The organism is Stenotrophomonas sp. YJH_SMC_57 (assembly GCF_059369755.1).
On the sequence record NZ_JCAFSZ010000008.1, the window covers coordinates 228724 to 283789 of the forward strand.

56 protein-coding genes and 1 riboswitch (2 of these 57 running past the window's edge) are annotated in these 55066 nt (G+C 68.3%); of the genes, 26 read left to right on the forward strand and 30 right to left on the reverse strand.

Features of this window, described 5'->3' with window-relative positions; translation table 11 throughout:
* Window positions 1-1584, reverse strand: partial view of an asparagine synthase (glutamine-hydrolyzing) gene (gene asnB, locus AC5P7U_RS12910; protein WP_495221182.1) — the 5' portion only. Its footprint begins 318 nt before the window's first position; the window shows 1584 of its 1902 coding nt (coding positions 1-1584); it begins with the start codon at window positions 1582-1584; its stop codon lies beyond the left edge, outside the window.
* Between the two features lie 346 nt (window positions 1585-1930).
* Between asnB and AC5P7U_RS12915 the strand changes: the two genes are divergently transcribed.
* Together AC5P7U_RS12915 and AC5P7U_RS12920 are read left to right on the forward strand one after the other, a co-directional pair.
* Window positions 1931-2620: a winged helix-turn-helix domain-containing protein gene (locus tag AC5P7U_RS12915; protein WP_004154050.1), complete on the forward strand. Its 690-nt coding sequence runs from the start codon at window positions 1931-1933 to the stop codon at window positions 2618-2620.
* A complete protein-coding gene (locus AC5P7U_RS12920) occupies window positions 2617-3963 on the forward strand; it encodes an ATP-binding protein (RefSeq protein ID WP_197564353.1) in 1347 nt (448 codons plus the stop codon). Before AC5P7U_RS12915 ends, AC5P7U_RS12920 begins: the two co-directional genes overlap by 4 nt.
* Here the strand turns inward: AC5P7U_RS12920 and AC5P7U_RS12925 are convergent.
* Window positions 3960-5429: a sensor histidine kinase gene (locus AC5P7U_RS12925; protein ID WP_004154048.1), complete on the reverse strand. Its 1470-nt coding sequence runs from the start codon at window positions 5427-5429 to the stop codon at window positions 3960-3962. The genes AC5P7U_RS12920 and AC5P7U_RS12925 overlap by 4 nt on opposite strands.
* Window positions 5426-6145, reverse strand: a complete 720-nt coding sequence (locus AC5P7U_RS12930) for a response regulator transcription factor (RefSeq protein WP_197564354.1) — start codon at window positions 6143-6145, stop codon at window positions 5426-5428. The genes AC5P7U_RS12925 and AC5P7U_RS12930 overlap by 4 nt, the downstream gene beginning before the upstream one ends.
* A 145-nt stretch (window positions 6146-6290) precedes the next feature.
* On the opposite strand from AC5P7U_RS12930, the gene msrB (AC5P7U_RS12935) reads away from it, so the two are divergent.
* The 4 genes from msrB (AC5P7U_RS12935) (at window position 6291) to AC5P7U_RS12950 (ending at window position 10991) form a co-directional block, all read left to right on the forward strand.
* The gene (gene msrB, locus AC5P7U_RS12935; protein WP_495221183.1) at window positions 6291-6866 is read left to right on the forward strand and encodes a peptide-methionine (R)-S-oxide reductase MsrB; all 576 of its coding nucleotides are present in this window, start codon (window positions 6291-6293) and stop codon (window positions 6864-6866) included.
* A 2-nt stretch (window positions 6867-6868) separates the two neighbouring features.
* Window positions 6869-8638: a cytochrome c biogenesis protein DipZ gene (locus tag AC5P7U_RS12940; protein ID WP_495221184.1), complete on the forward strand. Its 1770-nt coding sequence runs from the start codon at window positions 6869-6871 to the stop codon at window positions 8636-8638.
* A 14-nt stretch (window positions 8639-8652) separates the two neighbouring features.
* Window positions 8653-9390, forward strand: a complete 738-nt coding sequence (gene msrA, locus AC5P7U_RS12945) for a peptide-methionine (S)-S-oxide reductase MsrA (RefSeq protein WP_004154039.1) — start codon at window positions 8653-8655, stop codon at window positions 9388-9390.
* A 152-nt stretch (window positions 9391-9542) separates the two neighbouring features.
* Entirely contained in the window at window positions 9543-10991 is a 1449-nt protein-coding gene (locus AC5P7U_RS12950) for an aminotransferase-like domain-containing protein (protein ID WP_197564356.1), read from the forward strand.
* 65 nt (window positions 10992-11056) lie between these two features.
* Here AC5P7U_RS12950 and bioD read toward each other — a convergent pair whose 3' ends face one another.
* Window positions 11057-11734 (reverse strand): dethiobiotin synthase, encoded by a 678-nt coding sequence (gene bioD, locus AC5P7U_RS12955; RefSeq protein ID WP_197564357.1) that lies wholly within the window; start codon window positions 11732-11734, stop codon window positions 11057-11059.
* A 68-nt stretch (window positions 11735-11802) separates the two neighbouring features.
* Between bioD and AC5P7U_RS12960 the strand changes: the two genes are divergently transcribed.
* Window positions 11803-12285, forward strand: coding sequence for a GAF domain-containing protein (locus AC5P7U_RS12960; RefSeq protein ID WP_308308766.1), 483 nt, complete (start codon window positions 11803-11805; stop codon window positions 12283-12285).
* On the forward strand, window positions 12282-12644 hold the full coding sequence (locus AC5P7U_RS12965) for a TfoX/Sxy family protein (RefSeq protein ID WP_197564358.1): 363 nt from the start codon (window positions 12282-12284) through the stop codon (window positions 12642-12644). The genes AC5P7U_RS12960 and AC5P7U_RS12965 overlap by 4 nt, the downstream gene beginning before the upstream one ends.
* Before the next feature lie 91 nt (window positions 12645-12735).
* On the opposite strand, the gene AC5P7U_RS12970 is transcribed toward AC5P7U_RS12965, so the two are convergent.
* Both AC5P7U_RS12970 and AC5P7U_RS12975 read right to left on the reverse strand, forming a co-directional pair.
* Window positions 12736-13314, reverse strand: coding sequence for a histidine phosphatase family protein (locus AC5P7U_RS12970; RefSeq protein WP_495221185.1), 579 nt, complete (start codon window positions 13312-13314; stop codon window positions 12736-12738).
* Between the two features lie 127 nt (window positions 13315-13441).
* Window positions 13442-14569 carry an acyltransferase family protein gene (locus AC5P7U_RS12975; protein ID WP_004154019.1) on the reverse strand — a complete coding sequence of 376 codons (1128 nt, stop codon included), beginning with the start codon at window positions 14567-14569 and terminating at the stop codon, window positions 13442-13444.
* Window positions 14570-14630: 61 nt separating this feature from the next.
* Window positions 14631-14853: riboswitch (cobalamin riboswitch) on the forward strand.
* A 117-nt stretch (window positions 14854-14970) separates the two neighbouring features.
* Between AC5P7U_RS12975 and btuB the strand changes: the two genes are divergently transcribed.
* Window positions 14971-16815: a TonB-dependent vitamin B12 receptor gene (gene btuB, locus AC5P7U_RS12980; RefSeq protein WP_495221186.1), complete on the forward strand. Its 1845-nt coding sequence runs from the start codon at window positions 14971-14973 to the stop codon at window positions 16813-16815.
* A gap of 141 nt (window positions 16816-16956) precedes the next feature.
* On the opposite strand, the gene gph is transcribed toward btuB, so the two are convergent.
* From gph to AC5P7U_RS12995, 3 genes are all read right to left on the reverse strand, one after another.
* On the reverse strand, window positions 16957-17613 hold the full coding sequence (gene gph / locus AC5P7U_RS12985) for a phosphoglycolate phosphatase (RefSeq protein ID WP_312560047.1): 657 nt from the start codon (window positions 17611-17613) through the stop codon (window positions 16957-16959).
* A gap of 65 nt (window positions 17614-17678) precedes the next feature.
* Window positions 17679-18470 (reverse strand): class I SAM-dependent methyltransferase, encoded by a 792-nt coding sequence (locus tag AC5P7U_RS12990; RefSeq protein WP_312560046.1) that lies wholly within the window; start codon window positions 18468-18470, stop codon window positions 17679-17681.
* Complete coding sequence (locus AC5P7U_RS12995; protein ID WP_053509739.1) at window positions 18467-19396, reverse strand: LysR family transcriptional regulator; 930 nt, start codon at window positions 19394-19396, stop codon at window positions 18467-18469. The genes AC5P7U_RS12990 and AC5P7U_RS12995 overlap by 4 nt, the downstream gene beginning before the upstream one ends.
* A gap of 108 nt (window positions 19397-19504) precedes the next feature.
* On the opposite strand from AC5P7U_RS12995, the gene AC5P7U_RS13000 reads away from it, so the two are divergent.
* Both AC5P7U_RS13000 and AC5P7U_RS13005 read left to right on the forward strand, forming a co-directional pair.
* Entirely contained in the window at window positions 19505-20143 is a 639-nt protein-coding gene (locus AC5P7U_RS13000) for an NAD(P)-dependent oxidoreductase (RefSeq protein ID WP_197564366.1), read from the forward strand.
* Window positions 20144-20246: 103 nt separating this feature from the next.
* On the forward strand, window positions 20247-21158 hold the full coding sequence (locus AC5P7U_RS13005; RefSeq protein ID WP_197564367.1) for an MBL fold metallo-hydrolase: 912 nt from the start codon (window positions 20247-20249) through the stop codon (window positions 21156-21158).
* A 169-nt stretch (window positions 21159-21327) separates the two neighbouring features.
* Here AC5P7U_RS13005 and dinB read toward each other — a convergent pair whose 3' ends face one another.
* Window positions 21328-22422, reverse strand: coding sequence for a DNA polymerase IV (gene dinB, locus AC5P7U_RS13010; RefSeq protein ID WP_197564368.1), 1095 nt, complete (start codon window positions 22420-22422; stop codon window positions 21328-21330).
* 191 nt (window positions 22423-22613) lie between these two features.
* On the opposite strand from dinB, the gene fabA reads away from it, so the two are divergent.
* Window positions 22614-23129: a 3-hydroxyacyl-[acyl-carrier-protein] dehydratase FabA gene (gene fabA, locus AC5P7U_RS13015; protein WP_004154008.1), complete on the forward strand. Its 516-nt coding sequence runs from the start codon at window positions 22614-22616 to the stop codon at window positions 23127-23129.
* Window positions 23129-24337 (forward strand): beta-ketoacyl-ACP synthase I, encoded by a 1209-nt coding sequence (gene fabB, locus AC5P7U_RS13020; RefSeq protein WP_197564369.1) that lies wholly within the window; start codon window positions 23129-23131, stop codon window positions 24335-24337. Before fabA ends, fabB begins: the two co-directional genes overlap by 1 nt.
* 74 nt (window positions 24338-24411) lie before the next feature.
* Here the strand turns inward: fabB and AC5P7U_RS13025 are convergent, their stop codons facing one another.
* Genes AC5P7U_RS13025 through AC5P7U_RS13035 form a run of 3 tightly spaced genes read right to left on the reverse strand, consistent with a single transcriptional unit; the run spans window position 24412 to window position 26854 of the window.
* Window positions 24412-25095 (reverse strand): HAD family hydrolase, encoded by a 684-nt coding sequence (locus AC5P7U_RS13025; RefSeq protein ID WP_197564370.1) that lies wholly within the window; start codon window positions 25093-25095, stop codon window positions 24412-24414.
* The gene (locus AC5P7U_RS13030; RefSeq protein WP_004154003.1) at window positions 25092-25793 is read right to left on the reverse strand and encodes a pseudouridine synthase; all 702 of its coding nucleotides are present in this window, start codon (window positions 25791-25793) and stop codon (window positions 25092-25094) included. Before AC5P7U_RS13030 ends, AC5P7U_RS13025 begins: the two co-directional genes overlap by 4 nt.
* Complete coding sequence (locus AC5P7U_RS13035; RefSeq protein ID WP_008266654.1) at window positions 25790-26854, reverse strand: class I SAM-dependent methyltransferase; 1065 nt, start codon at window positions 26852-26854, stop codon at window positions 25790-25792. The genes AC5P7U_RS13030 and AC5P7U_RS13035 overlap by 4 nt, the downstream gene beginning before the upstream one ends.
* 157 nt (window positions 26855-27011) lie before the next feature.
* Here AC5P7U_RS13035 and AC5P7U_RS13040 point away from each other — a divergent pair, with 157 nt between their 5' ends.
* On the forward strand, window positions 27012-27275 hold the full coding sequence (locus AC5P7U_RS13040; protein WP_197564373.1) for a hypothetical protein: 264 nt from the start codon (window positions 27012-27014) through the stop codon (window positions 27273-27275).
* A gap of 67 nt (window positions 27276-27342) precedes the next feature.
* Here the strand turns inward: AC5P7U_RS13040 and AC5P7U_RS13045 are convergent, their stop codons facing one another.
* On the reverse strand, window positions 27343-27636 hold the full coding sequence (locus tag AC5P7U_RS13045) for a DUF3247 family protein (RefSeq protein ID WP_049456370.1): 294 nt from the start codon (window positions 27634-27636) through the stop codon (window positions 27343-27345).
* Between the two features lie 43 nt (window positions 27637-27679).
* On the reverse strand, window positions 27680-29665 hold the full coding sequence (locus AC5P7U_RS13050) for a hybrid sensor histidine kinase/response regulator (RefSeq protein WP_414555162.1): 1986 nt from the start codon (window positions 29663-29665) through the stop codon (window positions 27680-27682).
* A 247-nt stretch (window positions 29666-29912) separates the two neighbouring features.
* On the opposite strand from AC5P7U_RS13050, the gene AC5P7U_RS13055 reads away from it, so the two are divergent.
* Complete coding sequence (locus tag AC5P7U_RS13055; protein WP_004154000.1) at window positions 29913-30479, forward strand: DUF3016 domain-containing protein; 567 nt, start codon at window positions 29913-29915, stop codon at window positions 30477-30479.
* Between the two features lie 98 nt (window positions 30480-30577).
* Here AC5P7U_RS13055 and alr read toward each other — a convergent pair whose 3' ends face one another.
* Together alr and AC5P7U_RS13065 are read right to left on the reverse strand one after the other, a co-directional pair.
* Window positions 30578-31648: an alanine racemase gene (alr, locus tag AC5P7U_RS13060; protein ID WP_197564374.1), complete on the reverse strand. Its 1071-nt coding sequence runs from the start codon at window positions 31646-31648 to the stop codon at window positions 30578-30580.
* On the reverse strand, window positions 31627-32931 hold the full coding sequence (locus AC5P7U_RS13065; protein ID WP_004153998.1) for a D-amino acid dehydrogenase: 1305 nt from the start codon (window positions 32929-32931) through the stop codon (window positions 31627-31629). The genes alr and AC5P7U_RS13065 overlap by 22 nt, the downstream gene beginning before the upstream one ends.
* A 149-nt stretch (window positions 32932-33080) precedes the next feature.
* Between AC5P7U_RS13065 and AC5P7U_RS13070 the strand changes: the two genes are divergently transcribed.
* Window positions 33081-33560, forward strand: coding sequence for an Lrp/AsnC ligand binding domain-containing protein (locus AC5P7U_RS13070; protein WP_004140558.1), 480 nt, complete (start codon window positions 33081-33083; stop codon window positions 33558-33560).
* Between the two features lie 55 nt (window positions 33561-33615).
* On the opposite strand, the gene AC5P7U_RS13075 is transcribed toward AC5P7U_RS13070, so the two are convergent.
* Window positions 33616-33795, reverse strand: coding sequence for a hypothetical protein (locus AC5P7U_RS13075; protein ID WP_004153997.1), 180 nt, complete (start codon window positions 33793-33795; stop codon window positions 33616-33618).
* A gap of 106 nt (window positions 33796-33901) precedes the next feature.
* Window positions 33902-34273, reverse strand: a complete 372-nt coding sequence (locus AC5P7U_RS13080) for a classical arabinogalactan protein 4 (protein ID WP_197564375.1) — start codon at window positions 34271-34273, stop codon at window positions 33902-33904.
* 137 nt (window positions 34274-34410) lie between these two features.
* Here AC5P7U_RS13080 and msrB (AC5P7U_RS13085) point away from each other — a divergent pair, with 137 nt between their 5' ends.
* From msrB (AC5P7U_RS13085) to AC5P7U_RS13105, 5 genes are all read left to right on the forward strand, one after another.
* Window positions 34411-34878: a peptide-methionine (R)-S-oxide reductase MsrB gene (gene msrB, locus AC5P7U_RS13085; RefSeq protein WP_004153995.1), complete on the forward strand. Its 468-nt coding sequence runs from the start codon at window positions 34411-34413 to the stop codon at window positions 34876-34878.
* Between the two features lie 91 nt (window positions 34879-34969).
* Complete coding sequence (motA, locus tag AC5P7U_RS13090; protein WP_008264562.1) at window positions 34970-35824, forward strand: flagellar motor stator protein MotA; 855 nt, start codon at window positions 34970-34972, stop codon at window positions 35822-35824.
* Window positions 35825-35827: 3 nt separating this feature from the next.
* Window positions 35828-36766: a flagellar motor protein MotB gene (motB, locus tag AC5P7U_RS13095; RefSeq protein WP_004153993.1), complete on the forward strand. Its 939-nt coding sequence runs from the start codon at window positions 35828-35830 to the stop codon at window positions 36764-36766.
* Between the two features lie 108 nt (window positions 36767-36874).
* The gene (locus AC5P7U_RS13100) at window positions 36875-37369 is read left to right on the forward strand and encodes a hypothetical protein (protein WP_197564376.1); all 495 of its coding nucleotides are present in this window, start codon (window positions 36875-36877) and stop codon (window positions 37367-37369) included.
* A 13-nt stretch (window positions 37370-37382) separates the two neighbouring features.
* Window positions 37383-37658, forward strand: coding sequence for a DUF4031 domain-containing protein (locus AC5P7U_RS13105; RefSeq protein ID WP_004153991.1), 276 nt, complete (start codon window positions 37383-37385; stop codon window positions 37656-37658).
* Window positions 37659-37805: 147 nt separating this feature from the next.
* Here the strand turns inward: AC5P7U_RS13105 and AC5P7U_RS13110 are convergent, their stop codons facing one another.
* Window positions 37806-38348 (reverse strand): DUF6630 family protein, encoded by a 543-nt coding sequence (locus AC5P7U_RS13110; protein ID WP_053509770.1) that lies wholly within the window; start codon window positions 38346-38348, stop codon window positions 37806-37808.
* A 90-nt stretch (window positions 38349-38438) separates the two neighbouring features.
* On the opposite strand from AC5P7U_RS13110, the gene AC5P7U_RS13115 reads away from it, so the two are divergent.
* On the forward strand, window positions 38439-38687 hold the full coding sequence (locus AC5P7U_RS13115; RefSeq protein WP_049456360.1) for a DUF3297 family protein: 249 nt from the start codon (window positions 38439-38441) through the stop codon (window positions 38685-38687).
* Window positions 38688-38735: 48 nt separating this feature from the next.
* On the opposite strand, the gene AC5P7U_RS13120 is transcribed toward AC5P7U_RS13115, so the two are convergent.
* From AC5P7U_RS13120 to AC5P7U_RS13130, 3 genes are all read right to left on the reverse strand, one after another.
* Window positions 38736-40385, reverse strand: a complete 1650-nt coding sequence (locus AC5P7U_RS13120; protein WP_008267158.1) for a Na+/H+ antiporter — start codon at window positions 40383-40385, stop codon at window positions 38736-38738.
* A gap of 117 nt (window positions 40386-40502) precedes the next feature.
* Window positions 40503-41291 carry a dioxygenase gene (locus AC5P7U_RS13125; RefSeq protein WP_197564377.1) on the reverse strand — a complete coding sequence of 263 codons (789 nt, stop codon included), beginning with the start codon at window positions 41289-41291 and terminating at the stop codon, window positions 40503-40505.
* Between the two features lie 31 nt (window positions 41292-41322).
* Entirely contained in the window at window positions 41323-41733 is a 411-nt protein-coding gene (locus AC5P7U_RS13130) for a DoxX family protein (protein WP_197564378.1), read from the reverse strand.
* Between the two features lie 96 nt (window positions 41734-41829).
* Between AC5P7U_RS13130 and AC5P7U_RS13135 the strand changes: the two genes are divergently transcribed.
* Window positions 41830-42711 carry a LysR family transcriptional regulator gene (locus AC5P7U_RS13135; protein ID WP_164086211.1) on the forward strand — a complete coding sequence of 294 codons (882 nt, stop codon included), beginning with the start codon at window positions 41830-41832 and terminating at the stop codon, window positions 42709-42711.
* Window positions 42712-42837: 126 nt separating this feature from the next.
* Here AC5P7U_RS13135 and AC5P7U_RS13140 read toward each other — a convergent pair whose 3' ends face one another.
* Window positions 42838-45900 (reverse strand): bifunctional diguanylate cyclase/phosphodiesterase, encoded by a 3063-nt coding sequence (locus AC5P7U_RS13140; protein WP_197564864.1) that lies wholly within the window; start codon window positions 45898-45900, stop codon window positions 42838-42840.
* Between the two features lie 176 nt (window positions 45901-46076).
* On the opposite strand from AC5P7U_RS13140, the gene AC5P7U_RS13145 reads away from it, so the two are divergent.
* Entirely contained in the window at window positions 46077-48188 is a 2112-nt protein-coding gene (locus tag AC5P7U_RS13145; protein WP_495221188.1) for a M13 family metallopeptidase, read from the forward strand.
* Window positions 48189-48294: 106 nt separating this feature from the next.
* Here AC5P7U_RS13145 and AC5P7U_RS13150 read toward each other — a convergent pair whose 3' ends face one another.
* A complete protein-coding gene (locus AC5P7U_RS13150) occupies window positions 48295-49467 on the reverse strand; it encodes an MFS transporter (RefSeq protein ID WP_495221189.1) in 1173 nt (390 codons plus the stop codon).
* Complete coding sequence (locus AC5P7U_RS13155) at window positions 49464-50681, reverse strand: MFS transporter (protein WP_312560029.1); 1218 nt, start codon at window positions 50679-50681, stop codon at window positions 49464-49466. Before AC5P7U_RS13155 ends, AC5P7U_RS13150 begins: the two co-directional genes overlap by 4 nt.
* A gap of 133 nt (window positions 50682-50814) precedes the next feature.
* Here AC5P7U_RS13155 and AC5P7U_RS13160 point away from each other — a divergent pair, with 133 nt between their 5' ends.
* Complete coding sequence (locus AC5P7U_RS13160; RefSeq protein WP_308308575.1) at window positions 50815-51402, forward strand: TetR/AcrR family transcriptional regulator; 588 nt, start codon at window positions 50815-50817, stop codon at window positions 51400-51402.
* Between the two features lie 355 nt (window positions 51403-51757).
* Entirely contained in the window at window positions 51758-52372 is a 615-nt protein-coding gene (locus tag AC5P7U_RS13165) for a hypothetical protein (protein WP_004153965.1), read from the forward strand.
* Window positions 52373-52411: 39 nt separating this feature from the next.
* Here AC5P7U_RS13165 and AC5P7U_RS13170 read toward each other — a convergent pair whose 3' ends face one another.
* The 4 genes from AC5P7U_RS13170 to AC5P7U_RS13185 all read right to left on the reverse strand — a co-directional run.
* A complete protein-coding gene (locus AC5P7U_RS13170) occupies window positions 52412-52756 on the reverse strand; it encodes a hypothetical protein (RefSeq protein ID WP_495221190.1) in 345 nt (114 codons plus the stop codon).
* A gap of 18 nt (window positions 52757-52774) precedes the next feature.
* On the reverse strand, window positions 52775-53545 hold the full coding sequence (locus tag AC5P7U_RS13175) for a LytR/AlgR family response regulator transcription factor (RefSeq protein ID WP_008265994.1): 771 nt from the start codon (window positions 53543-53545) through the stop codon (window positions 52775-52777).
* Window positions 53535-54794, reverse strand: a complete 1260-nt coding sequence (locus AC5P7U_RS13180) for a sensor histidine kinase (protein WP_008264839.1) — start codon at window positions 54792-54794, stop codon at window positions 53535-53537. The genes AC5P7U_RS13175 and AC5P7U_RS13180 overlap by 11 nt, the downstream gene beginning before the upstream one ends.
* 211 nt (window positions 54795-55005) lie before the next feature.
* A protein-coding gene (locus AC5P7U_RS13185) for a M28 family metallopeptidase (protein ID WP_197565091.1) crosses the window boundary here: on the reverse strand, window positions 55006-55066 show its 3' portion. The gene runs 1589 nt beyond the window's last position; 61 of the gene's 1650 nt are visible here — the last part of the coding sequence; its start codon lies beyond the right edge, outside the window; the stop codon is at window positions 55006-55008.

Consider the following 55066-nt stretch of genomic DNA (forward strand, 5'->3'; position numbering starts at 1 on the left):
ATGCTGCGGCAGGCGCCAGGCCAGGCGCACCACCTCCATGTCCAGCAGCGGCGCACGGGTTTCAACGCCCGCCGCCATGCCGGCGCGATCAACCTTGGCGAGAATGCCTTCGGCCAGATCCATGCGGAAATCGAGCAGCTGGATGCGCGCCTCGGCCGGCAGCGCCGTGTCCTGCTGCTGGAAGATCGTCACCGGTTCGCGCGCGCCCAGCACCACCTGCGCCGGCTGCCGCCAGCGGGTGACCCGCTGCAGGTAGTGGCCTTCCACGTCGTTGGCGGCGACCTCGGCCACCAGCGCGCGCCAGCCACCGAGGCGGCCGCGCTCGACGTTCATGCGGTTGCCGCTGCGCCGCGCCAGGTCACGCACCCAGTCCGGCAGGCCGCCACACAGCCGTGCATTGCGCAGCGCGCGGCCATAACTGGGATGTCCGAAGAACAGTTCGTCGCCGCCGTCACCGGTCAACGCCACCGGCTTGCGCGCACCCAGCATTTCACTGGCCAGCAATGTCGGCAGCTGCGAGGCATCGGCGAACGGCTCGCACCAGACCTGCGGCAGCCGCTGCAGCAGGTCCAGGCCCTGGCGCGCGTCCATCCGGTGCAGGTGATGCTGCACGCCCAGGTGACGCGCCACCTGCGAAGCCCAGTCGCTCTCGTCGTGGCCCGGATCGTCGAAGCCGACCGTCCATGCTTCGATCGGCAGGGTCGACTGCGCCTGCATCATCGCCGTCACCAGCGAGGAATCGGTCCCCCCGGACAGGAACGCGCCGCAGGCCAGTGGCGAGTGCATGCGTGCAGCGATGGCCTTCTGCAGCACCGCCTCCAGCTGGTCGGTAGCCTGCTCCAGGCTCGGCGCCGGTTGCAGGGGGTCCTGCAATGCGCTGTGCATCGCATCGCGTGCACACCAGTAGCGCGAACCGCCCTGCGCGGCCATGCCGGAGTGACCCGCAGCATGGTCGTTGAGGTCGATGCGCAGCATGGCGCCGGCCACCAGCTTGTGAATGCCACGGTAGATGGTGTGCGGCGCCGGCACGTAGTCATGGCGCAGCAGCAGGCTCAGGGCATCCTGGTCGATGCTCGGCGAGAAGCCCTCAAAGGCCTGCAGCGCCTTCAGCTCCGAGGCGAACAGGAACCTGCCCTGGTACCAGCCGTAGTACAGCGGGCGCTCGCCCACCGGGTCACGGGCCAGCCACAGCGCGCGCGACTCGCGGTCCCACACGCTGAAACCAAAGGCGCCCTCGATGCGCGACAGCGCCCGCTCCACGCCCCACTCGACGATCGCCTGCAGCAGCAGCCGCGCATCGCTGCAGCTGCGCGGCAGATCGCGCAGTTGTGCCTGCAGGTCGGCGCGGTTGTACAGGCGGCCGTCCAGGCACAGCACATAGCGGCCGCAGTCCGAGCTCAGCGGTTGCAGGGGCGTATCGGTCGGCGCCCGGCAATGGCCCAGTGCCAGGCCGGCCTCGGCATCGGTCCAGTAGCCGATACGCCCTCGGCCGCGCTGCTGCAACGCGCGCAGCATCGGCGCCAGCTGCTGCAGCAGGTGCTCGTCTTCGGCGGGCGGCAGCCAGGCCCCGACCACGCCGCTCATCGGGCACCTCCGCAGTGGCGGCAGGACAGGTTCGGCAGGCGGAGGTTGGCGGGCGACATGGGAACGGCACGCGGAACGGAGGAGACTCCATGCTCGGCCTGCCTCCGCCCCGAGTCAGTCGCATTGCTGTCAGCGATCGTCACCACGCGTGTGACGAAGGTAACGTTTTGTAACGGCAACCGGCTATGCTGGGCGCCAAGTGGTTGCCGGGGCTGAGACCCGGCCCGTGCGCCAGCAACCCCGGCTGAATGGCGCCCGCCCCCTGCACCCGGGCGGCCCGATGGCTGGGATAGCATCGCCGCGCTCGTGCCGTGGCGGTACGTTTGCGTCCACGGAGGCCTTGAAAATGCTGGATATCGTACTGGTCGAAGACGATGCCCGCCTGGGAACGATGGTCAGTGACTATCTGCAGCGGCATGGCTACCAGGTCGCCCACGAGCGCAGCGGCGAGCGCGCCGTGACCCGGATCCTGGCCGAAAAGCCGGCCCTGGTCCTGCTCGATGTCGGCCTGCCCGACCAGGATGGTTTCGAAGTGTGTCGGCAGATACGTCCCCACTATGACGGCATCATCTGCGTCCTGACCGCCCGCACCGACAACATCGACCAGGTCCTGGGGCTGGAGCTGGGCGCCGACGACTACATCGGCAAGCCGATCGAACCGCGGGTGCTGCTGGCCCGCCTGCGCGCCCACCTGCGCCGCCACCGCCGGGTCGAGCCGCGCGACGGCAGCCTGCGCTTCGGCGAGCTGAACATCGACCCGTCCACCCGCAACGTGCACCTGCAGGGTGCGCTGCTGGAACTGACCACCGCCGAGTTCGACCTGCTGTTCCTGCTGGCCAGCAACGCCGGCCAGATCCTCGACCGCGACGCGCTGCTGCGTGGCCTGCGCGGGATCGCCTTCGATGGCCTGGACCGCTCGATTGACGCCCGCATCTCGCGCCTGCGCCGCAAGCTGGGTGACAACCCCGAGCAGCCGGAACGGATCAAGACGGTGCGCGGACGCGGCTACCTGTTCAGCCGATCGGCATGGGGATGAAGCGCACGCCCTCGGCGATGCGCGGCCACGCCTTCCACTTCCTGCGCTATGGCATCGGCTTCCTGGTCGCCCACCTGTTGCTGATCGTGCTCGGCCTGTGGGCGTGGGATGCGCTGCTGGAAGACCGCACCGAGGCCGGCCTGCAGGCCGAGATGCGCGGCACCCATGCGTTGCTGCAGCATCGCTTCGCCGAAACCCCGCGCGAGCAGTGGCCGGCGCTGGCGCGCGAACTCGACGCCGATTTCGCCTACGCGCTGCGCATGGTGCCGCTGGCCGAGGCGGTGAAAGAGCTGCCTGCCAGCCAGCGCCCGGCGTTCAACAACGGCCGTGTGCAGATCGACCTGGAGCACATGCGCAGCCTGCAGCGGATCGGCGACAGCGACTACGCGGTGATGCTGGGGCCGCTGGACGAAGCATTGCCTGAGGAGGGATGGCAGGACAGCGAAGTCTCCGGCGTGGCGATCCTGCTGCTGATCCTGATGGTGGCGGTGGCGTTGCCAATGTACGTGATGGTCTACCGCCTGTGGCGCGACGTCTCGCAGCTGGCCCAGGCGGCACGGCAGATGCGCGACGGCCAGCTGGACACGCGCGCGCCGCGTGCCGGTACCGCGCTGGTGCGGCCGCTGGCCAACGCCTTCAACCACATGGCCGAGCAGCTGCAGCAGTTGCTGGAAAGCCAGCGCGTGCTGGCACAGGCTGTAGCGCACGAGGTACGTACCCCGCTGGCGCGCATGCGTTTCGGCTTGGCCGACCTCGAGGACACCGCGCTGGATGAGCTTCAGCGCGATGCATTGGGCGGCCTGCGCACCGATGTCGATCGGCTGCAGCACCTCACCGATGCCGGCGTCGAGTACGCCGCTCTCGGCCGTTGCCACCAGCTGACCCGCCAACGGCTGCAGCTGGCCACCCTGGTGCGCGGCGTGATCGCCCAGTTCGCCCCGCTGCCGATGCCGGTGCAGCAGGTGCTGTCACCGGTAGGCCTGGTCAACGTCAACCGGCACATGCTGGAACTGGCGCTGCGCAACCTGCTCGGCAATGCGCTGCGCTATGCGCGCCGGCAGATCCGCGTCGCCAGCACGGCGGACGACGGCTGGCTGTGCCTGCAGGTGGAGGATGACGGCCCTGGCATCGCGCCCGAACTGCGCGGCCAGGTGCTGCAACCGTATGTGCGGCTGGACCCGGGCAGCCCCGGCTTCGGGCTTGGCCTGGCGTTGGTGCAGGTAGTGGCCGACAAGCATGGCGGCCATGTCGAGGTGACCGATTCAGACCTGGGCGGCGCCTGCATCCGCCTGCACCTGCCACTGGAAACCGGCGGCGTCGTGGAAGGCGATACGGCCTGCTAGACCGCCGGTTCCGCGCGCGGCAGGGCAAACACGAACAGGGCGCCATGTTCGCTGTCACGCAGTTCGATGCGACGACCGTGCAGCTGCACGATGCGCTGCACGATCAGCAGACCGAGACCACCGTTCTCGCCGCGTCGCGCGCCCAGCGCGGCCGGTGCCTGGAACAGCTGGCTGCGCAGCGCCGGTGCGACGCCGGGACCATCGTCGGACACGCTGACCTCTACGCTGTCGGGCGTTGCGCGCAGGCGTACTTCGATCCGGCCTCCCTCGGGTGCATGCCGCAACGCATTGTCGAGCAGATTGGTCAGCACACGCTCGACCAGGCCCAGGTCGGCGCGCACCAACGGCAGGCCCGGCGGGAAGTCGGCATGCAGGCGCTGGTTGCGCGCCTGCGCGGCCAGCTCGAACTTCTGCAGCACGTCCTGCAGCAGCTCCGGCAACGCGAAGACCTCCCACTCCAGGCGTACCTCGCCATGCTCCAGCCGCGCCAGCTCGAACAGCGCGCGCGCCAGCCGACCGACCTTGGCACTCTGCGCCAGGGCGATGCCCAGATAGCGGCGGCGTTCGTCCGGTGACAGCGTGGCGTCCTTCAACGCCAGCGTTTCCAGATAGCCATGCAGCGACGACAACGGCGTACGCAGGTCATGCGAGATGTTGGCCACCAGTTCGCGCCGCTGCAGGTCCTGCTGGCGCAGCTGCTGCCATTGTTCGCCCAACCGCTGCGCCATCTGCGCGTGTGCGTGCTCAAGGATCACCAGCTCGTCGCGCTCGCCGGGGCGCAGCGGCTCCGGTGGCGGCAGTGGCGTCGGTGCGTCGATGTCGAAGGCCTGGATGCGCCGGGTCAGCCGCCGAAGCGGGCGGGTCACCCAGTAGAACGCCACCAGCCCGGCAAGCAGGCCGAGGCTGCCAACCAGCATCACCGACCACCAGGTGGTGTTCCACTGGCTGCCGGCCGCGAGGTCGTCGGCCAGCATCTGCCGGTGCTCGCCGACCAGCACCACGTACACGTAACCCGCCTGGCGGCCCTGCACGATCAACGGCGCGGCGCTGAATACCTTGCGGCCATCGGCGCTGCGCGGATCGTCGCCGAGGATCGGCAGCGGCTCGCCGGCCAGCAGGTGGCGCAACGGCGCCACGTCCACGCGGTTGCGTACCAGATGGCCGCTGGGCGCATCGTGGCCGAGGATGCGGCCCTGGTCGTCCAGCAGGTAGACCTCGACGCTGGGGTTGACCGCCATCAGCTGGCCGAACAAAGCGCGCACCGCGGCGTCGCGCATGCCGCTGGTGTCCATCAGCTCGCTGCGCTGGGCAATGTGCTCGGCCAGGCCCAGCGACAGCCGCTGCACCACTTCCTGCTCGTGGCGGGTGTTGGCACGCATCTGCAGCGCCAGCAGCGCCATGCAGCACATCAGCATCAGTGCGGCGATCACCGCCGCCAGCTTCTGCCACAGGTTCGGCCTGATCATGCCGCCGCCCCGGCCGGATCGACCAGCTTGTAGCCGCGCCCCCACACCGTCAGCAGCCGCCGCGGATTGGCCGGGTCGGTTTCGATCTTGCTGCGCAGCCGGTTGATATGGGTGTTGACCGTGTGCTCGTAGCCATCGTGCTGATAGCCCCAGACCTGGTTGAGCAGTTCCATGCGTGCGAACACCTGGTCAGGATGACGGGCGAAGAACAGCAGCAGGTCGAATTCGCGCGGGGTCAGTTCCAGCGCAGTGCCCTCCACCGACGCGGTGCGTGCAACCGGGTCCAGCTGCAGCCCGCCCAGCTCGATCGCGCCGGCATCGATGCGTGCGCTCTGCGCCATCGCCTCGGCGCGGCGCAGCAGTGCGCGCACCCGTGCCACCAGCTCCGGCATCGAGAAGGGTTTGGCCAGGTAGTCGTCCGCCCCCAGCTCGAGGCCGACGATGCGCTGGGTTTCACTGCCACGTGCACTGATGATGATGATCGGCACATAACGCGCCATCGCGCGTGCGCGCTGGCACACCTGCAGGCCATCCACGCCGGGCAGCATCACGTCCAGCACCAGTGCATCCCACGGGCCTTCCTGTTCGAGCAGGCGCAGTCCGGCGTCACCGCTGGCGGCGTGGGCCACGTCATAGCCTTCATCGCCCAGATGCATGCGCAGCAGGTCGGCGATGTGGGCATCATCTTCAACGATCAACACGCGTTTGGCGGACATCGGCAGCTCGGGGCCAGTGGGGGAGGCTGCCCGCATTGTGGCGCGGGATGGCCGCCGATACCTCACGAAAAATTGAATCCTGCGTGAGGATTCGTTGACCCGGGCGGGCGCAGCATGGCCCCGTCGCCCCTTCCCGGAGTCCGCCATGACCCTCACCCGCCGCCATCTGCTGGGCCTGGGCGGTGTTGCCACCGCCGCCGGCCTGCTCGGCCTCGGCGCGTGCAGCCGCGCCGCACCGGCCGCTGCCGAAACGCGTCCCGCGCGACAGTTCGAGGTCATGCACAGCGACGCCGACTGGCGCCAGCGCCTGACCCCGGCCCAGTACGCGGTGCTGCGCCAGCAGGCCACCGAGCGGCCATGGAGCAGTCCGCTCAACAAGGAGCACCGGCAGGGCACGTTCGCCTGTGCCGGCTGTGCGCTGCCACTGTTCTCATCCTCCACCAAGTTCGAGAGTGGTACTGGCTGGCCGAGCTTCTGGGCGCCGCTGCACAACGCCATCGGCGAAGACCGCGACGTCACCTTCGGCATCCTGCGGGTGGAGGTGCACTGCCGCCGCTGCGGCGGCCATCTCGGCCACGTATTCAATGACGGCCCGCGTCCGACCGGGCTGCGCTACTGCATGAACGGTGCAGCGCTGATGTTCGTTCCCGGTGCTGCCGATGGCGGCACCACCGACGGCTGGCGGGTGCCGGTCGGTTCTTCCCCCACGTCCGGAGCCTGACCATGCTGCTGTTGCTGCTTGCCTACCTCGGGGGTGCGTTGACCCTGCTCAGCCCCTGCATCCTGCCGGTACTGCCGTTCGTGTTCGCGCGCGCCGACCGCCCCTTCCTGCGCAGCACGCTGCCGCTGCTGCTGGGCATGGCGCTCACCTTCACCGTGGTCGCCAGCCTGGCGGCGGTGGGCAGCCAATGGGTGGCGCAGGCCAACCAGGTCGGTCGCTGGATCGCCCTGGTGCTGATGGCACTGTTTGCGCTGGCGCTGCTGTGGCCGCGACTGGCCGACCATCTGCTGGCCCCGTTCCAGCGCGTGGGTGCACGCTTGAGCGCACGCGCCGATGCCGCTGACGCCGCAGGACGCGGTGGCGCGGGGACCTCGCTGCTGATCGGCATCGCCACCGGCCTGCTGTGGGCCCCATGCGCCGGGCCGATTCTGGGCCTGGTGCTGACCGGCGCCGCCCTGCACGGCGCCAGCGTCGGCACCACTGCGCTGCTGCTGGCCTATGCACTGGGCGCGATCACCGCGCTGGCGCTGGCGGTGTGGATCGGCGGCCGGGTGTTCCGCGCGATGCAGGCGCGGCTCGGCGTGGGTGATGTGCTGCGCAAGGTGCTGGGCGTGGCCGCGCTGCTGGCCGTCGTGGCGATCGGCCTCGGTTGGGACACCGGCCTGCTGACCCGCCTGTCCACGGTCAGCACCGCGCGCATCGAGCAGGGCCTGCTGGACGCCGTACCCGGCGCGCAACCGGCGGCACCGCCGATGATGATGATGGCCGGTGCCAACACCGGTGCCGATGCACCGCTGCCGGTGGAGGGCACCCTGCCCGCGCTGGACGGCGCCACCGGCTGGCTCAACAGCCCGCCGCTGACTGCCCAGCAGCTGCGCGGCAAGGTCGTGCTGGTCGACTTCTGGACGTACTCCTGCATCAACTGCCTGCGCGCGATGCCGTTCGTGCACGAGTGGGAACGCCGCTACCGCGACCATGGCCTGGTGGTGATCGGCGTGCACACGCCGGAATTCGCTTTCGAACGCGACCCACGCAACGTGATGAAGGCGGTGCAGCAGCTGAAGGTCGAGTACCCGGTGGCGCTGGACAACCAGTACACGATCTGGCGTGCGTTCAACAACCGATACTGGCCGGCGCAGTACTTCGTCGATGCGCAGGGCAACATCCGCGGCCACCAGTTCGGCGAGGGCAACTACGCGCGCTCGGAACAGGTGATCCGCCGGCTGCTTGCCGAAGCCGGCCAGACCCGCCTGCCGCCGCCAGCCGATCCCGCCGCGGCCGACCTGCAGGGCGTTGCCGCGCAGGCCGACATGGGCAACCTGCGCTCGCCGGAAACCTATCTGGGCCACGCCCGTGCCGAACAGTTCGCCTCGCCCGGCGGGCAACGCAACGACACCGCGTTCGACTACACGCTGCCCACCACCCTGGCGCTGAACCGGTGGGGCCTGTCCGGGCAGTGGACGATCAACGACGAGGCCGCGCAACTGCAGCGCGCCGGCGGCCGCATCGCGTTCCAGTTCCATGCGCGCGACCTGCACCTGGTGCTGGCACCGGGCCAGGACGGCAAGCCGGTGCGCTTCCGCGTGTGGCTGGACGGCAAACCGCTGCCCGCCACCGATGCCGGCAGTGACGTCGGCCCCGATGGCAGTGGCGTGGTCAACGAACACCGCCTGTTCCAGCTGGTGCGCCAGCGCGGCACGGTCGGCCCGCACCGCTTCGAGATCGAATTCCTCGATGCGGGCGTGCAGGCCTACGCCTTCACCTTTGGTTGAACCGGGAGGACACGATGAAACTCTCCTTTGAACAGGGTATTGCTGCCGGTGTCGCCGGTCTCGTGGCCACGGCATTGATCGCCGGTGTGCTGCTGGTCGACCACGGCGCGATTGCGGCACCGGTCGAATCCAGCGCGCAGGCCAAGGCGCTGCCGGCACCCACCGGCGAAGCGGCGTTCCGCGATGACGCCACCCACGCCAGCGTGGTGTTTGCCGGTGGTTGCTTCTGGGGCGTGCAGGGCGTGTTCCAGCACGTCAAGGGCGTGAGCAATGCGGTATCCGGCTACATCGGTGGCAGCGCCGCCAACGCCCATTATGAGCGGGTCAGCAGCGGCCAGACCGGTCACGCCGAAGCGGTGAAGATCGACTACGACCCGCGCCAGGTCAGCTACGGGCAGCTGATGCAGGTGTTCTTCTCGGTGGTGCACGACCCGACCCAGCTCAACCGCCAGGGGCCGGACCACGGCAGCCAGTACCGGTCGGCGATCTTCAGCGACGATGCGCGCCAACAGGCCGCCAGCCGCGCCTACATCACCCAGCTCGGCCAGGCCGGCAGCTACCGCGCGCCGATCGTCACCCAGCTGGGCAGCGGCCAGCGCTTCTACCCGGCCGAGAGCTATCACCAGAACTACATGACGAACTACCCGCAGGCGGCCTACATCCGCTACTACGACGCACCGAAGCTGGCGGCGCTCGGCAAGCAGTTCCCGGCACTGTACCGGCGCGATGCGGTGCTGGTGCCGATGCGATAGCCGCCGGCCGGCAATCCCCACGCAGAAAAAGACGCACGGCGATCCCGCCGTGCGCTTGGGAAGTATCGGCCGCGCCCCGATCAGGCCCGGCCGACAACGACATGCTAGTCTCGCCATCACCATGGGTACAGCTCCAGTTGGTGGGAACTTCGATGGATACAGATGACCAGAGCGCGATGATCCCTCCCCGCTACCAGCGGCTGTCCGATGAACTGGCCGAAGCCATCCACGGCGGTCGGCTTCCGGTTGGCAGCCGCCTGCCCTCGCTGCGGCAGATGGCGCTGCAGCGCAGGCTCAGCCTGAACACCGTGATCGCGGCCTATCGTCAGCTGGAAGATGCCGGCCTGGTGATTCCACGGCCCAAAGCGGGCTTCGAAGTCGCACCGCGCTTGTCGGTGCCGGAACGTTCGCTGCGCGATACGCCGTCGGCGCCCACCGCGCCGCTGCAGCAGGCGCTGATGGCCCGCGTGCTGGAGGCACAACGCCGACCCGGCGTCATCGACCTGGCCTTCGCCGGCCCCCGTGGTCGCCAGTTCTATCCCGGGGCGCAGCTGGCCCGGCACACCGCACAGGTGCTGCGCCACGGCCAGCAGACGGTGGAAACCTATGCACGCCCGAATGGCTCGCCGCGGCTGCTGGCGCAGATCGTGCGCCGCGGTCCGCGCATGGGCCTGCACACCCACAGCGACCGCCTGCTGCTGACCCATGGCGCGATGGAAGCGCTGCAGCTCGCGCTGCGTGCCGTCACCCGGCCCGGCGATGCGGTCGGCATCGAGGCGCCCTCCTACTTCAACCTGTATCCCTTGCTGGCCACCCTCGGCCTGCGGGCCATCGAATTGCCCACCCACCCGCAACAGGGACTGGATGTCGATGCCCTGGGGGCCCTGCTCGAACACACATCGCTGGCCGCGCTGGTGGTGATGCCGACCGTGCACAACCCGCTGGGCTGCACCATGCCCACATCCGCCAAGCAGCGACTGGCCGAACTGGTCAATGCACGCCAGCTGCCGCTGATCGAAGATGCGGTGTATGCCGAGCTGCAGTTCTGCGAACCGCCTGCGCCCTTGCTCAAGGCCTTCGATCGCGACGGATGGGTGATGGTGGTCGGTGGGTTTTCCAAGACGCTGGCGCCGGACTATCGCATCGGCTGGCTGGAGGGTGGCCGCTTCGCCGAGCGCATCGCGCTGCTGAAGTTCCAGTCCACCGGCGGCGAACCGCAACTACTCGGCGATGCGGTGGCCGCCTACCTGGAGGCGGGCAGCTACGAGCACCACCTGCACCGCATGCGTCGCCTGTATCGCGAGCAGGTGGGACGGCTGCGCCAGCTGGTAGCCGAGCACTTCCCGGCTGGCACCCGCGCCACCGAGCCGCAGGGCGGTTTCCTGCTTTGGCTGGAACTGCCGGGCGTGGATACGCGCGAACTGTTCGAGCGTGCGCTGCAGGAGGACATCGTGTTCATGCCCGGCCAGGTCTATTCGCGCGGCGCCCGCTACCGGCATTGCCTGCGGCTGTCGTGCTGCCAGACCCTGGATGCGCGCTTCATCGGTGCGGTGGAACGGCTGGGCGCGATCGCGCGCGAGCTGGCGGCTGCAGCACGGTAGTGCCGGCCGCTGGCCGGCAACTGCATCCATCCAGCGATCCCGGGATTGCCGGCCAGCGGCCGGCACTACAGGTGCGCGGCCAGCGCTTCGCCATTTGCCCCCGGCAGGTGCCGCAGCCGGCCCCAGCACGGCATCGGCAGGCGCTGCCGCAGCGTGGCGAAGTTCTCGTCCTGGCGCTGCATGGCCGGGTCGATGTGGTTGCCGACCCAGCCCAGGCACGCCACGCCGCTGGCCTGCAACGACTGCGCGGTCAGCCGCGCATGGTTGACGCAGCCCAGCCGCATGCCCACCACCAGCAGCACCGGCAGCTGCAGCGCGCGCACCAGGTCCAGCTGGTCCAGCGTGGCCGAGACCGGCGCCAACCAACCGCCAACGCCCTCCACCACCACGATATCGGCCTGTGCGCGCAGCCGCTCGAACGCGGCCACCATCGGCGCCAGCTCCACCTGCACGCCATCTTCGGCAGCGGCCAGCTCCGGTGCCAAGGGGTGCCGCAACGCATACGGATTCAGGTCGGCATAGTCCGGCACCGGCCAGCTGGCCGCCTGCAGGGCCAGCGCGTCCTCGTTGCGCAGGCCCTGCCCCAGATCCTCGCTGCCGCTGGCTACCGGCTTCATGCCGACTGCACGCAGGCCACGACGGCGCAGTGCGTGCAGCAGCGCGGTGCTGACCGCGGTCTTGCCGATCCCGGTATCGGTGCCGGTCACGAACAGGGCAGGTGGCAGCGCGGCGGGCAATGGCATTGATGGGCTCCAGCAGGGCAACAGAGCGTGCATTATCGCCGGCCCCGCACGCTTGCTAGACTGCGGGCATGTTCGCCAATGCCTCGCTCACCGGCAGCAAGCCGGAACAATACGCCCAGCTGCTGGAACAGGCCCGTGGCCTGGTCTACGCCGAGTCCGACCGCATCGCCAACGCGGCCAACCTCTCCGCGCTGGTCTACCACGCCCTGCCCGATCTGAACTGGGTCGGCTTCTACCTGTACGACGGCAAGGAACTGGTGGTCGGCCCGTTCCAGGGCCTGCCGGCCTGCGTGCGCATCCCGCTGGACAAGGGCGTGTGCGGCGCGGCCGCCAGCCAGCGCGTGACCCAGCGCGTGGACGACGTCGATGCCTTCCCCGGCCATATCGCCTGCGACTCGGCCTCGCGTTCGGAACTGGTGGTGCCGCTGCTGCGCGGTGATGAGCTGATCGGCGTGTTCGACATCGACAGCCCCAAGGTGGGCCGCTTCGATGCCGAGGACCAGGCCGGGCTGGAAGCCATCGCCCACGTGTTCGTCGAGGCCCTGGGATGAGCGCACCGAAACTGCGCAACATCGGCCCGAAGAGTGCGGCATGGCTGCGCCAGGTCGGCCTGCGCAGCCGCGAGGACCTGGCCGCGATCGGTGCGGTCGGCGCCTTCGTCAAGGTCAAGCGCGCGGGCTTCAAGCCCAGCCTGAACCTGCTGTACTCGCTGGAAGGCGCGTTGCTGGACTGCCATTGGCAGGAACTGAGCGAGCCACAACGCGAAGCACTGGTGCAGGACTACGAAGCACGCATCGCCGCGCATCCATTGAAGGCAGCCGGCCCGGCTTCGGGCCCGGTGCATGAGCAACGCTTCGATGCCGACGATGACGCTGAAGACAGCGTCGCCGAGAGCGCCGACGAGGATTGAGCCCTCCGCGTTCCTGGGGATGCCGGCCAGCGGCCGGCACTACCACTGTGATGCGGGATCGGTAGCGCCAGGCCATGCCCGGCGGGTGCGCTCAGGGCTGCTGCAGTTCCAGCAGTTCGCCTACCAGACCTGCTTCACCGCGTTCCAGCCGTACCCGCAGGCGCGTGCCATGGTCGATGCGCAGCGCCCAGCACAGCGACATTGGCAGGCCGCACACCTGCGAAAGCACCATGCGCAGCGGGCCACCGTGGCTGACCACCAGTGTCGGCAGCGGGTCATCGTCATCAAGCAGGCGATCCAGCGCGCGCGCAATGCGCCGCTCGAAGTGGCCCCAGCTCTCACCATTCGGCGGCGGATACGCATGCGGGTCGGCATGGAACGCCGCCAACGCGTCTTCCGGCAGATCGAACAGGGACTGGCCGTCCCAATCACCGAAATCCAGTTCCTCCCACTCTTCGTCCGCCTCCACATCCAGGCCGCGCGCGGTGGCCAGCGCCATCGCCGTGTGCAGCGAGCGCAGCCGCGGCGAGCTGATCACCCGCTCCCACGGCTGTGCGGCATAGGCATCGACCAGTCCCTGTGGCAGCGGGGCCAGCTGCGGTGGATCGGTGCGGCCATCGAGGAACTCATCGCGACCGTTGCCGGCATGGCGGACCAGGTCGAGGATCACGGTAGTGCAACCGTATATGAAGCGCTGGCCAACGACTGCGTCGCGGACGGCGCAGGTAAAATCGACGATTGAAGCAACATCATGAACCCCACTTCCGGACAGCATCCCCGTAGTGGGGCGCGCCATTCTAGCGTGGGCCGCCCTCCGCCTGCCTGGATGAGGCCCCTGCACCTGATGCGGACAGCGATGCCATCACGCGTTTGCCCAACCTGATCATCGGTGCTTCGATGCAGCGATGCCCCAGCGCGGCCAACGGCAGTGCGACTGCCAGTACCAGCGCAGCGCACAGCAGATAGCCGGTTGTCCCGCCACCCGTGACCGCCAGCAGCCTGCCAAACACCGGCGCGAGCAAGGCGATCACAATGGGATGCCCCAGGTAGAGCGAGTAGCTCACCGTACCCAGCCAGGCTGTCGCCCGGTTGATCAACCAGCGTGGCGGGCATTGCGAACAACCCACCAGCAATGCCAGGTAGCCAAGGCCCGCCAGTTGCCATTGGCTCGCTCCGCTCCAGCCGCCCACTGTTCCTGTCATGACCAGCAGCAGCACCAGGCCACCGGTAGCGTTCAGAGCCATTCCCCACCCGCGCGCCTGCGCGGAAGGCAGCCGCGAGAGAGCGTTGTATGCGTGATACGCCACCAGCCCCATCGCGAACACAGGCGCGTGCGTCAGCCAGCCGTAGCTGCCCAGCGAAGCCTCCACGCGTGCTCCCAGCGAGCCAGTTCCGGCCAACGCCGCCAGCCCCAACAGCGCCAGGAGGAGCATCCAGGCCCGGCGCCCGTCATTCACCCACAGGTACAACACAGGGAAGATCGCATAGAACAGCATCTCGACCCCGACTGCCCAGCTGGCCCAGACAATTCCCTGGTCCCAACCGGGGAAGAGGTTGAATGTGAATGTGGCATTGGCAATGATCTCGGCCCACGGATGGCCGGCATGGCTACCCCGGCCATCGCGGAAAATCGAGAACGCCAGCAGCAGATAGAACAGCGGCGCGATGCGCAGGAAGCGGTGCAGGTAGAAGCTCAGCAACGGCCGACCGCTGGCTCTGTGGCGAGGCTGGGTATAGCACAGGGAAAATGCGCTGATCACGAAGAACAATGCGACACCCGTGGCCCCCAGGTGCAGCACCGGCAACAACCAGCCCGCGACAGACAACGTGGGCGTCGGCATCGACTGGACGTGATACAACACAACATAGACGGCAGCCAAGCCCCGAAGCGAGTCGAGGAACTGCAGGCGATCCTTTGCAATCATGTTCCAGGTTCCAACCAGAAGCGCGTGCGACACCTCTCACTCTACCAGCTGGCGATGCCGTAGACTGCGCGCACTTCCAGGTGACCTGCGGCCTTGGCCGGCAGGTTGAAACGGGAAGCCGGTGACGCGTGATTCCACGCCAGGCCGGCGCTGCCCCCGCAACGGTAAGCACGTCAGTTCCAGGCAACAACGCCACTGTGCCGCGCGCATGGGAAGGCGCCTGGACGGTGGCCTCGCGCCACCCGGCGGCAAGCCCGGAGACCGGCCCGGAAGCCTCAGGTCGCGATGCGGTGGGCATGGCGCTGGATGAGCACGGCGTCGGCCGTGGCATCGGCGCGTGCCTGGCTTCGCGGCTCCTCCCCTTCGCTGCGCGGGCGTGCGCAGCACCTGGAGTCCCCCAGATGAAGCTGCAGACCCGAATGCTCACCCTGGCCGTACTGGCCACGCTGCCCACGCTGGCGCAGGCCGCCAATGACACCACCGCGCTCGACCAGGTACTGGTCACCGCCACCCGCACACCGATCGCCCTGCAGGACAGCATCGCGCCGGCCCAGGTGATCGATCGCGCGCAGATCGAATCCAGCCAGGCCACCTCGCTGCAGGAACTGCTGCGCGGCCGCGCCGGCATCAACCTGACCAACACCGGTGGCCTTGGCAAGCAGAGCTCGCTGTTCCTTCGCGGCACCAACTCCGGCCACACCGTGGTGCTGGTCGACGGCGTGCGCATCAACAGCGCCGACCTCGGCCTGGCCATGTATCAGGATCTGCCGCTGGCGCAGATCGAGCGCGTGGAGATCGTGCGTGGCCCGCAGTCCAGCCTGTACGGCGCCGACGCCATCGGTGGCGTCATCCAGATCTTCACCCGCCGCAACCAGGGCGATTTTGCTCCGCACTTCCAGCTCGGTGGCGGCAGCAACGGCCTGCGCGAAGCCAGCGGCGGCATCGGGGGTGGCACCGAACGCGGCTGGTTCGGCGCCGACATCGCCTACCAGCATTCCGATGGCATAGACGCCTGCCGCGGCTCTTCCTCGGTGTTCACTGCCGGCTGCTTTGCCGACGAACCCGACCGCGACGGCTACCGCAACCTGTCCAAGAGCCTGCGTGGCGGCTACACCTTCAACGACCAGTGGAACGTGGAAGGCAGCGCGCTGCGTGCCGACGGCAGGAACCACTACGACGGCTACTACAACTACTCTGAAACCCGCCAGCAGGTGCTGGCCGGCAAGGTGCGCTACACCCCGTCCGAGCGCCTGGCATTCACTGCCAACGTCGGCCGCAGTGACAACGAATCAGACAACTATGGCGCGCCGGGCGTATTCGGTAGTGCGCAGACCCACCGCAACAGCGCCTCGCTGCAGGGGGATTTCGGCCTGGCCGAGGGCCAGCTGCTGAGTGCCGGCGTGGACTGGAGCGAAGACAACCTGGATGGCAGCAGCGCGGGCTACCTCGTTGACAGCCGCCGCAACACCGGTGTGTTCGTGCAGTACCAGGGCCGCTTCGGCCGCCACCAGCTGCAGGCCAGCGCGCGTAACGACGACAACCAGCAGTTCGGCAACCATGCCACCGGCAGCCTTGGCTGGGCGATGCAGCTGGCGCACGGCCTGCGCGTCAATGCCAGCTACGGCACCGCCTTCAAGGCACCGACCTTCAGCGACCTGTACGACCTGTGGAGCGGCGTGCCGACGTTGAAGCCGGAGAAGTCCAGGAGCGCCAACCTCGGTGTTTCTCAACAGGGCCAGGGCTGGCATTGGGGCCTGGACGTGTACGAGACCCGCATCGATGACCTGATCACCTACGATGCGCTCACGATGAAGATGCAGCAGGTGGAGAAGGCGCGTATCCGCGGCGCCGAGCTGACCGGTGGCGTGCTGCTGGCCGGCTTCGATATCAACGCGCAGCTGAGCCACACCGACCCGCGCAACCGCACCCGGGGCAGCAGCCAGTTCGACAACTGGCTGCCGCGCCGCGCGCAGCAGACCGCGCGCCTGGACATCGATCGCCGCTTCGGCGATTTCCGCGCCGGCCTGACAGTGCAGGGCGCGGGCAAGCGCTATGACAACGCCGGCAACTCGGTGAAGGTCAGCGGCTACGGCACGCTGGACCTGCGTGCCGAGTACGCGCTGACGCCGTCGTGGTCGCTGCTGGCGCGTGCGGCCAACGTGTTCGACCGCAGGTACGAGACCGTGGCGTGGTTCAACCAGCCCGGCCGCGAGTACCAGCTGAGCGTGCGTTACCAGCCGAGATGACCGCAACGGTCATGGTAGTGCCGGCCGCTGGCCGGCAGCATCATGACCTTCGGGAGAGCGTTCCGGGTTGCCGGCCAGCGGCCGGCACTACCCGTTGCGTCGGCCCGGGTGACCGGCCGGCGACCAGAGACGTCCGTTGCGTCAGCGCTGCAACCCCGGCAGCTCACGCAGGTCGTCGATCACGGCCACCGCATGTGCGGTGGCCAGATCCAGGCCACGCGGATAGCCATAGCGCACCAGCGCGATCGGCATGCCGGCCTCTTCAGCGGCGCGATAGTCGGTCAGCGAATCACCGACCATCAGGCAGGCGCCTACCGGCAACCCGAAGTGCGCAGCGATGTGGCGCAGCGGTTCACCACTGGGCTTGCGCTGCGGCAGCGAGTCGCCGCCCAGTATCAGCGCGAACGCGTCGCCGATGCCCAGGTGCTGCAGCAGTGGTGGCACCAGCGCTTCGGGCTTGTTGGTGCAGATCGCCAGCGGCACGTTGCGCGCACGCAGCTGTGCCAGCGCCTCGGCCACGCCATCGAACAGGCGTGGGCTGCGCAGCAGGCATTCGCGGTAGTGCACCATGAACACCGGCATCACCGCGGCCAGGTCGAGCTCGCGGCCGGCGGCATGCACGGCCTGCTCCACCAGGCGACGCACACCATCGCCGATCCAGCCCAGCACCGTGGTTTCCGGCACGCGCGCCACACCAATGTCTTCCAGCGTGCGGTTCAGTGCTTCGGCGATATCGGCCGCGCTGTCGACCAGCGTGCCATCGAGGTCGAACACGACCAGCGGATAGGGATACGACAAGGGACGGCACCTGTGCGACGTGGGGCCGTCCATTGTACGTCGGCCTGTTTTTTTGCAGGCCCGCTTCAGCCGATCCTGCGCGCGCGGGTGGCCAGGAACGTGGGCAGATAGCGGTCGATCAGGAAGCGCGGCTGCGGCTGCCAGTCTTCCATGAAGCGATCGATGACGAAGCCGGCGTCAAGCTGGCCGCCGATGAGTTCGGTCAGGCTGTGGCCGAAGGTGAGCGCATCGCCGCGCGCCAGCTTGGCCTCGCGTTCGGCCGGCGCCAGGTCTTCCAGGTCCGAATAGGGAATGGCGTACTGCGGGCGGATCAAGCCCTGCGCATCCAGCTGCGGATCACGTGCGCCGACGAACAGCACCGGGTTGTAGAAGCTGGTCATCAGCAGGCCGTCGCGCGCAAGCACGCGATGGCACTCGCTCCACACCGGCCGCACGTCGGGCACGTACAGGTTCGAGATCGGCTGGAACACCACATCGAAACTGCCGTTGGCGAAGGCGTGCAGATCGCGCATGTCGCCCTGCACCGTGCGCAACTGCAGGCCATCGCGCGCGGCGACCTGACGGTCCTGCTCCAGCTGCCCGTCGGACAGGTCGAACACGGTGACATCAGCGCCGGCCGCGGCCAGTACCGGCGCCTGCTGTCCACCGCCCGAAGCCAGGCACAGGATGCGGCGGCCGCGTACATCGCCCAGCCAGTCCAACGGAAGTGCGCGCGGCGTCAGATGCACCTGCCAGCGCCCTTCGCGTGCAGCGGCAATCGTCGAGCTTTCAACCGGGCGCGACCATTCGCGCACCTCGCTGGCCTGGCGGTCCCAGGCAGCACGGTTGTGGTCGATCAAGGCCTGTCCATGGTTCATGTGTTCTCCTTGCCCGGCGGGCGCCAATCCAGGTCCTGGAAGGCCGGGCTGGCGAAACACTCGCCCAGGAAGTCCAGGAATCGCCGCATGATAGCGGGCTGCTGGCGCCGTGATGCGTACACGGCATGAATGCCGAGTTCGTCCAGGCTGAATTCCGGCAGCAGTTCGATCAGTTCGCCAGTGCGCAGCAGCGGTGCTACCTGGTAGGTCGGCAGCATCGCGATGCCGGCCCCGGCACGCACCGCTTCCAGCAGCAGCGAGGCTTCATTGGCACTGATGTTGCCGCCCACCGCCACCGACAGCGAACGGCCGTCGCGGTGCAGCTGCCACAGGCTCTTGCCGACGTAGTGGTGGGTCAGGCAGTTGTGCGCGGCCAGGTGCTCGGGAGCGGTCGGCGTGCCGTGCGCCTGCAGGTAGGACGGCGTCGCGCACAGCACCGAGCGGCAGGTGGCCAGCCGCCGCGCGATCAGGCTGGGGTCGATCTGGCGCGCGATGCGCACCGCCAGGTCCACCCGCTCCTCCACCAGGTTCACCGTGCGATCGACCAGCAGCAGCTCGATGCGCGCCGCCGGGTGGCGTGCGACGAAACCGGCCACTGCACGCGCCAGGTGGCTCTGCCCGAACGACACGCTGGCGGTCACCCGCAGCGTGCCGTGCGGCTCGGGATCATCGCTGGCCAGCTCGCCCTGCAGCGCCTCGCCGATCTCCAGCATCTGCCGGAAGCGCGCCAGCGCCGCTTCGCCGGGACCGGTCAGGCTGACCCGGCGCGTGGTCCGGTGCAGCAGGCGCGCACCCAGCCAGCCTTCGACCTCGGCCAGATAGCGACTGACCATCGCCCGCGACATGTCCAGCACCTCGGCGGCCGCGGTCAGGCTGCCGCGCTCGGCGACCTCGACGAACACGGTCATGGCGGTCAATCGGTCCATATGCTCGTTCCATGCAACAAACAAGCGCGTTATACGCTGTTTTTCGAGCGACTGCAGCGGCCTAGAGTGGCCCCATTCCCACCCCACACCGCCTCACGGAGTCCCGCAATGAAGATCGCCCTCGTTGGTTCCACCGGCAACATCGGCCGCCAGATCGCGCGCCACGCGCTGGCCCACGGCCACGAACTCACCGTCATCGTGCGCAGCGCGCAGGATCTTCCGGCCGAGCTGGCCGGCGCCCATCCGGTGATCGCTTCGCTGGATGACCAGGACGCGCTGGTCGCCGCCATCGCCGGCCACGACGTGCTGGCCAGCGCCTATGGCCCGCGCCCGGGCGATGACATCGGCCGGGTCGGCGAGGTCGCCGCGCAGCTGGCCGCGGCCGCGCGCACGGCCGGTGTGCCGCGCCTGGTGGTGGTCGGCGGTGCCGGCAGCCTGGAAGTCGCCCCCGGCGTGCAGCTGGTGGATACCCCGAACTTCCCGGAGGCCTACAAGCCGTACGCACTGGCCCACCGCGAAGCCTTCAAGCGCCTGCAGGCGGTGGAGGACCTGGACTGGACCTTCTTCTCGCCGGCCGCCGAAATCGGCCCGGGCGAAGAGCGTGGCCAGTACCGCGTGCAGCCCAAGGCGTTCCTGGCCGATGCCAGCGGCCACAGCCACATCAGCTACGCCGACTATGGCGCTGCATTCGTCGCCGAACTGGAAGCACACAAGTACCCGAAGCAGATCATCACTGCGGCGTACTGATCATGGCGTGCGCGGGCCTGCCCGTTCGCCGGGCATGGCCTGGCGCTACCCACCTGTAGCGCCGAGCCGATGCTCGGCCCGATATCCCCACAAGGACATCCCCATGCGTACCGCTGCCCTGCTGCTCCCCCTCGCCCTGGCCGCCAGTTTCACCAGTGCCCCGCTGCTGGCCGCACCGGCCGCCGCGTCGCCGTCCATGGCGACGAAAACCCAGCTGCACCTGCAGACCTTCCATCCTGGCCCGCAGGCGATGTTCTCGGTGTCCTCGGTGCTGATCGAAGGCCGCCATGACGCGATCCTGGTCGATGCGCAGTTCGGCGCCAGCGATGCGCGCAGGCTGGTGGACCTGATCCGCGCCAGCGGCAAGCAGCTGACCACGATCTACATCAGCCACGGCGACCCGGACTATTACTTCGGCCTGGCCACGCTGCAGGATGCGTTCCCGCAGGCGCGCATCGTCGCCACCACGCAGACCGTTTCCCACATCCAGCAGACCCAGGCCGGCAAGCTGGCCTACTGGGGGCCAAAGATGGGGGCCGATGTCCCCGCGCGCATCGTGGTGCCGCAGGTGCTGGAGGTAGACGCGCTGCAGCTGGAAGGCCAGCGCCTGCCGTTGATCGGCCTGGATGGCCCGACCCCGGACCGCAGCGTGCTGTGGGTACCGTCGCTGCGCGCGATCGTCGGCGGCATTCCGGTGGTGGCGGGCGAGCATGTGTGGATGGCCGATACACAGACGCCCAGGTCACACGCCGACTGGCTGCAGACGCTGCGGCGGCTGCAGGCCCTGAAGCCGACGGTGGTGGTGCCGGGGCACTACGCACCGGGTGCGGCGCTGGATGCCAGTGCACTGCGCTTCACCGCAGATTACATCCGCGCCTTCGATGCCGAGACGGCAAAGGCTAAGGACAGTGCGGCGCTGGTGAAGGCGATGCAGGCACGCTACCCGAAGCTGGCCGGCGTCGAGTCGCTGCAGCTGAGTGCGAAGGTGGCCAAGGGCGAGATGCAGTGGCCATGAGGTAGAGGTTTTCTTTTGCAGGGCTGCGCCCTGCACCCGCGGTAGTGCCGGCCGCTGGCCGGCAACAGCCGGAGCAGAAGCTGGTTTCCTGAGGGATGGCATGTCTCCGAAACCTGTCTTTATGGCATGACCCGCTCTGGGTGGGTGTCGACCTTGGTCGACACGAAGATCAGCCAGGTGCGGAATCGTTCGTTCCGTGCTCGAACAATTCGCCCTGCACCACCGGCTCCTTTTCTCGGAAGCCACCGAGGCCGACACCCACCAGGCGGTAGCGGGTTTCGGCCGGCAGGTCGACGCGGGCGCGCAGGGCCAGGGCGATGTCGCGCAGTTCTTCCATCGATTCCGGCGGGCGCTCCGGGGTGAAGCTGCGGGTAAGGATGCGGAACTGCGCGGTCTTCAGCTTCAGCACCACGGTGTGGCCAACGCGCTCGGTCTTGCGGGTGGCATTCCAGGTCTTCTCCGCCAGCTGCACGATGGCGTCGGCCAGATCCTCCAGCAGCAGGTCTTCGGCGAAGGTGTCCTCCGAAGAAATCGACTGCACCTGCTGGTCCGGTTCCACCGGCCGCTCGTCCACCCCGCGCGCGCGGTTGTACAGGCTGCGGCCGAAGCTGCCGAATGCCTCCTCCAGATCGATCAGTGCCCACTGCCGCAGGTCGCCGCAGGTGACGATGCCGCGCGCGGCCAGCTTGCCTTCCATCACCTTGCCCACGCCGGGCACCCGGTTCACCGGCAGCGGCAGCAGGAATGCGTCCACCCGCTGCGGTGGAATCACGAACTGGCCGTCGGGCTTGCGCCAGTCCGAAGCGATCTTGGCCAGGAACTTGTTCGGTGCGATCCCGGCTGAAGCGGTCAGCTGGGTTTCTTCACGGATCTGCGTGCGGATGGTGCGGGCAATGTCGGTGGCCAGTTCGATGCCGCTCTTCGGCTCGGTCACATCCAGATAGGCCTCGTCCAATGACAGCGGCTCGACCAGATCGGTATGGCGCAGGAAGATCTCGCGCACCTGGCGTGACACCGCTTTGTAACGTGCGAAGTCCGGCGGCACGAAAATCGCATCCGGACACAGGCGCTCGGCCCGCAGCGCCGGCATCGCCGAACGTACGCCGAACACGCGGGCCTCGTACGAGGCGGCACACACCACCGAGCGGGCACCGCGCCATGCCACGACCACCGGCCTGCCGCGCAGTGACGGATCGTCGCGCTGCTCCACCGACGCGTAGAAGGCGTCCATGTCGACGTGGATGATCTTGCGCAGTGCGTTCATGGTTGGCCGATATCATACCCGCACCGTACCGGTCCAGACGGCAAAGTATGGTCGTTGTGCATCAACGGGATGCGCGATCTGGAGGGAAAACACTACGCACGCGTACGGTGCGGCGGTTTGATTCCCGTTGCAACCGTCGTGCATCCTCGGCGACTTGTTGCCTCGTTTTCGCTTCCAGGATTGCGCTTTCCATGACTCGTCTCCACGCGTTCAACCGCGACCAGCTGCTGGCCAGCGCACGCGGTGAACTGTTCGGCGCCGCCGCCGGCCGGCTGCCCAACGATCCGATGCTGATGTTCGACCGCATCACCGAAATCCGCGAGGACGGCGGACCGCATGGCAAAGGCATGGTACGTGCCGAACTGGATATCCGCCCGGACCTGTGGTTCTTCGGCTGCCACTTCATCGGCGACCCGGTGATGCCCGGCTGCCTGGGCCTGGATGCCATGTGGCAGCTGACCGGCTTCTTCCTGACCTGGCTGGGCGCCCCCGGCAAGGGCCGCGCGCTGGGCTGCGGTGAAGTGAAGTTCACCGGCCAGGTGCTGCCGGATGCCAAGCTCGTGCGCTACGAGATCGATATCAGCCGGGTCATCAACCGCAAGCTGGTAATGGCCCAGTCCGACGCCCGCATGTACGTGGATGACCGCGAAATCTATAGCGCGCGCGACCTGCGCGTCGGCCTGTTCACTGAAACCGGGAGCTTCTGATGCGTCGCGTCGTCATCACCGGCATGGGCATCACGTCCTGCCTTGGCAATGATCTGGATACCGTGTCGGCCGCGCTGCGCGAAGGCCGCTCGGGCATCACCTCGCTGGCCGATCACGCCGAAGCCGGGCTGCGCAGCCAGGTCGGTGGCCGTGTCGACCTCGACCTGGACGCGCTGATCGACCGCAAGCAGAAGCGCTTCATGAGCGATGCGGCGGCCTTCGCCTACCTGTCCATGCGCGATGCGATCGCCGATGCCGGGCTCAGCCCCGAGCAGGTCAGCAACCTGCGCACCGGCCTGATCGCCGGTTCCGGTGGCGGCTCCAGCGAATGGCAGATCGGCGCGGTCGACCTGCTGCGCGAACGTGGCGTGCGCAAGGTCGGCCCGTACATGGTGCCGCGCACGATGTGCTCGACGGTCTCGGCCTGCCTGGCCACCGCCTACCAGATCAAGGGCGTCAGCTACTCGCTGTCGGCCGCCTGCGCGACCTCGGCGCACTGCATCGGCGCGGCCGCGGACATGATCCGCCACGGCGCGCAGGACATCATGTTCGCCGGTGGCGGCGAAGACCTGCACTGGTCGATGAGCGTGATGTTCGACGCGATGGGCGCGCTGTCGACCAGCTTCAACGAAACCCCGTCCAGCGCCTCGCGCCCGTACGACAAGGACCGCGACGGCTTCGTCATCGCCGGTGGCGGCGGCATGCTGGTGCTGGAGGATTACGACCACGCCGTCGCACGCGGTGCGCACATCCATGCCGAACTGATCGGCTACGGCGTGACCTCCGACGGTGCCGACATGGTGGCGCCGTCCGGCGAAGGCGCCGTGCGCTGCATGAAGATGGCGCTGCAGGGCATCGATCGCCCGCTGGACTACCTCAACACCCACGGCACCTCGACCCCGCTGGGCGACGTCACCGAACTCAACGCGATCCGCGAAGTGTTCGGCGATGCGGTGCCGCCGCTGTCCTCGACCAAGGCACTGTCCGGCCATTCGCTGGGTGCAGCCAGCGTGCACGAGGCGATCTACTGCCTGCTGATGATGCGCGACGGTTTCGTTGCCGGTTCGGCCAACATCGCTGAGCTGGACCCGAAGGTGGAGAGCTTCCCGATCCTGCGCGAAAGCCGCGAGCAGAGGCTGGATACGGTGATGTCCAACAGCTTCGGCTTCGGTGGCACCAACGCCGCGCTGGTGTTCGGGCGGGTGTGAGGGGAAGGTGTGCCGACCAACGGTCGGCACCCACCAGGGCATTGGGGTGTGCCAACCAAGGTTGGCACCTACCGTTACCTTGGCAGCAGCGGCAGCAGCAGTGCGTGCGCGTCCACCAGCGAGCCGACGATGCGGTGGCCCAGTGCGCGCAGTTCTTCGTCAGGATGCACCAGGTCCGGCACCTGGATCACAGTCATGCCGGCCGCCAATGCGGCGCGCGTACCGGCCGGTGAATCCTCCAGCGCCAGGCAGCGCTCCGGTGCCTGGCCCAGCCGCTGCGCGGCCAACAGATAAATATCCGGCGCCGGCTTCGGCCGCGCCACGTCGCCACTGGTGATCACCGCATCGAAGTACGGCAGCAGGCCGGCCGCGGCCAGCTTGCGGTTGGCGCGAGGCTGCCGCGTGGTGGTCGCCACCGCGCGCGGAATCGCGTGCGCCTTCAGCAGTTCCAGCAGCTCCAGGATGCCCGGCCGCAGCGGCAGGCCGGTCTGCGTGCGTGCTTCGTACAGGTCATGGCAGCGCGCCGCCACCGCTTCGATCACGCTGTCCTCGATGCCCTGCGCGCGCAGCAGCGCATGCGTGTCGCGGTCACCGAGGCCGACCATGCGCAGGAAAACCGCTTCGTCCAGGCCCAGCCCGAATTCGTCGGCGGCCTCGCTCCAGCAGGCCAGCGCGACCCGCTCGCTGTCGATCATCAGGCCGTCCATGTCGAAGATGACGGCGTCGGGCAGGAACGGCAGCGCAGCGATGGTGGTCATGGAGCGAACAACGTATCCAGGTCAGTTGAAGTGAGCTGCCGCCATTGCCCTTCGTCCAGCCCCTGCAGGTCCAGCCCGCCAACGCGGCTGCGGTGCAGGGCCTGCACGTGGTTGCCGGTGGCGGCGAACATGCGGCGCACCTGATGGTAGCGGCCTTCGTGCAGTACCAGGCGCGCGCGGCGCGCGTCCAGCACCTCGAGTTCAGCCGGCAGCAGGGGCGTCTTCTCGGACTCCAGCATCAGCGTGCCGCTGGCGAACAGGGCCACTTCATCGCCGCGCAGGTCGTCGCTCAGTTCCACTTCGTAGACCTTGGGCAGCTTCGACTTCGGCGAGATGATCCGGTGCAGCAGGCCACCATCGTCGGTCAGCAGCAGCAGGCCACTGGTCTCGCGGTCGAGGCGGCCGACCGTGGACAGCACCGGGTCGCGGTCGCGGAAGCGCGGCGGCAGCAGGTCGTAGATCAGGCGGCCGGTGTCCTTGGTCGAACAGGTGTAGCCGGCCGGCTTGTGCAGCGCGATCGACAGCCCCACCGGCGGGTCCAGCGGCTCGCCGTCAACGCGGATCGCCTCGTGCGGCACCTGGTCATCGGCGTACAGCACCTCACCGTCGGCGTCGGTCACGCGGCCTTCGCGGAACATCCACTGCACCTGCTTGCGGCTGCCATAGCCCAGGTTGGCGATGTGCTTGACCAGTTTCATCGGCCCTTCCCCTTCACCGCTTCAACCAGCTTGAAACCGTCGCGCTCGGCAACCACGCGCACCGCGCCGAAGCTGTCGTTGAGGGTGTGCTCGTACGGCAGGTGGCGGTTGGCCACCACGTACAGCCGCCCGCCCGGGCGCAGCGCCTGCGCGGCCACGGCGATGAAGCGCTGGCCGATGTCCGGGCGATCGGCCCGCGACGGCGTGTGGAACGGCGGGTTGCTGATGATCACGTCGTAGCCCGGCTCGATGCCGGCGGTGACGTCACGCCACAGGAAACGCAGCGGCAGCGGGCGCGGCGGCGGCGCCAGGTTCAGTTCGGCCAGGGCCAGCGCGCGCTGCTCGGCCTCGTACAGGTCCAGCGCGGTGATCTTCGGGCAGCGCTCCAGCAGCTCGCGCGACAGGTAGCCGTAGCCGGCACCGAGGTCGGCGGCACGCCCGGCCAGGTCGGCCGGCAGGTGCTCGGCCAGCAATGCCGAGGCCGGATCGATGCGGTCCCAGGCGAACACGCCCGGGCGGCTGAGGAAACGGCCGCCGACGATCGGGCGCACCGCATCCAGCGCCGACCAGCGCCTGGCCAGGTCGGCATCGTGCTGGCCCTGCATCGGCGCGGTCCAGTACACGCGGCAGTGGTTCTTGGTCAGGCTACCGCCGAGGCCGGTCAGCTGCTTGAGGTCGCCTTCGCCGGAGCGTGCGCCTTCGTTGTTGGACTGGCAGGCCACGATGCGACCGCCGTCGGCCACCAGCGCCAGCGCGCGGGCGAACAGCGCACGGGCCTCTTCGCGCTGGCGCGGCGGCAGCACCAGCACCAGCGGGTAGCGGCCCTTGCCGGCCACGTCATCCAGCTGGCCACTGACGGTCCAGCCGGCGGCCTGCTGCAGCGGCTGTGCGAACGGGGCGAAGCTCTGCTCGCAGTGCACCTCGCGGTTGCCCGCCGCTTCGCGCAACGGCCAGCCGTCGCGGGCACGCAGGAAGGCCACCGGGCCCTCCGGCCAGCGCAGGGCGCCTTGGGAGAACGGCAGGAACAGGGTCTGCAGGGGGGCGTCGTCGCTGGAGGCCATCGGCGCGGGTACTTCAAGCGTGAGGGCCGTCCATTGTAACGGCTTGGCCGGTCCGGCCCCGGCGGGCCACTTTGCGAAACCCGAACGGGGCCTTGATGTGCCAGCAACATTGAAACGTTCAGGGTAGAGGCTCCCCCGCAAACCCAGGAGAACCTGCATGCGAGCCTTGTTCGTCGGTGGCGTGGTCGACAACAGTGAAATGGACCTGGAAGGCAGCCATCCGCCCGTGCACTACCCCGAGGACACCGGCGGCGGCCACTCGCGCTACCGGCTGCACCAGGTCGGCCATGGCGCCGACGGCAGTGTGGCCTATGCGGTGTACGGCGCGCCCGACATGGCCGATGAAGAAGTGGCCCGGGTGGCGGAAGAACGCGCCTATGCGCGCCGGTTCGAGGCGACGCCCACGCTGTTCGAGCATTGACATCCGTGCAGCGCCCGAGCCCATGCTCGGGCGGTAGCGCCGAGCGAGGGCTCGGCGCTCCATCGGATCAGGGCGCCCTGGGTGGCAGACGGTCGATGCTGGCGATCTCATCCAGCCAGACGTGGTGCTGCTGCACCGGCGTGTCGTAGTCATCCAGGCGCAGCTGGCCATTGCTGCCTTCATCGCCAGCATCGTTGCGGTACTGCTGGAGCGTGGGTTTCACCGCCACGGTACCCAGCAGGCGACGACCGTCATGCAGGGTCAGCTGCACCTGCGTTTCACCTTCCAGCTGTGGCAACAGGGCTTCCAGGCGCGCGATCTGCGCCGGATCGGTATGGATGCGGGGAGCTGTGCGGGACATCGGCGACCTCCTGCACGCAGGGTCGCCGATCGGCCGTGAATGCTCAGTGCAGCGCGCTGTCCGCGCGCGGCACCTGCACCTTGCGCACGGCAGCCACCAGCTGCGCCACCGAGTACGGCTTGGCCACGTGTTCCTGGAAGCCCGACGCCAGCGCGCGGCGGCGGTCATCGGCGCGCGCCAGCGCGGTCACCGCCACCGCCGGCAGGGTCGCCGCATCCACGCCCATGTCCTCGCGCAGCGTGCGCACCAGGCCATAGCCATCCATGCCCGGCATGCCGATGTCGGTCAGCATCACGTGGTATTGCAGGTGGCCGGTATCGGCCAGCAGCGCCAGCGCCTCGCCGGCCGAGCTGGCCGCAGCGACACTGGCGCCCTGCTCTTCCAGCATGCGCCGCAGGTACTCCAGCACTTCCGGCTGGTCTTCCACCGCCAGCACGTGCATGCCGCGCAGCGGATACGGCTCGACGATCACCGGTTCCAGGATCGGCCCGCTGATCACTTCGCGCAGTGGACGGCGCTCGGCATCGGGAATGTGCTGCGGCAGCCGCACGGTGAAGGTGGCGCCGTGGCCGTGGCCTTCGCTGGCGGCGGTCACGGTGCCGCCATGCAGCTCGACCAGCTGCTGCACGATCGCCAGGCCCAGGCCCAGGCCACCGTGACGGCGCGTGGTGGTGCCATCGGCCTGGCGGAAACGGCTGAACAGGTGATTGAGGAATTCAGGCGCGATACCGTCGCCGGTGTCATGCACGGTGATCACCCACTGGTTGCCGTCGGCCTGCAGCTGCAGGTCGATGCGGCCTTCGGCCGGGGTGAACTTGATGGCATTGGAGAGCAGGTTCCACAGCACCTGCTGCAGGCGGGTGGCATCGCCCAGCACCAGGCTGGGCTGCTCGGGCAGTTGCAGGTGAACGTCCAGCGCCTTGCCTTCGGCCACCAGTTCCTGCGCGCCGATGGCTTCGCCAAGCAGCAGATTGAGGTCCAGCACTTCCACTTCCAGCTGCACCTTGCCCAGCAGCATGCTGCTGAGGTCGAGCATGTCCGAGATCAGCCGCTTCTGCGCGCCGGCGCTGTTGGCGATCACGTTCAGGCCCTTGAACAGCGGGCTGGTGTTGTCCACGCGCTGCAGCAGCAACTCGCTCCAGCCCAGGATGGTGGTCAGCGGCGTGCGCAGCTCGTGCGACAGCGTGGCCAGGAATTCGTCCTTCAGCCGCGCCATGTTTTCCGCGGCACTGCGTGCGGCGCGCTCGGACTGCAGCAGTTCCTCGCGGGCCAGCTCGATCTCGCGGCGTTCGGTCACGTCCGGGCTGCTGCCTGCCAGGCCGATGAAACGGCCCATGCGCGAGAAGCGCGGCCGGGCGTTCATCTCCAGCCAGCGCCACTGGCCATCGGCGCGGCGCGCACGCACCAGGGCATGCATCGAGCGCTGCGCCTTCAGCGCCTCCTGCAGTTCGTACTCGAACACCGAGGCGTCATCCGGATGAACCAGGCCGCGCCACACGTCTTCCGGCACGCGCGTCTCGTCACCACCGAAGAACTCACTGAAGGCACTGTTGACGAAACGGGCGTGGCCGCGCTCGTCGAGCACCCACACCGGCATCGGCAGGCCATCGGCCAGCGCGCTGAAACGGGCTTCGCTCTCGCCCAGTTCCACTTCCATCTGCTTGCGCGCGGTGATGTCGAAGAACAGGATGCCGACCTTGTCTTCGCCGGGGCGACCCACGCGCACGGCATCGACGGCGAACGAGCGGCCCAGCGCGCGCGCCTCCATCTCAAACTGCGCCGGGCGGCCGCTGCGTGCGACCTCGCCGTAGATGCGGAACCAGTCCTGCTCATGGTTGGGCTCGAGCACCGACATGCGCTGGCCGCGCGCGTCCTTCAAGCCGGTGTGGCGTTCAAATGCGTCGTTGACCTCAATGAAGCGATAGTCGACCGCGCGGTCGCCCTCGAACATCACCTGGATCACGCAGAAACCGGCGTTGATGCGCTCAAGCACGCCATGATGCAGGTCGGGTTCGGGCGCCGGCACCATCAACGGTGGGCGCTCCACTAGGGGCGGCAGTGTGGACAAGGGCGTCTGGACGGGCCGGATTGGAGACACAGCATCTTCCAGAGAGCGTATTCACAGCGTCAAGCGCCGTCAGTCAGGGTTGACGACGATGAATTGGCGGCAACCGCTCTTGCGCATGACGTAATCGGCCGTTGCGGTGACCCGGAAGCGGGATCACACTCGATCCATAGACAGAACCGTCCCCATCGATGGGGCGCAGGAGACCGTCATGAACCGCACATTGGCCACCGCCCTGCTGCTGGCAGGCGCCCTCATGGCCGGCGCCGCGAACGCCGCGCCGCGTACCGTCACCGATCCGCAGGCCCCACGCGCGCTGCAGGCCGATGGCCCGGTCAGCGTGAAATGGGACGATCCGGCCGGTTTCACCGAACTCCGCCGCAGCACCAACCGCTTCGAAGCCGAACGTGGCGACTGGGTGCAGCAGCTGGCCCGCTACGTGCAGACCACGGCGGCCAAGCCACTGCAGTCCGGGCAGACCCTGGACGTGACCCTGGTCGACATCAAGCGTGCCGGCGACTATGAGCCCTGGCACGGCCCGCGCGGCAGCGACATCCGGATCATGCGCGACATCTATCCGCCGCGGATCACCCTGCAGTACACGCTGAAGGACGCCAGCGGCCGCATCGTCGACGAGGGCGAAGCCAAGCTCAGCGACAGCGGCTACCTGCACAACCTGGGGCTGAGGAGCGACAGCGATCCGCTGCGCTACGAGAAGCGCCTGATCGATGATTGGGTGAAGCGTCAGCTGACCAGCCAGGCGACCGCAGCGCGGTAATTCCGCGCCGCGCTCGGCTCTGGTAGGTGTCGACCTGGGTCGACACGCATTCATCGCGTCGAGCATCCAAGTAGCGCCGGCCGCTGGCCGGCTCCACCTCAGTCCTGATAGACGCGCGCCACGCGCTTGACCGCACACGGCAGCTGATAGGCACTTACGCCACAGCGTGGTGCCAGTTCGGACAACGTCGGCGCGGTACCCCACAGCTCCACGACACTGCCGATCCCCGCCTGCGGATGCGCGGTCAGGTCCACGGTCAGCATGTCCATCGACACGCGCCCGATCAGGCCCCCCGGCTGGCCGTCGATCAGCGCCGGGGTGCCGTTCGGGGCGAACTGCGGATACCCGTCGGCGTAGCCCAGCGCGACCACGCCAACGCGCGTGCGTGCCTTCGAGACAAAGCGGGCGCCATAGCCCACCGGCTCGCCGGCCTCGATCCAGCGCTCGGCGATCACCTTCGACTGCATGGTCATCACCGGGCGCAGCCGCGCAGTGATCTCCGAAGCCTCCGGCAGCGGATTGGCGCCGTACAGCATCAGGCCCGGGCGCACCCAGTCGCTGCGTACATCCGGCCAACCGAGCAGCGCCGGCGAATTGCACACGCTGGTCTCGCCGGACAGGCCGTCGATGGCGCGGGCGAAGGTCGCCGCCTGCTCATGGGTGCGCTCGCTGTCCAGCTCGTCGGCACGCGCCAGGTGGGTCATCAGCACGATGCGCTCGACCTGCGGCAGCGCCGACAGGCGCGCATGCGCGGCACGGAAGCTGGCCACGTCCAGGCCCAGGCGATGCATGCCGCTGTCCAGCTTCAGCCAGACGGTCAGCGGGCGCGGGCTGTCGAAGGCCGCCAGTGCTTCCAGCTGCCACGGTGAGCCCACCGCGAACCAGAAATCGTGCTCGGCCACCAGCGCCATGTCGCTGGGCTCGAAGATCCCTTCCAGCAGCAGGATCGGCGCACGGATGCCGGCCTGGCGCAGTTCCAGCGCCTCTTCGATGGTGGCCACGCCGAAGCCATCGGCCTCGCCTTCCAGCGCCTGTGCACAGCGCACCGCACCGTGGCCATAGGCATCGGCCTTGATGATCGCCAGGGCCTTGCCACCGCCCAGTTCACGGGCGAGCCGGTAGTTGCTGCGCAGGGCGCCCAGATCGATCAGCGCGCGGGCAGGACGCATGTGCGGTTCTCGTGTTGCGGGGCGTGACCGTACTGGCCGTAGCGGAAAATATCCAGGCCTTCGGTGCTGATCTGCGGCTGGCGCGCGCTCATCAGGTCGGCCAGGTAACGGCCCGAGCCGCAGGCCATGGTCCAGCCCAGGGTGCCGTGGCCGGTATTGAGGTACAGGTTACGGAACGGGGTGGCGCCGATCACTGGCGTACCGTCCGGCGTGGCCGGGCGCAGGCCGGTCCAGAACTGCGCGCGCGACAGGTCGCCGCCCTTCGGGTACAGGTCGCTGACCACCAGTTCAAGGGTTTCGCGACGGCGCTGCGACAGCGACAGGTCGAAGCCTGCAACCTCGGCCATGCCACCGACGCGGATGCGGTCGTCGAAACGGGTCACCGCCACCTTGTAGCTTTCGTCGAGGATGGTCGAGGTGGGTGCCATCGCCGGATCGGTGATCGGCAGGGTCAGCGAATAGCCCTTCAGCGGGTACACCGGCAGGCGCATGCCCAGCGGTGCCACCAGCGCGGGCGAGTAGCTGCCCAGCGCGACCACGAAGCGGTCGGCGGTTTCCAGCGTGCCGCCGATGCGCACGCCGCTGATGCGGTCGCCCTCGAACGCCAGGCCGGTGATGTCCTGGTCGAAACGGAACTCGACGCCGGCATCCACGCACATCTGCGCCAGGCGGCGGGTGAACAGCTGGCAGTCGCCGGTCTGGTCACGCGGCAGGCGCAGCGCGCCGACCAGGCCATCGACATGGGCCAGGGCCGGTTCGGCCTGGATGATGCCGGCGCGGTCCAGCACTTCGTACGGCACGCCGTACTGGGCCAGGATCTCGATGTCCTGCGCCGAGGCGTCCAGCTGCTGCTGGGTGCGGAACAGCTGGGTGGTGCCCAGGTCACGGCCCTCGAACTCGATGCCGATCTGCGCGCGCAGCTCGTTCAGGCAGTCCCGGCTGTACTCGGACATGCGCACCATGCGCGCCTTGTTGATCGCGTAACGCTCATGGGTGCAGTTGCGCAGCATCTGCCACAGCCAGCGGTACTGGGCCAGGTCCATGCCCGGCTTGATCGCCAGCGGCGCATGCTTCTCGAACAGCCAGCCGATCGCCTTCTTCGGCACGCCCGGCGCTGCCCATGGCGAGGTGTAGCCGAACGACAGCTGCCCGGCATTGGCGAAGCTGGTTTCCAGCGCCGGACCGGGTTGGCGGTCGATGACCGTGACTTCAAACCCGGCCTGTCGCAGGTACCAGGCACTGGTGGTGCCGATCACGCCGCTGCCGAGAACTAGGACTCGCATGGGACTTCTCCAACCCGATCATTCCCTGCACTGGAGCGTGCCGGGACCATAATTGGGGAAGTATAGACAGCCGATACCAGTTGATTTGCCTGATTTGAAATCAACCGGCAGGATGTTCTCCTGCAATTCATTCCCCAAGGTTGACGGCCATGGCCACCCGTACCCGCGAACTGGACAAGATCGACCGCAAGATCCTGCGCATCCTGCAGGCCGAGGGCCGCATTTCCTTCACCGAACTGGGTGAGCGGGTTGGCCTGTCCACCACCCCGTGCACCGAGCGCGTACGCCGGCTGGAACGCGAAGCGGTGATCACCGGCTATCACGCCCACCTCGACCCGGCGGCAGTGAAGGCCAGCCTGCTGGTGTTCGTGGAGATCAGCCTGGCCTACAAGTCCGGCGACATCTTCGAGGAATTCCGGCGCGCGGCGCTGAAGCTGCCCAACGTGCTGGAGTGCCACCTGGTGTCGGGCGACTTCGATTACCTGCTGAAGGCGCGGATCAGCGAGATGGCCTCCTATCGCAAGCTGCTCGGCAGCACGTTGCTGACCCTGCCGCATGTGCGTGAATCGAAGAGCTACATCGTGATGGAAGAAGTGAAGGAGACGCTGAGCCTGCCGATTCCGGACTGAGGGCTCGACGCGGTTGGGGCCAGAACCCGCGGTGCGGGATCCGACCCCGGGCCCGTCAGCGCTGCTGCGGGTGCTTCTGCGAGCGCTGCTCCTGCTGCTTGCCGCCCTTGTGCGGCTGCTGCTGATCCATCTGCTGCTGTTGCTGTTGCTGCTGCGGGTTGCGGCCCTGCGGTTCCTTGCCGGGATGACGGTTCTGCTGGTTTTTCATGATCGCGATCCAATGGACGAAGGACATGCGACGACGGGATGCCGGCGCATCGCCAAAGTGGTCCCGGAACGGTTAATCGCAGGCGAAAAAGCAGTGATCCGCACGCGGCTGTTTTCGTGCGTTCAGGCCGGCGCTAGCGGATCTGCTGGCCGTCGCCCTGCGGCACGCTGTCGTAATAGCGGCCGGTGCGCGAATCGAACACGCGGTTGGGACCGGCCGGGCGCACACCGGGGATGATGCGGCCATTGCGGTCGTAGACCTTGTCGGCCGGCTTCGGCGCCGGTGCCGGGGCAACCTGGGCCGGGCCGGTGGACCGGATCGGCTGCGCCGGCTGCGGTGACGGCAGCACCTGGGGCTGCGGGCGGGCCGCTTGCGGCGGCGGTACCACCGGCGCGGGTGCCACGGTGGTGGTGCTGCGGGTGGCGGTCGGGTTGGCGGTCGGTACCTGGGCCAGCGCCAGCGCGGGCAGCAGGGCGATCAGCAGCAGGGGAAGGGTCGGTTTCATGGCACGCTCCGGCGTGGATCGTGTTCACCTTGCGCCTGCGCCTGTGTGCCGGCCATGAACGGCCATCACACTTGCAAGGCCATGCCGCCACCCCCATTTCCGCAGGCATCCCCAGGCCATCACCCACGGAGAGCCGCATGACTGCCTTCGACCTGACGCCCCCGACCGCCACCCAGACCGAGGCGCTGATTGCCGGCCTCAGCAGCGAGGAGCGCCGGGTGCTGCTGCAGCACGGCACCGAAGCGCCGTTCTGCGGGGTCTTCCTCGACAACAAGCGCGAGGGCGTCTACTGCTGCCGGCTGTGCGCGCTGCCGCTGTTCCGCTCCAGCACCAAGTTCGATTCCGGCACCGGCTGGCCCAGCTTCTTCGCCCCGTTCGACCCGGCGCACGTGCGCGAAATCCGCGACACCAGCCACGGCATGGTCCGCACCGAGATCACCTGCGCCCGCTGTGGCAGCCATCTGGGCCATGTGTTCCCGGACGGTCCGCCGCCCACCTACGAACGCCACTGCCTGAACTCGGTCTCACTTTCATTCACCGGCAATGGCGAGCCGTGGCCTGATCCGCTGCGGCGTGGCGGTGCGGAGGCCGGTGTGGCGGGCTGAAACACCCCGCCGACCGATTTCACAGAATTCCCTCTTCAGAAAACCAGGTGATGGGCCGACAAGGAGATATCCCCGCTCCTTGCGTCGCGCCATGCTCATCATCGTTGGATTCCTGGTCGTCATCATCAGCGTGCTGGGCGGCTACCTCGGCGCACACGGCCGGCTGGGGGCGCTGTGGCAACCCTACGAGCTGGTCATCATTGGCGGTGCCGCACTGGGTGCGTTCCTGGTCGGCACCCCGGCCAAGACGGTCAAGCAGACCCTGCAGGCCATGGTCGGCGTGTTCAAGGGCCCCCGTTACAAGCAGCAGGACTACATCGATGTGCTCAGCCTGCTGTACGAACTGCTCAACAAGGCGCGCCGCGAAGGCTTCATGGCGCTGGAAGACCATGTCGAGCGTCCGGCCGAGAGTGCGCTGTTCGGCAACTACCCCAAGGTGCAGGCCGACCACCACCTGATCGACTTCATCACCGACTGCCTGCGCCTGATGATCGGCAGCAACATCGAGCCGCACGAGCTGGAGCCGCTGCTGGAACTGGAGCTGGAGAAGCACCACGCCGAGGCCATGGCGCCGTCGCAGGTGCTGACCAAGGTCGCCGACGGACTGCCCGGTTTCGGCATCGTCGCCGCAGTGCTGGGCATCGTCATCACCATGGGCTCGATCGGCGGTGACATCGTCGAGGTCGGTGGCCACGTGGCCGGCGCGCTGGTCGGCACCTTCCTCGGCATCCTGCTGGGCTACGGCTTCGTCGGCCCGATGGCCGCGGCGATGGAAGCCCGTGCCGAGCAGGACAGCCGCATCTACGAGTCGGTGAAGACCGCCCTGCTGGCCTGCCTGCGCGGCTACAACCCGAAGATCGCGCTGGAATTCGCCCGCAAGACGCTGCCGTCGAACGTGCGCCCGGCCTTCTCCGATTTCGAGCAGCACCTGAAGACGGTCAAGTAAGCCATGGCCGAGAACAAGCCCACCGTCATCGTCCGCCGGGTCAAGAAGGGCGGCCACGCCGCCCACCATGGCGGCTCGTGGAAGGTGGCCTATGCCGACTTCGTGACCGCGATGATGGCCTTCTTCCTGGTGCTGTGGCTGATGGCCAGCACCAGCAAGCCGGAACGGGCCGCCATTTCCGAGTATTTCCGCAACCCCAGCCCGCTCAGCGGCAAGAGCGCCACCCCCGCCCCCGGCATGGCCGGCCCGGGCGGCGCCAGCACCTCGATGATCAAGCTCGGCGGCGCCACCGACGTTTCGCGCGGCAACAGCAACGATCCCTTCCAGAACCAGAAGGAGGCGGTGCCGCAGCCAGTGGACCAGCAGCAGCGCGACAAGCAGCAGCTCGAGCAGCTGATGAAGGAGCTGCAGGAAGCCATCAGCAGGAGCCAAGCGCTGGAGCCATTCAAGGACCAGCTGCTGCTGGACCTGACGCCGGAAGGCCTGCGCATCCAGATCGTGGACAAGCAGAACCGGCCGATGTTCGACCTCGGCAGCGCCACGCTGAAGCCGTACACGCAGCAGATCCTGCACGAGCTCGCCGAATACCTGAACCACGTGCCAAACCGGATCAGCCTGACCGGGCATACCGACATCACCGCCTATTCGGCCGCACGCGGCTACGGCAACTGGGAACTGAGCGCCGACCGCGCCAACGCCGCGCGGCGTGCGCTGATCGATGGTGGCCTGGAGGACAGCAAGATCACCCGCGTGGTCGGCCTGTCCTCGTCGGTGCTGTTCGACAAGGCCGACCCGCAGAACCCGATCAACCGCCGCATCAGCATCGTGGTGATGACCCAGGCGGCCGAAGCCGCCGCGCTGGCCGGGGCCGGCCCGCAGGTGGGGTTGTCGGCACCCAGCGCCGACCCGGATGTGCAGGCTGCGCAGGGGCCGGCAAAGTAATCTGTGGGTGCGGACCAGGGTCCGCACCCACCCAAGCCATGGCCAGCGAGCGCACCCTGCAGCACCCGCTACAATGGCGGTCTTTCCGTATCCAGGTGACCCCACCTCATGTCCCAGAACTCCAAGGCCAAGCGCGACAAGCGCAAGAAGCAGCAGGGCAAGCGCCCGTTCCTCCGCCTGAACGCCCAGCAGCAGGTGCAGAACCACGCCGTGCTGACCAGCGAAGACGGCCAGGTGGTCGCCGCCATCGGCCTGCAGGGCCGCGAGTGGCTGCTGGCCATCGGCGGCCAGACCATGGGCAATGCCGAAAACCCGGTGCCGATGCTGGCCATGCTCAAGCACTTGGCCAACGTGCAGGAGAAGGAAGGCCGCAAGGTCAACCTGGAATACTCCGAGCTGCTGCAGAAGCTGCTGGACACCCTGGCCGAAGAGTCCGGCCAGACCGCTGACGAGTACCTGGACAAGCTGGTCGCCGAGTTCGAAGGCGTCGAAGCCGCCGAGGGCGAGGAAGAGGCAGCCGCCGAAGGCGACGTGGCCGAAGCCGCTGCTGCCGACGCCGAGGCCACCCAGGCCGCTGACAGCGACAGCAAGCCGCAGGCCTGAACCGGCCGCGGCGGTGACGGTCTACGTCGATGACGCGGTGCATCCCTGGCGCGGTCAGCGCTGGGCGCACCTGATGGCCGACACCCTGGCCGAGCTGCACGCGATGGCGGCGCAGCTCGGCATTCCACCGCGGGCCTTCCAGAACAAGGCCAGCGGCGCCCACTACGATGTCACTGCAGAGCTGCGCGCACAGGCGATCGCGCTCGGTGCACGGGCCATTTCCCGGCATGCCGACCGCGAGCTGGTCAAGGCAGTGATCGCCAACGCCCGGGCGCAGTACCGGCCGTAGGCTGCGTTGGTGGCTACCACTTGCTGTGGTAAGTGGGGCTACCACTTGCTGTGGTGGGTGCGGACCTTGGTCCGCACATCAGGCACAGGGCATGCCAACCAAGGTTGGTATCCACCCATGGGCGGGCTCCGCACCCACCTTCCCCGCTCAGAACGGGTCGCTGCCCAGCCGGATTTCCACGTTCAGCAGCGAGCACAGCGCCAGCATCGCGTCATCGTCGCGGGTCAGCGCCATCACGCCGCTGAAGCCGTCGCTGCCGGCGTCCACGCTCCACAGGGTGTAGTTGTGCTCGCGCAGGCGGTCGAAGGCCGTGGACATCAGCTGCACGCCGTCCAGGCCCTCGGCGAAGTCCTCATCATCGAGGTCGCCACCCCAGTCCAGCTGCAGGTTGAAGCGCGCCGACAGCTCGTTCACTGCCGACTGCAGCGATTCCAGATCGTCCCGCTCGACCTCGAAGCCGGACTGCCAGGCGATGGCCGTGAACAGCGCCGGCAGCCAGTCGCTGTCCGCTTCCAGCGGCTGCCCGTCCTCGGCCAGCTGCTCGCGCCAGCGGTTGAACTGCTGCAGCGCCAGCTCCTCATCGCCCGGGTTGATCAGCACCAGCAGGTTCCAGACCCGCGCCTCGAAGCCCTCCTCGTCGAAGTCGTGGATGTCTTCCTCGAAGTCGAAATAGTCGCTGTTGTCGGGCATGGCGGAACTTCCTCTGGGGCAGGCCGGCATTCTACGGTTTATCCTGTGCCGCTGAAGCCGGCCTTGGTGGCCGTCACTGTGAATGAAGCGATGAGCGATACCCCTCCCGACCACCTGGCGATCAATCCGGCCAGCCCCTTCCATGATGCGCAGGCGCTGGAGCGCGGCGTCGGCGTGCGTTTCAACGACGTCGAGCGCGACAACGTCGAGGAATACTCGGTCAGCGAAGGCTGGATCCGCGTGCAGGCCGGCAAGGCCCGCGACCGCCGCGGCAACCCGATGACCATCAAGGTCAAGGGCAAGGTCGAGGTGTATTTCCTGGAAACGAAGCCGGAGTAAGGCTGGAAGGTGTGCGGACCAAGGTCCGCACCCACCCGAGGTACACGGTCATTCGCGCTTGCGCGATTCCAGCAGGTCCAGGTTGCGGATCAGGCGCCGTGAGATCTCATCGGAGATCACCCCGCGCCGGGTCAGCCGGAACAGCTCCTCGCGCTCGGCATTGAGGCCGGCGCTGCGCAGCTGGCGGTAGCCCTGTTCCATGCGGCGCACCTTGTCCGGGTCCACGTCGGGGCCGTCACTGTCCTTTTCCAGGTGCCGCTGGTACAGCAGGCTCACCCGTGAAGCGGCGTCGTTGTACAGCTGCACGTTTTCGGTGTTCTGGTTCATCACCATCTGCTGGCGCATGCGTTCGACCCCGGCCAGCGCCGCCTTCGACGACAACCGGCGCGCCAGGTCCTCTTCCTTGCGTTCGCCCGAATCCGCCGGCAGCTGCAGGCCCTTCAACAGCTGCGGCAGCGCGATGCTGGCGCCCAGCAGCGAGAACAGGATCACCGATGCGGCCAGGAAGATCACCAGGTCGCGGGCCGGGAACGCGCTGCCATCGGGCAGGAACAGCGGCAGGGTCAGCACACCGGCCAGGGTGATCGCACCGCGCACGCCCGCTACCGAGGTCGCGACCACGATGCGCCAGTTCGGCGCCTCGCCCCGCTCCAGCCCGCGGCGGCGTGCGCGCAGCAGGTTCCAGCGCAGCGACAGCCACACCCACAGCAGGCGCAGCACGACCAGGGCCAGGTTGATCACCACCACGTACACCAGCAGCCACCACGCACTCTGGTGGCCGCTCTCGTTCATGGTGGTGGTGGCGCGCTCGACGATGCCCGGCAGCTGCTCGCCCAGCAGCACGAACATGATGCCGTTGAAGCTGAACTGCAGCATGTTCCAGACCCCGGCACGCTGCACGCGCATGCTGCCGGAGACGCGGCCGGTCAGCTCCACGTAGCTCATCGCGATACCGGCGGCGACCGCGGCGAGGATGCCCGACGCATGGATTTCTTCGGCCAGCAGGTAGGCGGCGAAGGGGATCAGCAGGTTGACCAGCATTGCCGCGCCCGGCTCCTCGCCGAAGCGGCGCCACAGCCAACGCTGGAAGGTCGATACGCCCAGGGTGACCGCCACGCCCACCGCCAGGCCGGCCACCGCCACCCACACGAAGGTCAGCGAGGCGGTGGCCAGCGAGAACGTGCCGGTCATCACCGCCGCCACCGCGAAGCGGAAGCAGACCAGGCCGGACGCATCGTTGAGCAGCGACTCGCCTTCCAGGATGTGCATCAGGCGCTTGGGAATCGGCGCCTTGGAGGCGATCGCACCGACCGCCACCGGATCGGTCGGCGACACGATCGCCGCCAGCGCGAAGCACACCGCCAGCGGCATCACCGGGATCAGCCAGTGGATCAGGAACCCGGCGCCGATGACGGTGAACACCACCAGGCCGAACGCCAGTTCGAGGATCGCGCCCTTGTCGCGGAACAGGCCCTGCTTGGGAATGCGCCAGCCATCGAGGAACAGCAGCGGCGGCAGGAACAGCAGGAAGAACACTTCCGGCTCCAGCGCGTGGCCGCGGTTGAACACCCCGGCGATCACCGCGCCCAGGCCGATCTGCACCAGTGGCAGCGGCAACGAGAACGGCAGGACGCGAACCAGGTAGCCGCTGGCGACAACGGCCACCAGCATCGCCAGGACGACTTCAATGGTATGCATGCTTCTTCCAGGAAGCGGCGCGCGGGGAGGCTCGGAAGCCAGCGCCGGAAACCCGGGAAAAACTACCACACGCCGCCGCGGCCGCGGCCAACGGCGGCGGCGCGCGTCAGCCCCGGCTCATGCCCCGTCGAAGCGGTACAGGTCCATGGCCAGGAAACCGGCATCGATACCGGCATCGATGCGCTGGGCACCGAAGCCGCCCTCGCCTGCCGCGCCCATCGCGAAGAACAGCGGCAACAGGTGCTCGTCGGTCGGGTGCGCGCGTTCGGCGAACGGCGCCTGCCGGCGGTAGTCGAACAGGGCCTGGCGATCATCGGCGGCCAGGCGCTGCTCGACCCACTCGATGAAAGGCCGCACGTACGGCGCTTCCTTGCCGTCCTGGTAGTCGCCCCAGTCGTGCAGGTTGTGGGTGATGCTGCCCGAGCCGACCAGCAGCACGCCCTGCTCGCGCAGCGGCGCCAGCGCGCGGCCCAGCGCGAACTGGTGCTCGGGGCCGAGCAGCGGCTGGATCGACACTGGCACTACCGGGATGTCGGCCTGCGGGCGCAGCAAGCGCAGCGGCACCCACGCGCCGTGATCGAGGCCGCGCTGCGGGTCGAGGGCCACCGGCAGGCCGGCGGCGGCGATGCGGCTGGCCACCTCTTCGGCCAGCGCCGGATCACCCGGCGCCGGGTACTGCAGTTCAAACAACGCGCGCGGGAAGCCACCGAAGTCGTGGATCGTAGGCGGCTGCGGATGCGCACCGACCAGCGGCTGCCGGCCCAGCCAGTGCGCCGAGGCCATCACGATGGCGCGCGGCGTCGGCAGGTCCTGCGCCAGCTCGGCCAGGCGCACGCCGACCTGGCCCGGATGCAGGGCGGTCATCGGCGAACCATGCGAGATGTACAACGAAGGCAGGCGGGACATGGAATTCTCCAGTTGCAGGGTCAGTCGGCGATCAGCGCGAACGCAGGGTCCACTTGCCATCGCCGACCAGGAACAGCACCACCAGCGCCAGCACCCAGAACGCCGGGTATTCCCAGCCACCGCCGGCGTTGGCGAAACCGAAGCCGTTGGCGCCGTGCACGGTGACGATGGTGCCCAGCAGCAGCGGCACGCCGATCAGGCCGACCCAGCGCGCGTAGATGCCCAGCAGCAGCGCGGCGGTGATCACCAGCTCGACACCGATGGTGAGATAGCCGAGAACGCCGGGCAGGCCCAGCGACTCGAAGAACGCCGCCGTACCGGCCGGGGTGAACACCAGCAACTTGGTCAGTGCATGGACCAGGAACAGCACGCCCAGGGCCAGGCGCAGCAGGGTGGCACCGTACGGAGCCAGCGGCGAAACGGGAGCGGTGGAGGTGTGCATGGCGAAGCACCTTGAAGGGAGTGGACACAGGTTATTGCGCCTTCACGGGCCGATAAATACGATCGTTTGACCGTATTTATTTCAAAAGGCGCAACAATGGACACCCTCGAGGCGATGCGCGTGTTCGTGGCGGTGGTCGAGCGCAACGGCTTCAGCGCCGCCGCGCAGGCGCTGGACCTGTCCACGGCCGGGGTCACCCGCCAGGTCGCCGCGCTGGAAAAACGGCTGTCCACCCGCCTGCTCCACCGCACCACGCGCCGGGTCAGCCCGACCAGTGCCGGCGCGGCCTATTACGCCCAGTGCGTGCGCCTGCTGGCCGAGTTCGATGCGCTGGAGGCCAGCATCGGTGCGCAGGCGCTGGAGCCGTCGGGCACGCTGCGCATCAACGCACCGGTCAGCTGGGGCATCGCCCGCCTCGGGCCCTTGCTGGCCAGCTACCGTGAACGCTTCCCGCAGGTGGAGCTGGACCTGGCCCTGTCCGACCGCCTGGTGGACATGGTCGAGGAAGGCTACGACGTGGCCATCCGCATCACCCGCGAGCCCGGCCCGACGCTGATCGCGCGCCGCCTGGGCCAATCGCGGGTGAGCCTGTGTGCCGCGCCTTCCTACCTGGCCGCGCGTGGCACGCCGCAGACGCCGCAGGATCTGCCGGCACACGCGTGCCTGAGCTACAGCTACTGGGCCGCTGGCGATCACTGGCCGCTGCAGGGGCCCGGCGGCGAAGTGAAGGTGGCGGTAAGCAGCCTGCTGCACGCCAACAACGGCGATGTGCTGCGCGAAGCGGCGATCGCCGGCATGGGCGTGATCCTGCAGCCGGATTTCCTGCTGGAAGACGCGCTGGCCGATGGCCGCCTGGTGCGCGTGCTGCCGGAGTGGGAAGCCTCGCCGATCGGCATTTTCGCGGTCTATACCAGCCGCAGCCACCTGGCACCGAAGGTACGCAGCTTCATCGACCACCTGGTGGAGGCCGGGGTGTAGCCGAATCTGGCGTTTGCCGGCCAGCGGCCGGCACTACCGTCGTGGTTCGGCCTGGCGTTTGCCGGCCAGCGGCCGGCACTACCGGTCGGGTAGTGCCGGCCGCTGGCCGGCAGATACGAAACCCGCTCAGGCCACCACTTCATCCAGCGCATCGATGATCTGCTCCAGCGGCGCCGGCCGTCCCAGCAGGTAGCCCTGCACCTGGTCGCAGCCGTGCGCGGCCAGCCAGTCCAGCTGCCCCGGCGTCTCCACGCCTTCGGCGATGATGGTCAGCCCCATGCTGTGGCCCAGCGACAGCAGCGCGCGGCAGATCGACGCGTTGCGCGGGTTGGTTTCCACGTCCGCAACGAAGCTGCGGTCGATCTTCAGGATGTCCAGCGGCAGGTGCTGCAGGTAGGACATGCTGGAGTAACCGGTGCCGAAGTCATCCAGCGACACGCTGATGCCCTGCTCGTGCAGGCGCTGCATGGTCTGCATTGCCTGCGCCGGCTTGCGCATCAGGCTGCTCTCGGTCAGCTCCACGTGCAGCGCACCGCGGGCCAGCCCGAACTCCTGCTGGGCGCGGGTGAACTCCGCCACCAGGTCACTGTTGAAGAACTGCACGGCCGAGACATTCACCGCGATCGGCAACTCGCCCCAGCCGGCCTCGACCAGCCGGCGCTGCGCCTTCGCCGCCGCGCGGATCACCCAGCGGCCCAGCGCCAGGATCAGCCCGGTCTCCTCGCACAGCTGGATGAACTCGTTGGGCGGGATGAAGCTGCCATCGGCCTGCGGCCAGCGCAGCAGGGCCTCCAGCGCGGCCGGGCTGCCATCGCCGGCATGCCGGATCGGCTGGAAGTACAGCTCGAATTCGTTGTCGATGGCGGCATGGATGCGCCCGGCCAGGCGCAGGCGGTCGGCCAGCCGCGTGGTCACCGCCGCGTCGAACCACACCACCACGTTGCCTTCCGCACGCGCTGCGTGGGCGGCCTGCGCGGCCATGCCGATCACCTGCTCGGCGGAGTAGCCGTCACCGGGCACATGCACGGCCACGCCGATGCGTGGCTCGAACTGGTGCAGCGAATCCTTGCCGCGCATCGGCGCCGACACGATCTGCAGCAGATCATCCAGCACGCGCTGGGTATCGTGGCCGGTACCGATGGCGAACACGAAGTCCTCCGCGGGCTGGAACGCCAAGGTGCCGCAGCGCGCGCCCAGCCCGCCCAGCCGCGTCGCCATCGACTGCAGCACCGCATCGCCGATCTCACGGCCCAGCGTATCGGCCACCAGCTGCAGGCCACGCAACTGCACGAAGGCGATGGTGTAGCCCGCGTCCTGCTCGTCCAGCTGTCCGGTCAGCGCGCGTACGTTGAGCAGCCCGGTGGCCGGGTTGTGCCGCGCCTGGTAGGCCAGGTCGCGCTCGTAGGCCAGCCGCTCGCTGACATCCTCGGCCAGCACCAGGCACGCGGGCTGGCCATCGAAGTCCAGCTTGGACAGGTGCGTGCGGACTTCGAACACGCTGCCATCCTTGCGCCGGTGCAGGCGCACGGTGGCGTCCTGCAGTTCGCCCACGCGGGCTTTGGCGATCGCCCCCTTCACCTCGTCCCAGCCTTCGCGCGGGCGGATGTCGAGGATGCTCATCGCCAGGAATTCCTCGCGGCTGTAGCCGTATTGGCGCACCGCGGCGTCGTTGACCTCGATGAAGCGCAGCGTGTCCGGGTCGAACACCCAGAACGGCGCCGGGTTGCGGTCGAACAGCAGGCGGAAGCGGCGTTCCACTTCGCTCATCTGTTCGCGCGCCTGGTAGCGCTCGCTCAGGTCGGTCAGCGCACCGATCATGCGCCGCTCGCTGTCGTCCACCTCCACCCGCTGCCCGCGCGCGCCCACCCAGCGCACCTCGCCACCGGGCAGTACCAGGCGGAACACCTGGTCGAGCACCGCGCCACCGGCGAAGGCCTGGTCGAAGGCCTGCTGCAGGCGCGCGGCATCGTCGCGGTGCACGCGCGCAAAGAAATCGGCGACCGGCAAGGCATCGGTCTGCACGCCGAAGATCTCGCGCGCCAGCGGCGACCAGCGCAGCAGCGCAGCGTCCTCGTCCACGTACCACGTGCAGACGCGCCCGACCTGGTGGGCCAGGCGCAGTTCGGCATGGCCGGCTTTCAGTTCCTCGGCCATCGATTGCTGGCGGCGGGTAGTGCGACGCACCGCGTACAGCAGCACCAGCAGCACCGCGATGTAGGCCAGCACGATGGCGATCGACGCCTGCAGGTAGGGCCACCATGGCGCCAGCACGTCCTCGTCGGCCAGCCCGACCTGCACCGCCAGCGGGCTGCGTTCCAGCGTACTGATGGTGATGATGCGCGGCACGCCATCGACCGCGCCCGGCAGGCTGCCCAGCTCGACCACCGCCTGCTTGCCGAGCAGGTCGCGGCGCGGCAGGTCGTAGCGGCGGCCGACCGTGCCGTGCGGGTCCGGCACGCGGGCCAGCATGTAGCCGTCGGCATCGCTGATCGAGACCAGTCCATTGGGGCCGACATCGAGGCCACCGACGATGCGCTGCAGTTCGCCACAGCGCAGCCGTGCCAGCAACCAGCGGTCGCCGGCCATCGGCAGCGCCAGCGGTACCACCCAGCCGCCATCGCCGGCCCGCTGGGGCGGGCCGATGTACAGCGCGCTGCCCTGGCCACGGCGCTGCGGGTCGGTCCACAGCGGCAGCTGCAGGTCGCCCTGGCCGGCGGTCAGCGCTCGGCCGTAGCTATCGAGCACGACGATGCTGTGCAGTTCGGCATGGCGCCGCAGCACGCCACCGATGGCAGCGTCCAGCAACGCCGGTGCCTGCACCGGCACGCTGCGGAACAGCTCGACGGCATCGGCGGCGATGCCGGACATCGCCCGCTCCAGGTTGCGCAGCTCCAGCGCCAGCAGGCGTTCACTGCCCACCGCCAGCGCGCGGCTCTGGCGTTGCGCGGCCTCCAGCCGGCGCTGGTGGTCGTTGACCAGCATGGTGGCCAGGCCCGCCACCAGCAGCACGCCCAGCAGCACGCCGCCCCAGGTAATGGCGCGCAGTGGCCGGGCCAACGCCCGCTTCAGTGCGGGCATCGGTCGATCTTCCTTGTGCAGTCGGCTGGCTTCATGCGCGAACGAATCCTCCACGTCCCCGACCTCAACGGCCGGCGGACGCCATTCTTGACGCCTGACCCGACCCCGCATGGCCACCTCCCCATGACCACGCAGGGCTCCCGGGACCAGCATGCACCACCCCGGTGACGGCGTGAAGATCGCTTCGGCGCGTTCAGCCAGATCCTGCACAGGACAGGCGGCACAACGGGTCGGCCAGGCGGGCCCGGGCGGATTAGACTTGGGGTTTTCCGCTGCAAGAGAACTCCATGTCCAAGCTGCGCCGCCCCACCCTGGCACTGGCCATCATCGCCAGCCTGTCCCTGGCCGCCTGCGACCGCCCGGCCGATCCGGCCACCGGCAGCGCTGCGCCGGCCGATGCCGCGCCTGCCGCCGCCAAGCCGATGCTGGGCAGCTTCGGCTTCGATGCCAGCGGCATGGACCGCAGCGTTGCCGCCGGCGACGACTTCTTCGGCTTCGCCAACGGCACCTGGGTGAAGAACACCGAGATTCCGGCCGACCGTTCGCGCTTCGGCAGCTTCAACGTCATTGCCGAGAAGACCCTGGCCGACACCCGCGCCATCCTCGAAGGCGCGGCCGGCAACGCCCAGGCCAGCGGCGATGACAAGCTGATCGGCGACTACTACGCCGCCTACATGGACGAAGCCGCCATCGAGCAGCACGGCATCGCGCCGGTGCAGCCGCAGCTGAAGGCCATCGATGCGATCGCCGACAAGGCCGGGCTGGCGCGCGCGCTGGGCGGCGACATGCGCGCCGACGTCGACCTGCTCAACGCCACCAACTTCTATACCGACCGCCTGTTCGGCCTGTGGGTGTCGGTGGACATGCTGCAGCCGGACCGCACCGCCCCCTATCTGGTGCAGGGCGGCCTGGGCATGCCCGACCGTGACTTCTACCTGGGCGGCGGCCGCATGGCCGAACTGCGCAAGCAGTACCAGGCCTACATCGCGCAGATGCTGCAGCTGGCCGGCGCCGCCGACCCGGCCGGCAAGGCGCAGCGCATCCTCGCGCTGGAGACCAAGATCGCGCAGGCGCATGCCACCCAGGAAGAAACCAACGACGTGACCAAGGGCGCCAACCCCTGGACCCAGGCTGACTTCAACGCCAAGGCCCCGGGCATGGACTGGAACGCCTTCCTCGATGCGGCTGCACTCGGCAACCAGCAGGACTTCATCGTGTGGCAGCCCAAGGCCGTCGCCGGCCTGTCAAAGCTGGTGGCCACCGAACCGCTGGACGCGTGGAAGGACTACCTCGCCTTCCACGCGCTTGACCGCGCCGCCGCCTATCTGCCGAAGAAGTTCGCCGACGCCCGTTTCGCTTTCCATGGCACCGCGCTGAGCGGCACGCCGCAGCAGAGCGACCGCTGGAAGCGTGCGGTGGATGACGCCAACCATGCGGTCGGCGAAGCCATCGGCAAGCGTTACGTCGAAAAGCACTTCGACGCCAAAACCAAGGAACGTGCGGACGAGATGGCGAAGAACATCATCGCCGCCTTCGCCAAGCGCATCGATGCACTGTCATGGATGTCACCGCAGACCAAGGCACACGCCAAGGCCAAGGTTGCCGGCCTCACCGTGGGCATGGGCTATCCGGAAAAGTGGCGCGACTACACCGGGCTGGAGATCCGCCGCGATGATGCGCTGGGCAATGCACAGCGCGCCGAGCTGTTCGAGTACCAGCGCAACATCGCCAAGCTGGGCAAGGCGGTCGACCACAGCGAGTGGGCGATGCTGCCGCAGACCATCAATGCGATGAACGTGCCGCTGGAAAACCGCCTGGTATTCCCGGCCGCGATCCTGCAGCCGCCGTTCTTCGACGGCGCCGCCGACGACGCCGTGAACTACGGTGCGATCGGCGCGGTGATCGGCCACGAGATCAGCCATGGCTTCGACAACGCCGGTGCGCTGTTCGATGAAACCGGCAAGCTGCACAACTGGTGGACCGCCGAAGACCTGAAGCAGTTCAATGCCGCCGGTGATGCACTGGCCGCGCAGTTCAGCAGCTACGAGCCGTTCCCGGGCGTGCACGTGAACGGCAAGCTGACCCTGGGCGAGAACATCGCCGACGTGGCTGGGCTGGGTACTGCCTACGACGCCTACCAACTGTCACTGCAGGGCAAGCCCGGCCAGACCCTGGAAGGCTTCACCCCGGACCAGCGCTTCTTCCTCGGCTTCGCCCAGGCGTGGCGCAGCAAGAGCCGCGAGCAGGCACTGCGCAATTCGCTGCTGACCGACGTGCATGCACCGGGCCAGTTCCGCGCACTGACCGTGCGCAACATCGACGCCTGGTACCCGGCGTTCGAAGTGAAGGAAGGCCAGAAGCTGTACCTGGCCCCGGACAAGCGGGTCAAGGTGTGGTGATGTAACCGGAACGGGCGCCGCAGGGCGCCCGTTTCATTTTCCGGCCTCGCCCTGGTGGGTGCCGACCTTGGTCGGCACGGGGCAGGAATCCACGCATGGCGTGGATCTACCGACGGGTGGTGGCAACCATCAGCAGAGCGCTCGCAGCCAACGCCGCCGCAGTCCACAGATTGGCGTGCAGCCCGGTGCTGTCCAGCAGCCTGCCACCGGCCCACGCCCCGAACGCGATGCCGACGTTGAACACACCCACGTACAGCGCGGCAGCAATTTCAACCGCCTGCGGCACCGCCTTCATCATCCAGCCCATCAGGCCGACCGACACACCGCCGTAGGCCAGGCCCCACAGCATCAGCACCGCGATGCCTCCGGCCGGCGTGCCGCCCATCCACAGCAACAGCAGCGGCGTCAGCAGCAGGCCCGAGGCGATGGCCAGCAGCGTACCGCGCGGATGGCGTGCGGCCAGTGGCCCGGCAACGAAATTGCCGACGATGCCGGCCAGGCCATAGGCAAACAGCAGTCCGCCGATCCACGACGCGTGCACACCCGATACGTCCGTCAACAGCGGACGCACATAGGTAAACGCGATGAAGTGCCCGGCCACCAGCAGCACGGTCAGCCACAGGCCCTGGTGCAGGCCGCGATGGCCGAGGAGCTGCACGAACTGCATCGGCCGCACCGAGCTGGCAACCGGCAGCGCGGGGACCACCCGCAGGTGCAGCAGCATCACCGCCGCACTGAACAGCGCCATCGCCACAAACGCACAGCGCCAGCCCAGCGCGTCGCCGATCAATGCGCCGAGCGGCACGCCCAGCACCGACGCCGCAGCCACGCCGCCGAAGATGATCGAGGTGGCCAGGCCGATGCGGTGCGCGGGCACCAGGCGTGCGGCCAGGCCGCCGGCGATGGCCCAGATGCCGCCCATGCAGAACCCCACCAGCACGCGCGCGGCCAGCAGCCAGCCGATGCTGGGCGCCAGCGCGGAGGCGATGTTGGTCACTGTCAGCAGGCCGAGCAACGCACACAGGATGCGACGACGATCGATGCCACCGGCAGCGATCACCACCAGCGGTGCGAACAGCGCCGCCAGCAGGGCCGGCAGAGAGATCATCAGGCCGGCGGTACCGGTGGACGCGCCGAGCGCCTCGGCGATCGGGGTCAGCAGGCCGACCGGAAGCATCTCGGTGGTGACCACCGAAAACGTGGCCAGGCCAACCGCGCTGACGGCCCACCATGGATGGCGCACAGGGGGCACGGCATGCGCAGGCGAAGCAGTACTCACGGGACGACTCCTTCAGCGCAGAGAGAGGGAACAGGCCTGCGCAGCGCACGCCAGGCAAGCAGCGCGACCAGCAGCACCACGGCGCCCGCCATCAGCGCGATCACGAAACCGCTGCGCACGCCACCGGCATCAACGCTGTACCCGGACAGCGCTGCGCCCAGCGCAACGCCGATGTTCAAGCCGGCCAGCAGCCAGGTCATGCCTTCGGTAAGCCGCGATGCGGGCACGCGCTGTTCGACCAGCGACATCGCCACGATCATGGTGGGCGCGAAGAACAGTCCGGCCAGCAGCACTGCCGCCGCCAGCGCCGGCAGCGTGCCGGCCCATGGCAGCGGCAACGTGGTCAGGGCGGTCGCCGCCGCCCCCAGCAGCAACAGGCGCGGCATCGGCACCTGCAGCTTCAACGCACCAAACAGCAGGCCGGCCACGCAGCTGCCCAGGGCATAGGCCGAGAGCACCGCGCTCGCTGCCAGCGGCTGCCCGCGCTGCTCGGCGAACGCCACGCTGGTGATGTCGACGGTGCCGACGATCACGCCCATTGCCAGCATCAGCAACGCCAGCAGACGGATCTCCGCCTGCCGCAGCAGCGAACGCGAAGGCAACGCGGCTTCTTCGCGTGATTGCGGCGGCGGCTCGGTGCCCCGTTGCAGCACCAGCGCAGCCACGCCCACCACCAGCAGCAGGGCTGCCACCAGCACGCCGGCCTGCGGCCACACCGCCACCGACAGCCCCACCGACAGCGGTGGCCCGGCGATGAAGGTGACCTCGTCGAACACCGTCTCCAGCGAGTACGCGGTCTGCAGCGCCGGGCGCCCACGATGGATTGCGGTCCAGCGCGCGCGCACCATCGCCGACACGCTGGGCATGCAGCCGGCCATCATCGCCGCGCCGAACAGCATCGCGTCCGGCGCCGCCATCAGGGTGCAGGCCAGCAGCAACAGCAGGCCGGTCGCGCTGGCCGCGGCGGCCCACGGCAACACCCGTGCCTGGCCGTACCGGTCGACCCAGCGCGACACCTGCGGCGACAGCAACGCGTAGGTCAGCACGAAGGTGGCCGACACCGCGCCGGCCAACGCATAGCTGCCGCGCAGCTGCGACAGCAGGGTGATGATGCCGATGCCGGTCATCGGCAGCGGAAGGCGGGCCAGCAACCCGGCCAGGGCAAGCCCGGCCGTGCCGGGCGCAGCGAACAGGTCGCGATAAGGGGCGGCCATCAGGATCTCCAGAGCGGCGACTTGCCTGGCGCATGGGGCGCCACGACAATACATACAGGGCGTATGAATAAGAGGCTACATTCATACGCTCCGTATGTAAATAATCATGCACTGCGTATGTAAGGAGCTTTGGATGGTCCGCCGCACCCGCGCCGAGATGGAAGAAACCCGCGCCAGCCTGCTGGCCACCGCCCGCCGTGTGTTCAGCGAGCACGGCTATGCCGCCACCTCGATGGATGACCTGACCGCGCAGGCCGGGCTGACCCGTGGCGCGCTGTACCACCACTTCGGCGACAAGAAAGGCCTGCTGGCGGCAGTGGTCGGCCAGCTCGATGCCGAGACCGACCTGCGCCTGCAGGCGATCAGCGACAGTGCCGACGACGCCTGGGACGGCTTCGTGCAACGCTGTCGCGCCTACCTGCAGATGGCGCTGGAACCAGAGATCCAGCGCCTCGTGCTGCGTGATGCGCGTGCGGTGCTGGGGGGCGCCTCGCCGGAATCGCAGCGGCACTGCGTGCAGTCGATGCAGCGCCTGATCGAACGGTTGATCGCACAGGGCGTGGTGACGCCGGTGCATGCGCAGGCGCTGGCGTCGTTGATCTACGGCAGCCTGGCCGAGGCGGCGTTCTGGATTGCCGAAGGCGAGGATGGCGATGCGCGCCTGGCGCAGGCGACGGCCGCGCTGGAGTTGCTGTTGCGTGGGTTGAGGTCGGCCGGGTAACGCCCCTCCTCGCAGGGCGTGGATCTACGGTGCATACCCGCGCTGCTGGCGGCGCGCGCGGGTCGTCATCCACCCGCCGGGTTGCGCGGTCGGGCCCGATTCCGGGCGATCACCGCGCCGATGGCCGGTCTGCATGCTCAGCCGCGGTTTCATGTGCGGCCGCAGCACGTTTCACCCTGCGACATCCTGTCGCAGGCTGTCACCGCGATGCTGCAATGCAGCAACATTCACCCATTCAGACAAAACCCTTAGCGCGCTTGGCATTTCGCCCATTGCACGGCTCGCTGGAAGTGCTAGAACTGAACCCGCCACACCGTCCAATGCTGATCGACGCACGTTCCACAAGGAGCCAGCCATGATTGCTTTGTTCAAGGGTTTGGGACTACTGCTTCGCGACAACGAGCTCTACAGCAGCCCGTTCGAAAAACAGGTTGCGCACTGGCGCAGCCTCAGCGAGCAGCAGATCCGCGATGAAGTGGCTGTGCTGGCCCAGGCCAAGTGCCAGTGGCTGATCGCCTCGATCGTCGGCTGGCAGGCGGCCTCGCTGCTGATCCTCGGCCTGATCACCAACTACCTGTGGCGCGACGATTACCACATCACCTTCACCCGCGTGGTCGTGGTGTTCGGCTCGTGGATCTCGATCCTGTTCGTGATCTGGTTCATGGCCAACATGTTCGACCGCACGGCCGGCTTCGAGCGCTGGATGAAGGCCTTCAACAGCCGCGCCCGCATCAGTTCCAAGGCCGACAGCGTGGAGCATGTGGCCGAGGCGCTGGACCTGGCCGAGCACTATCCGGAAGTACTGGACTACAAGCAGGCAGTCACTGCCAGGCGCGAACTGCGCCATGAGGACATCCGCATCATGACCGAGATCGGGCGCATGAAGCAGCACTCCGAACTGGTCGGACGCCTCAACCATGTAGGCGAGAACGAGCATCACCACGACCTGACGCTGCAGCCAGCCTACTGACCCTTCGGGAAAGCGGGGGGACCCACAATGCCACCGTGATCACTCACGGTGGCATTGTTCTATCGGGTCCTGGCTGACGCACTGGCGGAAGCCCTTGGGCAGGTCGCGCATCGCTTCGGTCTTGCCCACCGCCACCGCGAACCGGCACAGCGGCGGCCTGGCGCAGGCCGCATCGGTGTTGCAGGCCGGGTCCAGCACCACATAGTGGCACTGGCCGCTGCGGCTGGCGATGCACTGGAACCGCGCTTGACCCTCGACCACGGTGCCCTTGCTGTACAGCGTATCCACGCCGTTGGCCTGGGTACGGGTGATCGAGGTGGTGCTGGATTTCTCGCAGCCGCCCAATGACAGCGCAGCGACGCAGGCAAGCAGGAACAGGCGCATGGTGCCTCCAGGGTGTGGTTACATGCCGCGGAACAGGCTCATGAACGGTTGGCTGACCACCAGGGTTTCCGCACGCTGGCGCAAGCGCAGCACGCCGCGCCCGGTATCGTCGCGGCTCACCGCTGCCACCGCTTTCATGTTGACGATGGTGGAGCGGTGGATCTGGCGGAAATGCTGTGGATCGAGCACTTCCAGCAGCTCGCGCAACGGCGTGCGCAGCAGGCTTTCGCCAGCGGCGGTGACCACCGTGGTGTACTTGTTGTCGGCGCGGAAGTAGGCCACGTCCTCGAGCATGATCAGCTGCGTCTCGCGGCCGTTGCTGGCGGTGATCCAGGCCAGTGGCGGACGCTCCGCGCCTGCCTGCGATGGGCCCAGTCGCTGCAGCAGGCGCTCAAGCACGGCATCGTCCTGTCGCGTCGATGGCAGCCGCGACAGGATGCGTTCGCGGGTCGCCAGCAGCCGCTCGTCGCTGACCGGCTTCAGCAGGTAATCCATCGCGCCCTGCTCGAAGGCATCGATGGCGTACTGGTCGTAGGCGGTCACGAACACCACCTGGGTACGCGGGCTAAGCTCGGACAGCGCGCGCGCCACTTCGATGCCACTGATGCCGGGCATGCGGATGTCGAGGAAGGCGATGTCCGGCTGCTTCTCGGCCAGCTGCTCCAGCGCCGTGGCGCCGTCTTCGCACTCGGCCACCAGCTTCAGCTCCGGCCACAGGCGGCCCAGCTGCTCCACCAGGGATTGCCGCAGCAGTTCCTCGTCTTCGGCGATCAGTGCTTCAAGCGGCATGGCTGCGCTCCTTGCCCGACTGCGGCAGGGTCATGGTCGCGGCCACGCCGCTGGGGAAGTTGGCGACGATCGCCACGCCGGCCTGCTCACCGCAGGTCAGGCGCAGGCGCTCGCGCAGGTTCTTCAGGCCGATGCCGGTGCCGCTGGTGCCCTGGCCGAAGCCAAGGCCATCGTCGGCCACGGTCACGGTGACATGGTCATCGAAGCCGCGCGCCAGGATCCAGATCGTGCCACCGCCGGGCTTCGGTTCCAGGCCGTGCTTGATGGCGTTCTCCACCAGCGTCTGCAGCGCCATCGCCGGCAGGTGCACGCCATGCAGTTCATTGGGCACCTGCACCTCCACCGACAAGCGTGCCCCCATGCGGATGCGCAGGATTTCCAGATAGGCGCGGGTGCGTTCCAGCTCCACGCCCAGCGTGGATACCGATTCATCTACCTGCGGCAGCGAACTGCGCAGGTACTGGATCAGGTGGCCGAGCATCTGTTCGGCACGCGCCGGGTCGGTGCGGGTCAGCACCTGGGCATTGGCCAGCGAGTTGTAGAGGAAATGCGGTTCCACCTGCGCGTGCAGCAGGTTCAACCGCGCCACTGACAGTTCCTTCTCGACCTGGGTCTGTTCGGCGGCGGCCTGCTCGTCGCGGCGCTGGTCGGCAACCCGCCGGCTGATCGCGCGGGTGACCGCTTCGGCATTCTCGTAGTTGCTGCCCTCGTCCAGTGCCAGCAGGTCGGCCCACCAACCGGCATCGGGCTCGAACAGCAGGGTGACGGTGCTGGTGCCCTGGCCTGGGGTGACCGTGGCCAGCACGCTGTTGCGCTTGATCGCCAGCCGCGCCGGCAGGTTCCAGCGCGACGGCTGGCGGCCGTTCCACAGATCGACGCGGCGCACATAGGCACGCACCTGCAGGCTGCCTGCCGAGCTTTCCACCTCTTCCACCCGCGGCAGCTCGCCCACGGCCGCCTCGACCACCGCGAACGCATGGCCGGCATCCATCGGCAGTTCGATCTGCCGGCGCTGGCGCCCCGACAGCGTGGCACCATCGAGGCGGCCGGCCACCAGCCAGACCCGCCGCACATGGGTCACCGCACTGCCCAGCGCGGAGATCATCAGGAACATCACCAGCAGCCCGAATACCCATCCGGGGCCGTCGTTCATGCCGCTGAAAATGCCGCTCCAGACCATGCCGGCCACGAACAGTGCCGCAGCCCAGGCGAGCAGGTGACGAAGAATGAGGGAGAGGCTGGCGAACACGGCGGCGCCTTGAAGGAAGGGGGTGAGCCGAGCATAGGGCGGCCCGCCGGGCAAACAAGCGGGCTGCGACGAAGGGCCTGAAAGCGGGGATGGAAGCCGTTCTGGTAGAGCCGGCCGCTGGCCGGCTCCCCATGACCTCCGCAAGCATCACAAGGTTCCCGGCCAGCGGCCGGCACTACCGGGAGGCGCCGGGCGGACCCGGCGCCCTCCCTTACTTGCGCTGGTCAGCGCTGGCGTCACGCACGGCGCGGAACGACTCGTCCTTGCTCCAG

Coding starts and splice junctions, on each gene's coding strand:
- AC5P7U_RS13155 (WP_312560029.1), bottom strand. CDS start 50,681: ATGGCCGCCCCTTATCGCGACCTGTTCGCTGCGCCCGGCACGGCCGGG.
- AC5P7U_RS12920 (WP_197564353.1), top strand. CDS start 2,617: ATGAAGCGCACGCCCTCGGCGATGCGCGGCCACGCCTTCCACTTCCTG.
- AC5P7U_RS13030 (WP_004154003.1), bottom strand. CDS start 25,793: ATGAAACTGGTCAAGCACATCGCCAACCTGGGCTATGGCAGCCGCAAG.
- AC5P7U_RS13065 (WP_004153998.1), bottom strand. CDS start 32,931: ATGCGAGTCCTAGTTCTCGGCAGCGGCGTGATCGGCACCACCAGTGCC.
- AC5P7U_RS12940 (WP_495221184.1), top strand. CDS start 6,869: ATGCTGCTGTTGCTGCTTGCCTACCTCGGGGGTGCGTTGACCCTGCTC.
- AC5P7U_RS12995 (WP_053509739.1), bottom strand. CDS start 19,396: ATGGACCGATTGACCGCCATGACCGTGTTCGTCGAGGTCGCCGAGCGC.
- motA (WP_008264562.1), top strand. CDS start 34,970: ATGCTCATCATCGTTGGATTCCTGGTCGTCATCATCAGCGTGCTGGGC.
- AC5P7U_RS13160 (WP_308308575.1), top strand. CDS start 50,815: ATGGTCCGCCGCACCCGCGCCGAGATGGAAGAAACCCGCGCCAGCCTG.
- AC5P7U_RS13170 (WP_495221190.1), bottom strand. CDS start 52,756: ATGCGCCTGTTCCTGCTTGCCTGCGTCGCTGCGCTGTCATTGGGCGGC.
- bioD (WP_197564357.1), bottom strand. CDS start 11,734: ATGCCATTGCCCGCCGCGCTGCCACCTGCCCTGTTCGTGACCGGCACC.
- AC5P7U_RS12950 (WP_197564356.1), top strand. CDS start 9,543: ATGGATACAGATGACCAGAGCGCGATGATCCCTCCCCGCTACCAGCGG.
- fabA (WP_004154008.1), top strand. CDS start 22,614: ATGACTCGTCTCCACGCGTTCAACCGCGACCAGCTGCTGGCCAGCGCA.
- AC5P7U_RS13000 (WP_197564366.1), top strand. CDS start 19,505: ATGAAGATCGCCCTCGTTGGTTCCACCGGCAACATCGGCCGCCAGATC.
- AC5P7U_RS13055 (WP_004154000.1), top strand. CDS start 29,913: ATGAACCGCACATTGGCCACCGCCCTGCTGCTGGCAGGCGCCCTCATG.
- AC5P7U_RS13130 (WP_197564378.1), bottom strand. CDS start 41,733: ATGCACACCTCCACCGCTCCCGTTTCGCCGCTGGCTCCGTACGGTGCC.
- AC5P7U_RS12965 (WP_197564358.1), top strand. CDS start 12,282: ATGAGCGCACCGAAACTGCGCAACATCGGCCCGAAGAGTGCGGCATGG.
- AC5P7U_RS13100 (WP_197564376.1), top strand. CDS start 36,875: ATGTCCCAGAACTCCAAGGCCAAGCGCGACAAGCGCAAGAAGCAGCAG.
- AC5P7U_RS13025 (WP_197564370.1), bottom strand. CDS start 25,095: ATGACCACCATCGCTGCGCTGCCGTTCCTGCCCGACGCCGTCATCTTC.
- AC5P7U_RS12930 (WP_197564354.1), bottom strand. CDS start 6,145: ATGTCCGCCAAACGCGTGTTGATCGTTGAAGATGATGCCCACATCGCC.
- motB (WP_004153993.1), top strand. CDS start 35,828: ATGGCCGAGAACAAGCCCACCGTCATCGTCCGCCGGGTCAAGAAGGGC.
- AC5P7U_RS13120 (WP_008267158.1), bottom strand. CDS start 40,385: ATGCATACCATTGAAGTCGTCCTGGCGATGCTGGTGGCCGTTGTCGCC.
- msrA (WP_004154039.1), top strand. CDS start 8,653: ATGAAACTCTCCTTTGAACAGGGTATTGCTGCCGGTGTCGCCGGTCTC.
- btuB (WP_495221186.1), top strand. CDS start 14,971: ATGAAGCTGCAGACCCGAATGCTCACCCTGGCCGTACTGGCCACGCTG.
- dinB (WP_197564368.1), bottom strand. CDS start 22,422: ATGAACGCACTGCGCAAGATCATCCACGTCGACATGGACGCCTTCTAC.
- AC5P7U_RS12915 (WP_004154050.1), top strand. CDS start 1,931: ATGCTGGATATCGTACTGGTCGAAGACGATGCCCGCCTGGGAACGATG.
- alr (WP_197564374.1), bottom strand. CDS start 31,648: ATGCGTCCTGCCCGCGCGCTGATCGATCTGGGCGCCCTGCGCAGCAAC.
- AC5P7U_RS13005 (WP_197564367.1), top strand. CDS start 20,247: ATGCGTACCGCTGCCCTGCTGCTCCCCCTCGCCCTGGCCGCCAGTTTC.
- AC5P7U_RS13145 (WP_495221188.1), top strand. CDS start 46,077: ATGTCCAAGCTGCGCCGCCCCACCCTGGCACTGGCCATCATCGCCAGC.
- AC5P7U_RS13050 (WP_414555162.1), bottom strand. CDS start 29,665: ATGGTGCCGGCGCCCGAACCCGACCTGCATCATGGCGTGCTTGAGCGC.
- AC5P7U_RS13075 (WP_004153997.1), bottom strand. CDS start 33,795: ATGTCCTTCGTCCATTGGATCGCGATCATGAAAAACCAGCAGAACCGT.
- AC5P7U_RS13140 (WP_197564864.1), bottom strand. CDS start 45,900: ATGCGGGGTCGGGTCAGGCGTCAAGAATGGCGTCCGCCGGCCGTTGAG.
- AC5P7U_RS13135 (WP_164086211.1), top strand. CDS start 41,830: ATGGACACCCTCGAGGCGATGCGCGTGTTCGTGGCGGTGGTCGAGCGC.
- AC5P7U_RS13040 (WP_197564373.1), top strand. CDS start 27,012: ATGCGAGCCTTGTTCGTCGGTGGCGTGGTCGACAACAGTGAAATGGAC.
- AC5P7U_RS12960 (WP_308308766.1), top strand. CDS start 11,803: ATGTTCGCCAATGCCTCGCTCACCGGCAGCAAGCCGGAACAATACGCC.
- fabB (WP_197564369.1), top strand. CDS start 23,129: ATGCGTCGCGTCGTCATCACCGGCATGGGCATCACGTCCTGCCTTGGC.
- AC5P7U_RS12925 (WP_004154048.1), bottom strand. CDS start 5,429: ATGATCAGGCCGAACCTGTGGCAGAAGCTGGCGGCGGTGATCGCCGCA.
- AC5P7U_RS13125 (WP_197564377.1), bottom strand. CDS start 41,291: ATGTCCCGCCTGCCTTCGTTGTACATCTCGCATGGTTCGCCGATGACC.
- AC5P7U_RS13080 (WP_197564375.1), bottom strand. CDS start 34,273: ATGAAACCGACCCTTCCCCTGCTGCTGATCGCCCTGCTGCCCGCGCTG.
- msrB (WP_495221183.1), top strand. CDS start 6,291: ATGACCCTCACCCGCCGCCATCTGCTGGGCCTGGGCGGTGTTGCCACC.
- AC5P7U_RS12975 (WP_004154019.1), bottom strand. CDS start 14,569: ATGATTGCAAAGGATCGCCTGCAGTTCCTCGACTCGCTTCGGGGCTTG.
- AC5P7U_RS13035 (WP_008266654.1), bottom strand. CDS start 26,854: ATGGCCTCCAGCGACGACGCCCCCCTGCAGACCCTGTTCCTGCCGTTC.
- AC5P7U_RS13165 (WP_004153965.1), top strand. CDS start 51,758: ATGATTGCTTTGTTCAAGGGTTTGGGACTACTGCTTCGCGACAACGAG.
- msrB (WP_004153995.1), top strand. CDS start 34,411: ATGACTGCCTTCGACCTGACGCCCCCGACCGCCACCCAGACCGAGGCG.
- AC5P7U_RS13115 (WP_049456360.1), top strand. CDS start 38,439: ATGAGCGATACCCCTCCCGACCACCTGGCGATCAATCCGGCCAGCCCC.
- AC5P7U_RS13045 (WP_049456370.1), bottom strand. CDS start 27,636: ATGTCCCGCACAGCTCCCCGCATCCATACCGATCCGGCGCAGATCGCG.
- AC5P7U_RS13070 (WP_004140558.1), top strand. CDS start 33,081: ATGGCCACCCGTACCCGCGAACTGGACAAGATCGACCGCAAGATCCTG.
- AC5P7U_RS13110 (WP_053509770.1), bottom strand. CDS start 38,348: ATGCCCGACAACAGCGACTATTTCGACTTCGAGGAAGACATCCACGAC.
- AC5P7U_RS13175 (WP_008265994.1), bottom strand. CDS start 53,545: ATGCCGCTTGAAGCACTGATCGCCGAAGACGAGGAACTGCTGCGGCAA.
- AC5P7U_RS12990 (WP_312560046.1), bottom strand. CDS start 18,470: ATGAACCATGGACAGGCCTTGATCGACCACAACCGTGCTGCCTGGGAC.